This window comes from Paenibacillus sp. J31R109 (assembly GCF_059692055.1).
Genome location: NZ_JCAUAR010000004.1, coordinates 171,953 through 229,623, shown reverse-complemented (window position 1 = coordinate 229,623; position 57,671 = coordinate 171,953). Strand labels below are relative to the sequence as shown.

At 45.5% G+C, this 57,671-nt stretch carries 43 protein-coding genes and 2 pseudogenes (2 of these 45 running past the window's edge); 38 read left to right on the top strand and 7 right to left on the bottom strand.

Annotated features, from left to right (window positions below; translation table 11 throughout):
* From AC58QT_RS13980 to AC58QT_RS13970, 3 genes are all read left to right on the top strand, one after another.
* Positions 1 to 1,203, top strand: partial view of an early set domain-containing protein gene (locus AC58QT_RS13980; protein WP_497409503.1) — the final stretch only. It extends 2,625 nt beyond the left edge of the window; 1,203 of the gene's 3,828 nt are visible here — the last part of the coding sequence; its start codon lies off the left edge, out of view; it ends in the stop codon at positions 1,201 to 1,203.
* 338 nt (positions 1,204 to 1,541) lie between these two features.
* Positions 1,542 to 3,113, top strand: a complete 1,572-nt coding sequence (locus AC58QT_RS13975; protein ID WP_497409502.1) for an extracellular solute-binding protein — start codon at positions 1,542 to 1,544, stop codon at positions 3,111 to 3,113.
* Positions 3,114 to 3,129: 16 nt separating this feature from the next.
* Positions 3,130 to 5,469, top strand: coding sequence for a helix-turn-helix domain-containing protein (locus AC58QT_RS13970; protein WP_497409501.1), 2,340 nt, complete (start codon positions 3,130 to 3,132; stop codon positions 5,467 to 5,469).
* Between the two features lie 95 nt (positions 5,470 to 5,564).
* On the opposite strand, the gene AC58QT_RS13965 is transcribed toward AC58QT_RS13970, so the two are convergent.
* A complete protein-coding gene (locus AC58QT_RS13965; RefSeq protein WP_497409500.1) occupies positions 5,565 to 6,125 on the bottom strand; it encodes a helix-turn-helix domain-containing protein in 561 nt (186 codons plus the stop codon).
* A gap of 135 nt (positions 6,126 to 6,260) precedes the next feature.
* Here AC58QT_RS13965 and tdh point away from each other — a divergent pair, with 135 nt between their 5' ends.
* From tdh to AC58QT_RS13940, 5 genes are all read left to right on the top strand, one after another.
* Positions 6,261 to 7,301, top strand: a complete 1,041-nt coding sequence (gene tdh, locus AC58QT_RS13960) for an L-threonine 3-dehydrogenase (protein ID WP_497409499.1) — start codon at positions 6,261 to 6,263, stop codon at positions 7,299 to 7,301.
* A 10-nt stretch (positions 7,302 to 7,311) separates the two neighbouring features.
* Complete coding sequence (locus AC58QT_RS13955; protein ID WP_497409498.1) at positions 7,312 to 8,487, top strand: glycine C-acetyltransferase; 1,176 nt, start codon at positions 7,312 to 7,314, stop codon at positions 8,485 to 8,487.
* The gene (locus AC58QT_RS13950) at positions 8,484 to 8,870 is read left to right on the top strand and encodes a hypothetical protein (RefSeq protein ID WP_497409497.1); all 387 of its coding nucleotides are present in this window, start codon (positions 8,484 to 8,486) and stop codon (positions 8,868 to 8,870) included. The genes AC58QT_RS13955 and AC58QT_RS13950 overlap by 4 nt, the downstream gene beginning before the upstream one ends.
* A gap of 68 nt (positions 8,871 to 8,938) precedes the next feature.
* Entirely contained in the window at positions 8,939 to 9,250 is a 312-nt protein-coding gene (locus AC58QT_RS13945) for a hypothetical protein (protein WP_497409496.1), read from the top strand.
* Positions 9,251 to 9,939: 689 nt separating this feature from the next.
* Positions 9,940 to 10,155, top strand: coding sequence for a hypothetical protein (locus tag AC58QT_RS13940; RefSeq protein ID WP_497280723.1), 216 nt, complete (start codon positions 9,940 to 9,942; stop codon positions 10,153 to 10,155).
* A 216-nt stretch (positions 10,156 to 10,371) separates the two neighbouring features.
* Here the strand turns inward: AC58QT_RS13940 and AC58QT_RS13935 are convergent, their stop codons facing one another.
* Positions 10,372 to 10,707 carry a hypothetical protein gene (locus tag AC58QT_RS13935; RefSeq protein WP_497409495.1) on the bottom strand — a complete coding sequence of 112 codons (336 nt, stop codon included), beginning with the start codon at positions 10,705 to 10,707 and terminating at the stop codon, positions 10,372 to 10,374.
* A 381-nt stretch (positions 10,708 to 11,088) separates the two neighbouring features.
* Here AC58QT_RS13935 and AC58QT_RS13930 point away from each other — a divergent pair, with 381 nt between their 5' ends.
* The 6 genes from AC58QT_RS13930 (at position 11,089) to arfA (ending at position 21,539) form a co-directional block, all read left to right on the top strand.
* Positions 11,089 to 13,065 carry a glycoside hydrolase family 127 protein gene (locus AC58QT_RS13930; RefSeq protein ID WP_497409494.1) on the top strand — a complete coding sequence of 659 codons (1,977 nt, stop codon included), beginning with the start codon at positions 11,089 to 11,091 and terminating at the stop codon, positions 13,063 to 13,065.
* Between the two features lie 161 nt (positions 13,066 to 13,226).
* On the top strand, positions 13,227 to 14,636 hold the full coding sequence (locus AC58QT_RS13925) for an ABC transporter substrate-binding protein (RefSeq protein ID WP_497409723.1): 1,410 nt from the start codon (positions 13,227 to 13,229) through the stop codon (positions 14,634 to 14,636).
* 71 nt (positions 14,637 to 14,707) lie between these two features.
* Positions 14,708 to 15,631 (top strand): carbohydrate ABC transporter permease, encoded by a 924-nt coding sequence (locus AC58QT_RS13920; protein WP_497409493.1) that lies wholly within the window; start codon positions 14,708 to 14,710, stop codon positions 15,629 to 15,631.
* Entirely contained in the window at positions 15,628 to 16,497 is an 870-nt protein-coding gene (locus AC58QT_RS13915; protein WP_497409492.1) for a carbohydrate ABC transporter permease, read from the top strand. The genes AC58QT_RS13920 and AC58QT_RS13915 overlap by 4 nt, the downstream gene beginning before the upstream one ends.
* 332 nt (positions 16,498 to 16,829) lie before the next feature.
* Complete coding sequence (locus tag AC58QT_RS13910) at positions 16,830 to 19,958, top strand: DUF5695 domain-containing protein (protein ID WP_497409722.1); 3,129 nt, start codon at positions 16,830 to 16,832, stop codon at positions 19,956 to 19,958.
* 69 nt (positions 19,959 to 20,027) lie between these two features.
* The gene (gene arfA / locus AC58QT_RS13905) at positions 20,028 to 21,539 is read left to right on the top strand and encodes an arabinosylfuranosidase ArfA (protein ID WP_497409491.1); all 1,512 of its coding nucleotides are present in this window, start codon (positions 20,028 to 20,030) and stop codon (positions 21,537 to 21,539) included.
* Between the two features lie 102 nt (positions 21,540 to 21,641).
* Here the strand turns inward: arfA and AC58QT_RS13900 are convergent, their stop codons facing one another.
* Positions 21,642 to 22,532, bottom strand: coding sequence for a helix-turn-helix transcriptional regulator (locus AC58QT_RS13900; RefSeq protein WP_497409490.1), 891 nt, complete (start codon positions 22,530 to 22,532; stop codon positions 21,642 to 21,644).
* Positions 22,533 to 22,737: 205 nt separating this feature from the next.
* Here AC58QT_RS13900 and AC58QT_RS13895 point away from each other — a divergent pair, with 205 nt between their 5' ends.
* The 14 genes and pseudogenes from AC58QT_RS13895 (at position 22,738) to AC58QT_RS13830 (ending at position 44,305) form a co-directional block, all read left to right on the top strand.
* Positions 22,738 to 23,508, top strand: a complete 771-nt coding sequence (locus AC58QT_RS13895; RefSeq protein ID WP_497409489.1) for an NUDIX domain-containing protein — start codon at positions 22,738 to 22,740, stop codon at positions 23,506 to 23,508.
* Positions 23,509 to 23,585: 77 nt separating this feature from the next.
* Positions 23,586 to 24,254 (top strand): nicotinamide riboside transporter PnuC, encoded by a 669-nt coding sequence (gene pnuC, locus AC58QT_RS13890; RefSeq protein WP_497409488.1) that lies wholly within the window; start codon positions 23,586 to 23,588, stop codon positions 24,252 to 24,254.
* The gene (locus AC58QT_RS13885) at positions 24,227 to 25,273 is read left to right on the top strand and encodes an AAA family ATPase (RefSeq protein ID WP_497409487.1); all 1,047 of its coding nucleotides are present in this window, start codon (positions 24,227 to 24,229) and stop codon (positions 25,271 to 25,273) included. The genes pnuC and AC58QT_RS13885 overlap by 28 nt, the downstream gene beginning before the upstream one ends.
* Before the next feature lie 6 nt (positions 25,274 to 25,279).
* The gene (locus AC58QT_RS13880; protein WP_497409486.1) at positions 25,280 to 26,167 is read left to right on the top strand and encodes an ADP-ribosylglycohydrolase family protein; all 888 of its coding nucleotides are present in this window, start codon (positions 25,280 to 25,282) and stop codon (positions 26,165 to 26,167) included.
* Positions 26,168 to 26,991: 824 nt separating this feature from the next.
* Positions 26,992 to 27,939, top strand: a complete 948-nt coding sequence (locus tag AC58QT_RS13875) for an ABC transporter permease (protein WP_497409485.1) — start codon at positions 26,992 to 26,994, stop codon at positions 27,937 to 27,939.
* Positions 27,940 to 27,952: 13 nt separating this feature from the next.
* Positions 27,953 to 28,822, top strand: coding sequence for a carbohydrate ABC transporter permease (locus tag AC58QT_RS13870; RefSeq protein ID WP_497409484.1), 870 nt, complete (start codon positions 27,953 to 27,955; stop codon positions 28,820 to 28,822).
* 71 nt (positions 28,823 to 28,893) lie between these two features.
* Positions 28,894 to 30,480, top strand: coding sequence for an extracellular solute-binding protein (locus AC58QT_RS13865; protein ID WP_497409483.1), 1,587 nt, complete (start codon positions 28,894 to 28,896; stop codon positions 30,478 to 30,480).
* Positions 30,481 to 30,570: 90 nt separating this feature from the next.
* On the top strand, positions 30,571 to 32,310 hold the full coding sequence (locus AC58QT_RS13860) for a sensor histidine kinase (protein ID WP_497409482.1): 1,740 nt from the start codon (positions 30,571 to 30,573) through the stop codon (positions 32,308 to 32,310).
* A gap of 3 nt (positions 32,311 to 32,313) precedes the next feature.
* Positions 32,314 to 33,933 carry a response regulator transcription factor gene (locus tag AC58QT_RS13855; protein WP_497409481.1) on the top strand — a complete coding sequence of 540 codons (1,620 nt, stop codon included), beginning with the start codon at positions 32,314 to 32,316 and terminating at the stop codon, positions 33,931 to 33,933.
* An 87-nt stretch (positions 33,934 to 34,020) separates the two neighbouring features.
* Positions 34,021 to 36,234 (top strand): FAD-dependent oxidoreductase, encoded by a 2,214-nt coding sequence (locus AC58QT_RS13850; RefSeq protein WP_497409480.1) that lies wholly within the window; start codon positions 34,021 to 34,023, stop codon positions 36,232 to 36,234.
* 20 nt (positions 36,235 to 36,254) lie between these two features.
* Positions 36,255 to 37,463, top strand: a complete 1,209-nt coding sequence (locus AC58QT_RS13845; RefSeq protein WP_497409479.1) for an SGNH/GDSL hydrolase family protein — start codon at positions 36,255 to 36,257, stop codon at positions 37,461 to 37,463.
* Positions 37,464 to 37,778: 315 nt separating this feature from the next.
* Positions 37,779 to 42,698 (top strand): annotated as a pseudogene (locus AC58QT_RS13840) (golvesin C-terminal-like domain-containing protein); the annotation flags it as partial.
* A 117-nt stretch (positions 42,699 to 42,815) separates the two neighbouring features.
* Positions 42,816 to 43,385: pseudogene (locus AC58QT_RS13835) on the top strand (chitinase N-terminal domain-containing protein); the annotation flags it as partial.
* 131 nt (positions 43,386 to 43,516) lie between these two features.
* The gene (locus tag AC58QT_RS13830; protein WP_497409478.1) at positions 43,517 to 44,305 is read left to right on the top strand and encodes a class I SAM-dependent methyltransferase; all 789 of its coding nucleotides are present in this window, start codon (positions 43,517 to 43,519) and stop codon (positions 44,303 to 44,305) included.
* Between the two features lie 69 nt (positions 44,306 to 44,374).
* Here the strand turns inward: AC58QT_RS13830 and AC58QT_RS13825 are convergent, their stop codons facing one another.
* Positions 44,375 to 45,205, bottom strand: a complete 831-nt coding sequence (locus tag AC58QT_RS13825) for a WYL domain-containing protein (protein WP_497409477.1) — start codon at positions 45,203 to 45,205, stop codon at positions 44,375 to 44,377.
* Positions 45,192 to 46,502: a helix-turn-helix transcriptional regulator gene (locus AC58QT_RS13820; RefSeq protein ID WP_497409476.1), complete on the bottom strand. Its 1,311-nt coding sequence runs from the start codon at positions 46,500 to 46,502 to the stop codon at positions 45,192 to 45,194. Before AC58QT_RS13820 ends, AC58QT_RS13825 begins: the two co-directional genes overlap by 14 nt.
* 457 nt (positions 46,503 to 46,959) lie before the next feature.
* Between AC58QT_RS13820 and AC58QT_RS13815 the strand changes: the two genes are divergently transcribed.
* Both AC58QT_RS13815 and AC58QT_RS13810 read left to right on the top strand, forming a co-directional pair.
* Entirely contained in the window at positions 46,960 to 48,459 is a 1,500-nt protein-coding gene (locus AC58QT_RS13815; protein WP_497409475.1) for a TROVE domain-containing protein, read from the top strand.
* Positions 48,460 to 48,713: 254 nt separating this feature from the next.
* On the top strand, positions 48,714 to 49,940 hold the full coding sequence (locus AC58QT_RS13810; protein WP_497409474.1) for an RtcB family protein: 1,227 nt from the start codon (positions 48,714 to 48,716) through the stop codon (positions 49,938 to 49,940).
* A gap of 69 nt (positions 49,941 to 50,009) precedes the next feature.
* Here the strand turns inward: AC58QT_RS13810 and AC58QT_RS13805 are convergent, their stop codons facing one another.
* Both AC58QT_RS13805 and AC58QT_RS13800 read right to left on the bottom strand, forming a co-directional pair.
* Positions 50,010 to 50,432, bottom strand: a complete 423-nt coding sequence (locus AC58QT_RS13805) for a hypothetical protein (protein WP_497409473.1) — start codon at positions 50,430 to 50,432, stop codon at positions 50,010 to 50,012.
* 12 nt (positions 50,433 to 50,444) lie between these two features.
* The gene (locus tag AC58QT_RS13800; protein WP_497409472.1) at positions 50,445 to 51,488 is read right to left on the bottom strand and encodes an eCIS core domain-containing protein; all 1,044 of its coding nucleotides are present in this window, start codon (positions 51,486 to 51,488) and stop codon (positions 50,445 to 50,447) included.
* Between the two features lie 395 nt (positions 51,489 to 51,883).
* On the opposite strand from AC58QT_RS13800, the gene AC58QT_RS13795 reads away from it, so the two are divergent.
* The 8 genes from AC58QT_RS13795 to ade all read left to right on the top strand — a co-directional run.
* On the top strand, positions 51,884 to 53,158 hold the full coding sequence (locus AC58QT_RS13795) for a glycosyltransferase family 39 protein (protein WP_497409471.1): 1,275 nt from the start codon (positions 51,884 to 51,886) through the stop codon (positions 53,156 to 53,158).
* Positions 53,131 to 53,847 carry a glycosyltransferase family 2 protein gene (locus AC58QT_RS13790; RefSeq protein WP_497409470.1) on the top strand — a complete coding sequence of 239 codons (717 nt, stop codon included), beginning with the start codon at positions 53,131 to 53,133 and terminating at the stop codon, positions 53,845 to 53,847. Before AC58QT_RS13795 ends, AC58QT_RS13790 begins: the two co-directional genes overlap by 28 nt.
* Positions 53,848 to 53,849: 2 nt before the next feature.
* Positions 53,850 to 54,254, top strand: a complete 405-nt coding sequence (locus AC58QT_RS13785; RefSeq protein ID WP_310499836.1) for a DUF2304 domain-containing protein — start codon at positions 53,850 to 53,852, stop codon at positions 54,252 to 54,254.
* Between the two features lie 80 nt (positions 54,255 to 54,334).
* The gene (locus AC58QT_RS13780) at positions 54,335 to 54,586 is read left to right on the top strand and encodes an EamA family transporter (RefSeq protein ID WP_497280775.1); all 252 of its coding nucleotides are present in this window, start codon (positions 54,335 to 54,337) and stop codon (positions 54,584 to 54,586) included.
* A gap of 5 nt (positions 54,587 to 54,591) precedes the next feature.
* The gene (locus AC58QT_RS13775; RefSeq protein ID WP_497409469.1) at positions 54,592 to 55,638 is read left to right on the top strand and encodes a GNAT family N-acetyltransferase; all 1,047 of its coding nucleotides are present in this window, start codon (positions 54,592 to 54,594) and stop codon (positions 55,636 to 55,638) included.
* A 26-nt stretch (positions 55,639 to 55,664) separates the two neighbouring features.
* A complete protein-coding gene (locus tag AC58QT_RS13770) occupies positions 55,665 to 56,330 on the top strand; it encodes a class I SAM-dependent methyltransferase (RefSeq protein WP_497409468.1) in 666 nt (221 codons plus the stop codon).
* Positions 56,323 to 57,189 carry a DUF3473 domain-containing protein gene (locus tag AC58QT_RS13765; RefSeq protein ID WP_497409467.1) on the top strand — a complete coding sequence of 289 codons (867 nt, stop codon included), beginning with the start codon at positions 56,323 to 56,325 and terminating at the stop codon, positions 57,187 to 57,189. Before AC58QT_RS13770 ends, AC58QT_RS13765 begins: the two co-directional genes overlap by 8 nt.
* Positions 57,190 to 57,309: 120 nt before the next feature.
* A protein-coding gene (gene ade / locus AC58QT_RS13760; protein WP_497409466.1) for an adenine deaminase crosses the window boundary here: on the top strand, positions 57,310 to 57,671 show its 5' portion. Its footprint extends 1,438 nt past the window's final position; 362 of the gene's 1,800 nt are visible here — the first part of the coding sequence; its start codon is at positions 57,310 to 57,312; the stop codon falls past the right edge of the window.

The window sequence follows — 57,671 nt, the reverse complement described above, 5'->3', positions numbered from 1 at the left end:
CCTCAAAATGTGACATTCGCTAGATCAGAAGGGGTTACCTTTGATGTGTACTTCCCAGCTCCGATCGAAGGCGTGGTTGTTCGAAGCTTTATCTATGAAAGCAATGGTTCAGGCTATTTCACCGGAACGGGAGTTACACCTGTAGGCGGCTGGCAGCAAGTCAAATTACCTTGGTCGGATTTTGCGGCGTTTGGAACGCCGGATGATAATTTCCATCTCGATTCCGATCAGATCACTAGGTTCAGTATCGGGATAAATTCGAGGACAGCAACAGAAGTTTCGTTTAAGCTGCGGAATGTCGGCATCTATACCCAGCCTGACACAGGTCTGTACAGTAAAATCGTCAATTTGGTTCCGGCAAATAATCAGGAACTTGTCGCAGGGAACGTGACGATTTCCGCCGATTTGGTGCAAGGCGAGATTCCTATTGCAGCGGGTAGTGCTGAGCTTCTGGTGGATGGAGAAGTAGTTCCTTACTTGATGAACGGCCAAACCCTTACGGCCTCTACGGTGCTAGCCCCTGGCATTCACAGTGTGAAACTAAAAGCCTTCGATGCGATCGGTCGACTGATGTCCGTTAAATCCAGTGTGAGCGTGGTTGCAAATGCCGTAAAACCATTATCCAACGGAGTTCCTAGTACACCTGTTTTATCCTCCGACAACGGTTATTCTGGTTTAAAAGATGGCAACTACACAATTACGATGAACATGTGGTATGGCAATAATGGTACATTGTTCAAACTGTACGAAAATGGTGTTCTCATTAATATGAAAACACTATCGGATGCTTCCCAATCGGCACAACTCGTCAAAGTGGGAGTATCTAATAAACCAAACGGCACTTACACCTACACCAGTCAACTTATCAATAAATTTGGTACAACAACCAGTCATCCTCTTGTTGTCACAGTCACAGATGCGTCACCAGGTAAACCTGTTTTATCGCAGGATAACTGGGATGGAGATGGCAACTATACAATTACAATGAACATGTGGTGGGGTACCAACGCGACAGGGTATCGCCTCTATGAGAATGGTGTGATGATTGATAACCATAGCTTGCAAGCCAATTCTCCTAATGCTCAAAAGGCAGTTACAGCCATTTCCGGCCGCACAAATGGTGTGTATCAGTATCGCGTCGAACTGTTCAACGCCGCAGGCGTGATCTCCAGTGATATGTTAACTGTGACAGTCACGAAGTAAGAGGGTTCATGGTTTTTAAAAAGATTGCTACTCACCCAGCCTGGAAGACAGGGGGAGTGGCAATCTTTTTCGTTGCATCACTCATGCATAGGCCATTCGTTCCATGCAAGAGAAGGCAATGAAAAGAATCGCTTTTTTTTATCCAAACTGACGAATCGGCAGTACGGGCACAAAAAAGCACATTGTCATCTATAAATGTAATCGCTTTCGTGAAAAAATGGGGGTACAAAGTTTTAGATTGAATCGTGGTGCAGCTTTTGTGAATGGGAAAGTCTGTGATCCTAGACAGATTTGGCTTATAATAAACCAAACAGGACAAAAGGGGGAGATGACGATTAATGAAAACCAATTCAACTAAGCGTGTTATCGCTTTGCTAGGTATGGTTTCGTTGGCCGCAGCTCTGGCCACAGCCTGCAGCAGCACAGAAACCAGGAATCCGCCGGCTAGCGGTCAGGCATCGGCTTCTCCAGTGACGCTTTCGCTCATACAGCCAGATGGAGGCAGGGTTTGGAGAGATGATAATCCAGTTACCAAAGAAATAGAAAAGAAGACGCAAGTAAAGCTCAACGTTAACATGCTGCCCAATAACGATTTCAACAGCAAATACAACGCACTTGCCGCTTCGGGAGAAATTCCAGATATGAGCAGGCTGGGCTCGTTCGACTACCAAAAATTTGTGGATCAAGGCTTGTTCCTAGACTTGACTCCCTATTTAAACCAATACGCGCCTAACCTGCTGAAGAATCTGAAGCCTGAGCTGTGGGAGTTGACGAAGCACAAAGGTAAGCAGTACGTTATTCCTTATGAGAATGCGCCAGGCAAAGAGGTTCCGGTAGTCCGCAAGGATTGGCTGGATGTCCTGAATATGAAGATGCCCACCAATTTGGATGAATTTGAGCAAATGCTGAAAGCGTTTACGAATAGTGACCCTGATAAAAATGGCAAGGATGATACGTATGGCATAGGTAACGCTAACACATATGCGGAAAGCTTTATGCCAATTTTTGGGGCATTCGGTATTTCGCCTGGGATGTTTGCCAACAGTGTGCCCATGAACAGTTATCTGAAGGAAAACAAGATATCCCCCGTTGCTATTTCACCCGAATATAAGGCTGCTTTGGGTTATATCAAGAATCTATGGGATGCCAAAGTCATCGATCCTGAGATGTTTACGATCAAGTCTGATCAGGCGATGCAAAAGGTGGCACAAGGGAAAATTGGTTATTTCAATGCTTGGTGGTCCATCGCTCCACAGACGCTGGGGCAGCAGCTTAAAATGAATGAAATTGTGCCAAATGCACGCTGGGAGCCGATCTTTCCGGGCATAAAAGGGCCAGATGGCAAAAGTGGTATGTTGTCCTTCGGAAATCTAGGCGGAGTGATAGCCATTTCGTCCAAGACAAAAAGTCCGGAAGCTGTCCTGCGGTTCCTCAATTATATGTCGACTGACGAGGGTTGGGAGCTTAGTCATTACGGGATCAAGGGTGAGCATTTTCGCGACATTACAGAGGCACGGACGCAAGCAGGACAAAAGGCATTCGACGAGAGATGGTTAGACCCGCTGAGCCAGATTGTTTCGAGACAGGAACTCGCAGAGAAAGTGAGCGCAACATCCAAGGATCCAGTACAACTTGATAATAACCGATTTTTAGAGAAGGCAGCTCAGTATACCTTGTATCAGGATGTCTTTTATGGGATTCCACTGACCGATGAACAAAAATCATACGGCCCCGATGTCGCCAAGTACGAAGAGGAGATGTTTATCAAGTTTGTTACGGGTAAGGAGCCGTTGTCCAAATGGGAGGAATATGTGGCTACATGGAAAAAGAAAGGCGGCAAGGCCTTGCTTGAATCCAAAATAAAAACATATAACGAGCTGAGATCGGGCAATGTGAGCCCAGGTATCTAGTGTGGGGGCAGTAATAATGAAAGAAAAACGTTTCATGAAGAGCAGCTTATTTGAGTATTTCAACTATTTTCTAGTGCTTTCCTTGCTAGTGGCGGCAATTTCTGGGGGGGCATTGTATTATTCATCCTCGTCCTTACTATGGAGGGATGCGATCCAGAACAGCAGTAATACGCTTCAGCTACTTAAGAATGGGCAAGAAATTGTCCTTGCTGAAGTCGACAAGGCCATGGAATCCGTATTCTTAGATTCATCCTTTCTTCATTATATGGATTATTATGAGCAAGCCGATATCTACATGCAGCTGCAGCTGAGGCAGCGTCTCGAGAATGTTGTCTTATCCAGTGACTACATTCACTCCGTTTCCATTTACTATACCAGCTCGCAGTTAATTCTGTCCTCGCTTCAGGGGGCTGTACCGCTCAGCGGTTTTCAGGATAAGGATTTCATCCGCTCGATGGCAGGGCAGACACCGAGCAAATCACTCGTCCGTACGAGAGCTTTACCAGAAATTTCTTCAGCCAAAGAAGAAACCGTCATCTCCATGGTCAAGACGCTACCCATTATTAATGCAGGTACGCCATCTGCTTATGTGGTGATTAACATCAAAGGAGACTACTTAGCCCAGATTATGCAGTCATTGAATACGAATCCCGATGTTCAATTGATTGTAATGGACAAGGAAGGACATATTCTTTCGCAGAAAGCAGCAGAGGAGGGGATGTTCGATAACAGTCAACTTCTCAGTGACTTGGATATTTCCCAATTTAATGGGTCATCAGGCAGCTTGATGACCAAAGTTCGCGGGATAGACACGTTGGTTTGCTATGTTACATCTGTAACGAGCGGCTGGGTGTACACGTACATGATTCCGAAGTCCGTGGTTACTCACAGTCTTCACTTATGGAGCCGGATGACGGTTATCATCAGTGTGATGGCGGTGGTACTCAGTCTCATCGGTTCGCTGCTGCTGTCCAAAAGAATCGTAAACCCGATGAACCGGCTGTTAATTATGATGCGTGGCACGGATCAGAAACCCGATGATAGGAAGGCTGAACATGCCAAGGAGATTGTTCAGATCGAGCGCAACGTCAGCCGTCTGATGGATCAGAACCGGGATTTGACGACGCTGTTGAAGGATTATGAGGTCCAGAGCAGGAACAAATTTCTACAGCGACTGGTTTGTGGTGACGAGCAGATATCGACGCAGACGATGGAACGTCTGGCTTACTATGGTCTAAACCTGCCTGAGAGAGGGGATTTCGTAGTTGTACTCGTCTCTATGGATCAGTACACGAAGTTCTCGCAAGAGGTTCACGAATCTGAGCGGAATACGCGGCTTTTGCAGTTGTCCGAAGGACTGCAAGAAGAGGCTTTTGGACAGCAAGGGTATCAAGGCTATCTAGTAGAAGCGGAGCCGAATGAAATGGTGCTTGTCCTCCATTTAGGCAAAGAAGAGAACGAATCGGAACTGCTTCCTGACAGCCTGCGCACTTGGCTGCGCCAGCTTTTGGTGTTACTGCGCAAGGAATCAATGATGACTTTCACGATTGGTGTAAGTACCTTGCACACGTCCATTGAGGAGCTTAGTGATTGCTATCAGGAAGCGGGCTCGGCCTTACGACAGAAACTCGTGTATGGCGGCAATACGGTCATTTATTATGAAGCTGTCCGGCCGGAAGCGGGAATTGTCATGTATCCGCTGGGTCTTGAGAAGCTATTACTAACGCACTTCAAAACGGGAAACCGGGAAGGGGTCACCTCTGCCTTACATGAGTTTGAATCTCATATGGTTGAGCACCATGCGAGGCAAATCGAGGTTGTTCGGCATTACTTCCTACAGTTGTTCTCCTCGTCGCTGCGCTGTGTTTACGAAATTGACGCCAATCTCGGCTTTCAGCCGGTTATTCAGCAGTTGAGGCATACTGATTTATTAGAGAAGGAAACGATGCAAAGCATGGTCGGATACATGCAGTCGCTGTATGAGCTCGTACTTGATCAGCTGGAGCAGAAACGATCACTAAAAAATCAGGAATTAGCGGATGGCATTACAGCCTATATTGACGCGCATCTTGCGGATGACTTAACGATCGAACGCTTGAGCGAAATTTTTGCCATTAGTACTTCGCATATGCGTAAAATCTACAAGGATGAAACCGGTATGACGATTAAGGACCGCGTATCGGAACGCCGGCTTGCAGCAGCCAAAACGCTTCTTGGCGACCAGCGCCTGAAGATCCAGGAAATTGCAGATCAAGTAGGTTACTTGACGGTTCAGTCATTTACAAAAGCGTTTAAAATGGAGACCGGTAAGACGCCTGGGGAGTATCGCTCAGAGCTTTTGCGAATCCATGCGTGACAACGCTGGTCACCCCTAACATGTGTAAGTCTGCATACCAAACAAAAGAACGCGAGCGGCCGATACAGGCTGCTTGCGTTCTTTCTTTTATCCGACTAGGACGACGGATAATAAATTAATGTCTTGTACACGGCTGTCGAATCCGACATGTTCGTATACGTATGCGTCCTATCGGCAGTGAAGTGAAGGGCATCCCCAGCGCCAAGGAGATAGCTTTCATCAGCCAGCGTGAGTTGCAGTTTACCAGACACCATCAGGATGTACTCCTCAACGCCATCATTATGCGGTTCCGAGACGTGAATGCAGCCGGACGCCATCTCCACTGTGTACACTTCAAAGCTTTTCTGCGGATGAAAAGGGAACAATGGAAAGGCTTTGTACTGCCCGTCCTCTTCTTCAAAAGCGGTGAGCTCGGCTGCGCGGATAACGGTGACCGTTGGCTCGTCATCTTCAATCAAGCTGGTAAATGAAATCTGCAGGCCATTCACAATTTTCCAAAGCACCGAAATCGTTGGATTCGAATCGCCGCGCTCAATTTGCCCCAGCATAGCCTTGCTGACACCTGTTAGTTCAGCCACTTGGTCTAAGCTTAAGCCCCTCGTTTTACGAATAGTCAAAAGCTTCCTGCCTACTAATTTATGTATGGGTTCGTTCATTTCAGTCACTCCTTCTGTATCTAAACCACGATCGAAAAATGCCTATTTACAATATAACATACATTCGTGTACTATCATATACATATAATAACGCACGAACGTATAATATATTGGACAAAGATGAGGATGATGAACATGCAGGCTACGATGATGGGATTGGTGAAAGAGCATCGTGGACCAGGGGCCAGCTTGAAAGAAGTACCTGTTCCGACATGTGGTGCTGATGAAGTGCTCATTCAGGTTAAAGCCACTTCAATCTGTGGAACAGACGTACACATTTACAAATGGGATGCCTGGGCGGACAAAACGGTACTAACCCCGAATGTATTCGGCCATGAGTTCGCTGGTATCGTTGCTGAAGTAGGGGAACGGGTAACTGGTGTTGGGATCGGTGACCATGTTTCCGCAGAAGGGCATATGGTTTGTGGAACGTGCAAAGCGTGCCGAACTGGAAATGCTCATGTATGCAAAAATACGAAAAGCTTTGGCATAACGGCACCGGGTTGTTTTGCTGAGTATGCCGTAGTGAAGGCTAGCAATATTATTCAAAATGATCCATCGCTGCCATTTGAAATCGCGTGTCTGCAGGACCCGTTGGGGAATGCCGTGCAAACCGTTTTGTCGGGTGATATTGTAGGCAAAACAGTCGCCATTATCGGCGTAGGACCGATTGGACTGCTGGCAATCAAGGTGGCCAAAGCTTGTGGTGCTGGAGCTGTGTATGCGGTGGATATTAATCCGAATCGCTTGCAAATGGCGCTGGACATGGGCGCGGACGACGTTGTTAACGCGTTGGAAACTTCGACTTCGCAGGCTTTGCGTGCTTTTACCGATGGGGAAGGCATCGAAGTCGTACTGGAAATGTCCGGGAGCCCCAAGGCGATTGTGGACGGATTTGAAGCTGCGGCGAATGCGGGAAGAGTATCCCTACTCGGCATTCCAACGAATGAGGTCAGTATTGACGTTACGAATCATATTATTTTCAAAGGGCTGAAGGTAGAAGGGATTACGGGGCGGAGAATGTACCAAACCTGGTATCAAATCAAAGGGCTATTAAATCAAAAGCGAATCGATCTTGCATCCGTTATTACGCATCGATTTACACTTGATCAATACGAGGAAGCGTTTCAATTAATGGCGTCTGGACAATGCGGCAAAATTGTATTCATTCACTAAGGAGGATCCTATGAGCTATTTAACTGATTTGGCAACGGATATCGAGAAATTAAAACAGGACGGAAGATACCGTCAGATAAAAGTGTGGGAGAGCGGCTCCGATACGTGGATGCATTTAAATGGCAGACGGATTCTCCAGCTCTCTTCGAATAACTACTTAGGACTCACCCATCATCCGAAGCTAAAAGAAGCAGCAATTGCTGCTATTGAGAAGTATGGCGTTGGCAGCGGCTCTGTACGGACGATTACGGGCACGCTTGATATTCATGATGAGCTTGAGATTGAATTGGCCACCTTCAAAGGCACGGAAGCAGCGCTTGTCTTCCAATCTGGTTTTACAACGAATCAGGGCGCGCTGTCCGCGATTCTAGGTGGGGATGACGTCGTCATCAGCGATGAATTGAATCACGCCAGCATCATTGATGGTATCCGGCTAACCAAAGCGAGCCGTAAAATTTTTGCGCATAAGGATATGAATCAGCTTGAAGCAGTTTTGAAAGAAACGCAGCATCACAAAAAACGCGTCATCGTTACCGACGGCGTATTCAGCATGGATGGCGATATTGCTCCGCTGCCGGACATCGTTCAGTTAGCCGAAGCCTACGATGCCATCGTGTATGTGGATGATGCTCATGCGAGTGGTGTTTTGGGCAAAAACGGGAAGGGCTCGACCGATCATTTTGGTCTGCATGGGCGTGTGCACATTCAGATCGGCACCTTGTCCAAAGCCATCGGTGCTGTAGGCGGCTATGTGGCAGGGGCTCAGCTGCTGAAGGATCATATGATCCAAACGGCGAGGCCGTTTCTGTTCAGCACTTCGCAAACGCCAGCGGTTGCTGCGACTTGCCTGGCTGCTATCCGAGTGCTGAAGGAGAGTTCCGACCTCGTCGCGAAGCTGTGGGACAATGCCAATGGCTTCCGGGCGAGCTTGCAGCGCTTAGGTTTCGATACAGGAGCAAGTGAAACGCCGATTATCCCAATCATTGTCGGCGATCCGGCTCAGACGATGCGCTTTTCAGACCGACTGCTAGAGGAGGGAATCTTTGCGCAGGGGATCGTCTATCCGACGGTTGCCATGGACAAAGGCCGCGTTCGCCTGATCGTGACGGCGCAGCATACGGAGGCGGATCTTGCTTTTGCCTTAGCTACGTTAGAGAAGGTTGGCAGGGAGTTCGGGTTGATTTGATGCCGTCCCACAAAGTCGTAATGTCCACTGGCGTGTTGACTAGAGCGCCGTTTGCAGTAACGGCCGTCATTCATCTTATGAATATGGAGAGACATGATGCCCAGAAGGTCGTCGTTGAGGTGTGGGATTGGTCATCTTGTGCGACCCCTTCACGTGTTACGTTGCGGATGGGGGCAGATGAGCCCGCTATGTTGCCCTTCCATATTGAAGCGCAATGCCTCGCTGTCCTGTATGCCGAAATTGATGATTCCATTGAGCTGTACGAAATTCGTCTAGTTGATTGGGAAGAGCAGCAAGTGATGACTAGCGTTTGGAAGAAACGTTCTAAGGGGCATGAATCCTATTTATTTCAAGAAGGACACAAATCGTTACAGCCTTGTTAGCAAAAAATAGTAAAATCTCATATAATCGGGAGTATACAATCCGCAATGCGTTAACAAAGGAGCACCCGATGGATTCCAAAGTGAAACAAACTTTAGATACTATGCTGCATAATTGGCAGACCATGACCGCTTATCAAAGCGATGAGAAAGAAGCTGTGGCTGATCAATTTCAGTCTTCGTTCTATGTATTCATTGATGTCGTCCGCGATTGGGCAATTCGTCTAGATCCCATGCCTCTTACGCTAGATGAAATGCTTGAAATGGCGATGATCCAAGAAATATTCAACATATTGCCTGCTCCGCTGCATTTGAATTTGGAGACGGAATTAGAATTGATATTAGACGGTGTAGAACGTGAAGATGAAGAAAAATACGATTGAGGAGTGACTCGACCCTAGCTGTGTAGGGGTTGAGTCTTTTTTTATGCGAAGGCCGGGGAGTGCCCCCGTAAGTCGAAAAAATCGACTTAGGGAGCACGAAAGGCCGAGCAGTGCTCCCGTAAGTCGAAGAAATCGACTTACGGAGCTCGAAAGGCCGGGGAGTGCTCCCGTAAGTCGAAAAAATCGACTTAGGGAGCTCGAAAGGCCGAGGAGCGCCCCCGTAAGACGAAAAAATCGACTTAGGGAGCACGAAAGGCCGAGTAGCGCTCCCGTAAGACGAAAAAATCGACTTAGGGAGCACGAAAGGCCGAGGAGCGCCCCCGTAAGTCGGAAAAATCGACTTAGGGAGCTGGAAAGGCCGAGCTGGGCGTCCGTAAGTCGAAGAAATCGACTTAGGGAGCACGAAAGGCCGAGGAGCGCTCCCGTAAGTCGAAAAAATCGACTTAGACGCCTCCGGCGGCACTATTTTCGCTTGCGCGACGCATCAATGCATCTTGAAATCGCACTAAACCCGACTAAAACACTCAGTCCAAGGGGTTATATAGGTATTTAACAAATATTAAAATATAACACAATCATTTAGTGAAAAGCAATATTTTTTTTCAAAAAAGACTTGATAAAATCATTCAAATGGGTTAATCTTCTAATTGTTGGAAGACATATTAAGTAGAGAGAAAGGAGTGGAACACATGGAAATGATGAGCATGAAAATGATGATGTCGATGTGTATGGAAGAAATGATGTGTAAAATGAACAACATGAAGATGATGATGGATTGCATGCAAGGTATGGAAATGGCAGAGATGATGGATATGGATATGATGATGTCCAAGATGCAGTCTTGCGATGAGATGATGACGATGATGATGGGTATGATGCGTGAAATGAAACAAACCGCTGTGTAAGATTCGTCCTTATTCAAGGAGTTATCGCACACACACGGTTATCATTGGATTCATATGATGAAATTTTTGTGGCAAGTACATATCAATCTGCAAATTGATGCGTACCGTTTAAAGGAATTCTGCAGAGCAGATGACTGCATGCATGGAAATGACGATAATAGGCATGAACCGATGTCCGGTAGAGCGGTAATCCGCATACGGGATTTTTTGCATTTTTTAGCTATGGTAAGTTGCGTTCAGCTGTTTACCAATTTCAACCCGCTGTAGTTTTAATCCCCAAACTTCCTCTGTCAACCGTGAAGAGACATACACGTTATCTGTTTCCCTCAATTGTCTGTACAGCTCCAGCATTTTCTTATTGATGGCATCGAATCGTTGCCAAAGTTGGTTTATTTGATGTTCAAGTGTTGTTTGTTGCATATATAAGGCTGATTTACTCAGCGTCTGTATAATTTCGTTCTGCCATTCTATGTCCCCGATATGCTTCGCATAGTTCAACAAATCCAGATAATCATCTTTCCAACGTTGCTCTAAATTCACGGTTTCTAGCATGGCGTTTACCTCTTTTCGGTGTTATACCTAGTATTATACTCGGAATTAACGGAATTGCAAGTGTGAAAATAAAATTCAGCCAAAAGTTAGTCAAATCGTAGTACCTATTTAAATAATAAATGTACTATTCTGATGGTATTCCGACTTATATGTTATTCTCCTTCCCCAAACAACACGGGTCAAACTGGATGAAATAAAGGATAGGCGGCGAGATGGAAGGTAAGATTGGTGTTCTCATTTGAGTAATTTTTATATTTTCCATTGGTTGTAATTTTTAAAAAAGTGGTTGTAAATCTTCAATTAATCCTAGACCATCACATGTATTATAAGGATAACGCTTTCATTTGTAGAAAGTGAAAATTAGATAAAGGGGCACACCTGATGAGTATGATATCTACCTCAACACCTGTTCAATTAAAGAACGTGATCATCCAGGATAACTTCTGGTCCCCTTATATTTCATTGATTCGCGATGTTGTCGTACCTTACCAGTGGGAGGCATTGAATGACCAAATCGAAGGCAACGAGCCGAGTCATGCCATCCAGAACTTTAGAATCGCTGCTGGATTGGAGCAGGGCGACTTCTACGGCATGGTATTTCAAGATAGTGACGTGGCCAAGTGGCTCGAAGCCGTTGGTTATCTTTTGGAGCAAATGCCGGATCCAGATTTAGAAAAAGTAGCGGACGAAGTCGTCGATCTGATCGCTAAGGCGCAGCACGCAGACGGATACGTAAATACGTATTTTACACTGAAAGAAAAGGCAGGCAGATGGACCAATCTCGCGGAGTGTCACGAGCTCTACTGTGCGGGTCATCTGATCGAAGCAGCAGTCGCCTATGAGAAGGCAACGGGGAAGGGCAAGATTTTAGAAGTGGCTTGCAAACTGGCTGACTGCATCGACGCGACGTTCGGGCCAGAGGATGGCAAGATCAGAGGTTATGATGGGCACCAAGAGGTCGAGCTGGCGCTTATGAAGCTCTACAGAGCTACCTCTAACGAGCGCTATATGAAGCTGGCGAAGTTCTTCTTGGACGAGAGAGGGCAGAGTCCCCACTTCTACGATGTAGAGTTCGAACGCCGGAATGGCGAGACTCATTTCCAAGCGCTGAAGATAGCCAAGGACAAATCTTACAGCCAAGCGCACATCCCGATTCGCATGCAGGAGACGGCTGAAGGTCACGCGGTGCGGGTCGTATATATGTGCACAGGTATGGCCGACGTCGCGGCAGCGACCGGAGATGAGGATTTGTTGAAGGCGTGCCGGGCGCTCTGGCAGAACATCGTGAATAAGCGAATGTACATTACAGGCTCGATTGGCTCGATGTCATACGGCGAATCATTTACGCTCGATTATGATTTGCCGAACGATACGGCTTACGCTGAGACATGCGCATCGATCGGTCTCATCTTTTTCGCCCAGCGCATGCTGCAGATCGAGCTGAGAAGTGAATACGCAGATGTCTTAGAGAGAGCGCTCTATAACACCGTTATCGGTGGAATGTCTCGCGACGGACAACACTTCTTCTACGTGAACCCGTTGGAAGCTTGGCCAGAAGCTAGTGGTAAGAATCGTAATTTCGATCACGTGAAGATGGAAAGACAACGATGGTTCGGCTGCGCTTGCTGCCCGCCGAATATCGCTAGGCTGCTTGCCTCTCTCGGCAACTATATCTACTCGTTCCATGGGCGTGCCTTATATGCTCACTTATATATTGGGAGTGAAGCTACGGTGGATGTGGATGGCAGCGCTGTTGGGATCACCCAGCATTCCGAGCTGCCTTGGAACGGTAACATCACATTTAAGCTAACGATGGATGCGCCCAAAACTTTCGCCTTAGCTCTGCGGATACCAAGCTGGTGTGGGTCTTGGGAAGTCAAAGTGAACGGGCAACCGGTAGCGGAATCCCATATGCGCCTAATTAACGGATATCTGCATCTAGAACGGACATGGAACGCAGACGATATCGTCGAGTTAGTTCTACCGATGAAGGTCAGCCCGATGAAAGGCAATCCGGAAATTCGCGAGACTGTCGGCATGGTCGCCATTCAGCGGGGGCCGATGGTGTACTGCTTGGAAGAAGCCGATAATGGCAAAGGGCTGCATAAGCTGATCCTCCATCCGGGCTTTAACAGTCAAGTTAGCTTCGACGAAAACTTGTTAGGTGGACTACTGACCATTGACTTAACGGCTTATCGGATTGGAGACGAGGGCTGGAAGGATCGACTGTACCGAGTGAAAGGCGAGGATCATCTAGAGCAGACGACAGCCCGATTTATCCCTTACTTTGCTTGGGCGAATCGTGGAAGTGGTGAAATGCGAGTGTGGATCAGAGAAAATACGGTTTTACCCTCATGAGGTGCAAGGATAGATGACAATGGTGGACTCTGGTCAAGGAGGGAGGGGAGCAGACAACTCGATAGCAGTCCTTATAGACAGACGAAATATTCCCTGCCAAGGCGGGAGGAATTAAGGATTGACGTTGAATTATATATGATGGAGGGGTTAATGTGAAAACAATGAAAAAAGAATTCATGTTTAGCGTGTCTATGGTATTAATTTTAAGTTTGGTCGCTGGATGCTCCACAAATACGAATACGGATAAACCAAGCGCATCGCCTGCGGGTGAAACAGCTACAAAAGCACCAGAGAAAACGGCAGCCCCTTCCACGGAGAAGGTTAAGATAACTTATTCGATGTGGGGAAGCGAGGCTGAAGGAAGCGAAACCCAAAAAGCAGCGGATAAGTTCAACGCTTCTCAAAACAGAATCGAAGTCAAAGTGCAAGCGATTCCTTGGGAAAGCTACATGACGAAACTAAACACGCAGGCAACGGCAGGTCAATTACCGGATACAGGGATATTAAAAGAGGATGCCGTCATCCAGTGGTCCTCCGATGGTATGCTCAAAGATGTTAGTGAGATGTACGCGGGAAGTGACAGCAAGCCTCTAGATAGCTTGGCTTATAAATATCAAGGCAAAACGGTAGCCTATGCCGCTGCCAATGAAATTCTACTCCTTTATTACAACAAAGACATGTTCGATAAAGCGAAAGTACCTTATCCGCCAAACGTTCTAGATAAAGCATGGACATGGGACCAATTCGTTGCAGCAGCCAAAAAGCTGACAGTCGACAAGAGTGGCAAACATGCTGACGAGGCTGGATTTAATCCGCAGAGTATCGTTCAGTACGGCGCATCCGTCGAAAATCTGGCATGGCAATTAGAAACCTGGGCGCTCAGCAATGGCGGCGGCTTCTATAATAATGATGGTACAGCGGTGAGAATCGGGGAAGACGCTAGTATCGAAGCGATTCAGAAAGTCGCCGATCTGTACTTGAAAGACAAGGTTGCTCCATTATCGGTTGGACAGACGGATGATGGCATTCAGCGTACGATCATCGCGGGAACGGTCGCCATGGCCACGAACGGCCAATGGAACATCGGAACTAGCTTGAATGCAGCCAAGGAAGCAGGATTGAAATATGGCGTTGCCGTATTGCCTTATATGAAGGAAAAAGTTACCCTCAACACGGGCGGTGCCAATGTTGTATTCTCCCAAACCAAGCATCCGAAAGAAGCGATGGAATGGTTGAAATGGTATACAGCTGAAGAGAACAACTGGGGGCTGATCTCATCCGGTATTTGGATGCCAACACTGAAGAAATGGTATACAGATGAAACACTTACACATAAGTGGGTCGATAACAAGAACTTCCCTCCGTATGCCGAATACAAGTCCGCTGTCGTCGATTATGCGCAATCCTCAGCAGCAAGACCAGCTTCTTGGTTCTTTACGAATCATACGACGGATTTTAACACCTTGCTAGGATCGGCTTTAGGGGACGTATGGACGGGTAAAGCTACCGCGAAGGATGCCATTACCAAGAATCTCGAAGCTTTGAAAGCAGCCAATAAAGGCAAAAAATAACGTATCTGGAGGATGGCCGCCAAGGATAGGGAGCGGTGGCCATCCTTCACATATGAGGTGGGGGGCAAGATATGGAAACCTTTAACAAACCTCAGCAGCGCCGTTCCCGCTTTTTTACTAGCGAGGCACGTGTTGCTTACATATGCTTGATTCCAGCAATACTCGGATTAATCTTCCTGACCTATCTACCTCTTCTCGGCGTGTTGGGCATTAGTATGACGAATTGGACGGGGCTGAAGAACCCTGAATTCATCGGCTTCAGCAATTACATCACGCTATTTACCACCGATCCTTACATTAAAGATTCCATTATCGCGACGCTGTATTTTGCCTTTTTATCCGTAGCTGGGAGTATGATTTACTCGCTTTTCATTGCAATGCTGTTGAACCGTAAAATCCCCGCAAGAGGTTTTTTCCGAGCGGTATTCTATGTGCCTTTTGTTCTGCCTGCTGCCGCTATATACGTAGGCTGGTCCTGGCTGTACGAGGCGAACTTCGGTTTCTTCAACTATCTCCTCTCCGAAATGGGATTGAATAAAGTTCTCTTTATTGCAGATTCCAATTTCGTAGTCCCATCGCTTTCACTGATTTCTGTATGGTTGTCCGGGAATTTAATCGTTATCTTCTTGGCGGGGCTTCAAAGCGTTCCAAGCGTCTATCATGAAGCAGCTGAAATGGATGGTGCAAACGGATGGAATCGCTTCCGGCACGTCACATTGCCTTGTATGACGCCAATCATCTTTTACAATCTGCTGCTGAGTCTGATCGCCAATCTCCAAGTCGTTACGCCGGCTCTTGCTCTGACCAATGGAGGTCCGGGGAACTCTTCCCGATTCATGACGTATCTGATGTATGATCAGGCTTTCGTTAATTACAAGCTGGGTTATGCTTGCGCGACGACCTTTATTATTTTCGCCATTCTTGCTGCTTTTACTGCCGTGTTGTTCAAGACGTCCAAACGGTGGATCTTTTCCGAAGGAGACGACGATAAATGAGCGAAGTCGCATACGCCAGTTATAAGAGCAAGAAACGAAATGAACGAACAATGAACGTGCTTACACTGATAGTCGTCATTGGGTTTGCCCTCATCGTGCTTTTCCCGATTTGGTGGATTTTCCGTACGTCACTGATGACGAATCCCGAGATTTATAAGTATCCGCCGTCTCTCTTACCGCAGAACTGGTTGTTCTCCAATTATGAAAAAACATTGCATGTATTTAAGTTCTGGAAATATTTGTGGAATACGATGATCATTATCGTTCCTGCCTGCTTGGGAGGGACGTTCACGGCTACCTTGTGCGGATATGCCTTTGCGAGGTTGCGGTTTAGAGGCAAACAATTGATCTGGATTCTGTGCGTCGGTTCGATGCTCTTGCCTGCCATGGTTACGCTCATTCCCCTCTATATCGGATGGACACGGGGGTTGGGGCTCCATGACAGCTATCTGCCATTGATTTTGCCCTATTTTTGCGGCGGAGGCGCTTTCAATATCTTTCTGATTAGGCAGTTCATTCTCTCCATACCGAGAGAACTCGACCAAGCGGCGACAATTGACGGCGCAGGGTACTTCCGAATTTTGTTCAGCATCATTATGCCAGCAATCAAGCCTGCGATGATCGTCGTCGCCTTGTTTATTTTCATCGGACTATGGAATGATTTGCTCCAACAGATGATTTACATTAATTCAAGCGAGAAATTTACGATAGCGTTGGGGCTTACCAATTTTAAAGGTCAATTAAAGCAAGATTGGTCGATGACGATGGCAGCCACGTGCCTATCCTTTGCGCCAGGCGTTATTTTCTACCTAATCGGCCAAAAGTATTTTGTAGAAGGAATCACGTTGACAGGTATGAAAAGCTAGTATTCAGCCATATGAAGCGAATTTGAAAACCCCTTTAAAGGTCAATCCTTTAGGGGGTTTTTAGGTTGATATTTTTAAAAAAAATTCGAGGTAACTTTAGTTCATATACTGTAAAAATAGGTTGTAAAAATGAAATTAAATCGCACAAATTTTAGATATGATAATAAATGTAAGCGCTACAAATTTTATGAATGAAAGGATGTGTGCCGCAAAGAATGACAGCACGATACAGCCAGGATTGAAGCTCAATGGTAAGAAGAATCCCTGCTAAATTTAAAATAAGAAAGAGAGGCTATCTAATGAAGCAAATGCTTAGTCAGTATTGGAATAAGATGTCGAAGTCACAACGCCTGCAACTGTTTGCAGCTTCAACGATTACTGCAGCAGCCATCCTGTTGGTGCCGCAACTCGCTTCGGCTAATACCATTACGAATAGTAATTTTACGGTACAGACGGGCACGAATGGCGAAATTACTTCTCTACAAATTGGCGGAGATACGTATCCAACTAACTATGTCATGAATGCAACGAATGCCCCTAATCAGAATACGGCCGATCATCAATGGGTCGGGGAGTTGATGTTTACGTACAAGCTTGGAACGGGTGCTTGGACGCAAGCGCTATCGAGTAAATCAGCGGATGGTAGAACGGTCTCCCAGACTGGCAATACCGTTAACATTACATATCAGAATTCAACCAATAGTGCAGGAATTAAAAACTTCAAAGTGGATGAATCATATTCCCTCGTGAGTGATTATTTAAAATGGGGAATCACCGTTACGAATACGAGCACGCAAACGTTGGAAATCGGAGATTTCGGCCTCCCGCTCCCCTTCAATGAATTTTTCACTGCCGGCAATAATGATCCCATTTATGAGACACGCGTCATTACACATGCTTTTATCGGTAACAATAGCTCTTATATCGTAGCGCAGCGCCCTAGCGGCATCGGTCCTTCCTTGCTCATGGTGCCTGACACGACGACGGGAGCGGGGTTCGAGTATCAAGACAATTGGCGCGTTCAAGAGCACCCGGGCAGCATGTGGGCAGCGGATCAAGGCGGTTATGCGAAGGGGCTGAATGTCTACTACATTCACTCCAATGTGATTAAAAGCAACGGTCGTGGCTATTTGCCGAACACCAGTTTGACACTTGCGCCAGGCGCTAGCAAAACGTATGCCTTTAAATTTTTTAAAGCTGCAGATGAGTATGCCGTTCAAGACAGGTTGTATAGCGAAGGAATGGTGGATTTCAATGTGGTCCCTGGCATGATTGTGCCAACGAATCAGACGGTTAAATTTGATTTGCACACGTCGAAAACAATCACGGCTGTTACGCCACAATATCCATCTGAGACAACGATTACCTCTTTAGGTACGACGGGTACAAATCACAAACTGTATCAGATGACGATGACTCATTTGGGACAGAACAATGTTACAGTTACGTATGGCAGTGGAGAAAAAACAGTTCTCCAATTCTATGCTATTGAACCTATCGATGCGGCTTTACAGCGGCATTCGACGTTCATGGTGAATAATCAACAATGGAATGTGCCTGGAGATATTCGTGATAAAGTGTTTGACGACTGGATGATGCAGACCAAAGCGAAGCGAAACAATTTTGCAGGATACTGGGGCTGGGGAGATGATTGGGGGCTTACACATGGTCAATTCCTTGCTGAGAAGAATGCCTTAAACCCAGTCGCTTCAGAAGTGACAGCGGTGGATAATTATTTGGAAACGGCGGTATGGACGAATCTGATGAATGGTCATCATACCGATTATCTTGTACCCGACTTCCTAATGGCACAGCCGAACACAACACCTACCTATCGGGGCTATGCGTATCCGCATATTTATAACACGTACTTCAGTATGTATAAAATCGCAAAGCTTTACCCGAATCTGGTCACTTACAAGAATCCTAAGAATACGTATTTGCTGCGTGCCTATAATGTGTTCAAAGCCCTATATGATGGACCTGTTGCTTACAACTGGGAGACGGGGTTAATGGGTGAGTTAACAACGCCAGACATCATTAAAGCACTGCAAGACGAAGGTTATACAACACAAGCGAATGATATTATTAGCAAAATGGCAACGAAATACAACAATTTCTCGGCAAATGCTTATCCGTACGGCTCTGAATACAGCTACGATAATACAGGGGAAGAATCTGTCTATATGCTGGCTAAGATGAATAATAACAATACCATTAAGGGTAAAATCAATGCCAAAACGAGAGCAGCACGTGGTCATATGCCAGTGTGGTATTACTACACAGATCCTGTAACCATTACGGGGGACAACTGGTGGAATTTCCAATATAGTACGTCGCTTGCAGGCTATGCAATGGATGACTGGATTCGTTCAAATTCTACGACACCTGAGAGAGAACAGCGGTTATCCTATGCGGCCAAAATAGCGAATATCAGTGCGATCAATTCCGGTCAAATCAGTAGTGATCCAGCGAATATCGGTGCTGTGTCTTGGACGTATCAAGCAAGTAAAGGAAATAACGGCGCACTAGGTCTAGATGGCGGTCCGCTATTCAATGGTTGGCGCGGGATGAGCGGGGAGGCTGATCTGGGGTTGTTCGGTGCTCTGAAAATTCTAAGTGCAGATGTGGCCGTTGACCCGATCTTTGGCTTATATGGCTATGGGGCGGATGTTACCTCAAGTAATGGGAAATACACGATCACACCGAAGGATGGTTTGTTCAAACGATTGCATCTCATTACGGAGAGGTTCTCCATGGAGCTTGAGCGTGACCAATATACATCAGCTATTGTAGCCATAGCGAAGAATGATGTTAATTTTACGTTGAAAAATTCCATGACAACAGCTGCGCATACGACAAAAGTTACCTTTACGGGGCTTGCAGCAGGTACGTACAATGTGCTTGTGAACAACGTGCAAGCCGGCACCGTAACGGCTACGTCAGGTGCTAAAACGATTGTGAATCTCAGCATTGGAACGAATGCTACGTACGATGTGAAACTGCAAGTAGGTACACCGTCAGGTCCTCAGGATGTTGCACCGCAAGGGACAGCGACGACTTCGTTCGTATCTTCGTGGGAAAGCCTGGCAGGACTGAACGATGGGTATGCACCAACAAGTTCAAATGACAGAGGGCATTCCGTGTATGGAAACTGGGATAATCCAGGTACAACGCAATGGGTTCAATACGATTTTGCATCTGCGAAAACATTGTCCAGTACAGCGATTTATTGGTTTGATGATGACCAAGGTATCGATCTACCAGCCTCTTACACGATCCAGTATTGGAATGGAACAGCATGGGTCAATGTAGCAAGTCCATCGGGTCTAGGCGTTGCAGCTAATCAATACAACACGACGACATTTACACCTGTTTCTACGACCAAAATCCGTGTCAACATCACGGCCAAATCGACCTCATCTACAGGCATTGAGTCCTGGCGCGTATTCGGAACCTAATCTAGTTATGAGCAGCTGCCCCTCAGATCTTCGTTGATCTGAGGGCAGCTTTATAGGAGGAAGAGAGAGATGACGACCCTATTAAAGGCGACGATGAAGTTGGATAAAGACTATCGAATTGCTGAAGTCGATAAGCGTATGTACGGATCTTTCATTGAACACTTGGGACGCGCAGTTTATGGCGGCATTTATGAACCTGGACATCCGGCAGCAGATGAGCAAGGTTTTCGGCAGGATGTCAGGGAGATAATTGAAGAAATCGGTGTCCCTATTGTTCGTTATCCTGGCGGGAACTTCGTCTCTGGGTACAACTGGGAGGATGGTGTCGGACCGATTAGTGGAAGACCGGCCAAACTGGAGCTGGCATGGCGTGTTCTAGAGCCTAATTTATTTGGAACCAATGAATTCCTAGCGTGGACCAAACAAATCAAAGCGCAAGCCATGATGGCTGTTAACTTAGGTACGAGAGGGATAGATGATGCCAGAAACTTGGTGGAGTATTGCAATCATGCCGGTGGTTCGTATTGGAGTAATTTAAGAAAGGCTCACGGTTATCAGGAGGCTTATGGCATTAAGACGTGGTGTTTAGGGAATGAGATGGATGGTCCCTGGCAAATTGGTGCCAAAACGGCAGACGACTATGGTCGATTGGCGAATGAAACAGCGAAAGCGATGAAATTCGTTGATCCGACGATCGAGTTGGTGGTATGTGGGAGTTCTTTCCGAAGAATGCCAACCTACGTGGATTGGGAAGCCACCGTGCTGGATCATACGTATGAGAATGTCGACTATTTATCCTTGCATACCTACTATGGCAACGCAGACAATGACACTGCTAATTACTTGGCCAAATCGCTGGATATGACAGCCTTTATACAAGAGGTTATTGCGGTGTGTGATTATATAAAAGCCAAAAAAAGAAGCAAGAAGACCATGATGCTTTCCTTCGATGAGTGGAATGTATGGTTTCATACTTTGGAATCTGATAAAAAGATGGAACCATGGCAGTTTGCACCTCCGCAACTTGAAGATGTGTATACGTTAGAAGACGCACTGATGGTAGGTACGATGCTAATCACGCTATTAAAACATGCGGATCGCGTGAAAATTGCCTGCTTAGCGCAATTAGTGAATGTTATCGCCCCTATAATGACACAAACGGGTGGACCTGCTTGGCGTCAAACGATCTTTTATCCATACATGCACACATCCGTTTATGGAAGAGGAACCGTGCTGCATTCGTTTGTAGAGGCTCCTAAATATGATACGAAGGACTATACGGACGTCCCTTTCCTGGATACGGTTGCCGTTCATCAGGAAGAGAAGGAAGAACTTACGATATTTGCAGTTAATAAAAGTTTGGATTCTTCCTTAGTATTGACGTGTGACTTGCGCAGTTTTGATGGATACCGTGTGGTGGAGCACATTGTATTGGAAAATACGGATGTGAAAGCTGTGAATGCGATGAATCAACCTAATCGCGTTACACCGCATAGTGGTGGCGATGCTGCCATTTGTGACGATAAGCTGATGGGGACATTGCCAAGCTTGTCTTGGAATGTCATACGACTGCGGAAATAATAGGAAAGCAAACAGCCAATAACCTTGAGATCTCTAGGTTGCTGGCTGTTTTTGTATCCACCGTTAGGGTATCAAGTTGTCCACGCATACCGGGCATGTCGGTCATGAATGGCCTGTATAGTTTTTGCGGAAATTTAAAGGTGAGATCCCTTCTTTGGTCGAGAAGCAGTGTGAGAAGTAGGAGGCGTGCTGAAAACCACTCTCTTCCGCAACTCTGGCCATAGTCCAATTCGTTTGAATTAACAGCTTCTTGGATTGTTCGATACGAAATTGCAGCAAATAATCATTAGGGGTCATCCCGAACACTTTCAACATACATTTGGCAATGTAGTTAGGATGATAATTAAGATGCTCTTGCAAGAGGGAGTTGGATATTTTTTTCGTATAATTCTGGCGAATAAATAGCTCGACTTTCTCAGCTAAATGAAACGCAGTCATGTCGGTTGTTGATATTAATTCACGGTTAATATGCTGCATAAACAATTGAAACGTATTCTGTTTCCGCCAATTGCGTTGGGAGCGCGATTCCTGTTCCAAATCGAAGAAGTATTCTAAGATTTCTAAGGCTTTGTGATTGAGTTTCATATATTTGGGGATGAATATGGAGTTCACTTCAGCATGATTGAGAAATGCCTTTTGTTTGTGATCCTCAATCAGAGTGTTCTGAGTCTCTAAACACGTATCCATATCCATGTACTCATCCCAAGCACCATACGTATGGAAATGGATCCAAAGGATTTCGGATTGCTGCTCACAAGGAGCGGTTCCAAAATGCGAAAGATCGGGTCTTAGAATGATGGCATCATTCTGTTGGAGCGTCCATTCATTCGTACCTTCGCCGATGAAAATAGTGCCCTTCTTAACGACGATGAGGTCGAAGGCGCCGATGTTAGTTCTACTTATATGACTTTCCCCAATATCGTAGTAAGCGCTTCCGCAATCTAAAAAATAAGGAATTGGTGGAGCGATGAAGTGAAGAACGGTTGGTTTCATAGCTTACCTCTATAAGATCGAATTTGTATCCAACGTGTATGTGATGGATATGCTTAGTTATATTTTACGTGATGTGCCCTGTGAAAGGAAGAAGTTTTGGCGTTATTTACTAAGAAGATGTGCTGATGCCCACTTGACATTCGCGTTTAATATGTCATAATGATAATATCAAATCGACATTAAAGTTATGAAAGCAGGTGCCACAATGGACACGAACGAAAAAGAGTCGAACTACTCCTCTCATAAGTATCGGACACCGGACGGTGCACCGAGTGATATTGTTATTTTCACCATTACCTCAACAGAAAAGAACACAACCAAAAAGGCGCTGCCGATTAGAGAACTAAAGGTTCTGCTCATACAAAGAAAACAATGGCCATTCGAGGGCCAATGGGCTTTACCTGGCGGGTTTTGCCAAGAGTCAGAGAGTATGTACACCTGTGCTCGGAGGGAGCTCCAAGAGGAAACGGGCGTCGCGGATGTTCATATGGAATATTTAAACGTCTATAGCGAACCTGGACGTGATCCAAGAGGATGGATTATCTCTCACGCTTTCTATGCTTTAGTTCACGAGAAATTGTTGGCTGAAAGGCGTGCCGATACAGATGCGTCTGATGTGCGCCTGTTTACGGTGGAGGAAGCGCTTGGGTTGACGTTGGCATTTGATCATCGGGAGATAGTGACGGATGCGTTGCATCAGATTCAGAAACAGATGCTAACCACTACCATTGCCAAGGAGTTCCTTCCTGAGGAGTTCACCATTGGTGAACTGTATCAAGTGATTCAAACGGTTGTGCCGCATTTTGAGGAAAGCAACTTCATTCGCAAAATCACATCTACGCAAAGCCGCAAAGGCATTATTGAAGAAGCGGTGGATCGAGGCGGAGAGCCGAAACTCTCCAATCGGTACTCGCAGAGAGCTGCACAGCTTTATCGTTTCACGGATCTGACGCCTCAGCTGTCCATTTACAGCTAGGCGGTCTCTTTTACCTTTTGATAATGTCATATTGATAGTATTATTTGCTGGGAGTTAAACTTAAGGAGGCGTTATGTATGAGAAAAGCTTGGACATTTGTGGCCTTATTCCTTGGTATGGTTGCCATAGCGATCTACACGTCATCAACGGCAATCGAAATCATCGCGACGACGACAGGCTTGTTGTGCGTATGGTTAACAGCGAAGGAAAACATATGGTCATGGCCAATTGGACTGGTCAATGTGGGTTGTTTCTTCGTAATGTTTGGGGAAGCGAAATTATATGCGGATACGATGCTGCAGGTGTTCTTTTTCATATTAAGCGTGTATGGTTGGATCATTTGGTTGACGAAAAGAGAAGGTACTAAGGTGCGTCCGACTAGAAAAATAACAAGGAAACTCACGTTTACATTAAGTGTATGTATGGTAGTTATGACCCTGTTATGGGGATATGTTCTACAAACATACACGGACGCCTCAATACCCTATGCGGATGCTTTCATTGCTACGTTAAGCCTCATTGCCCAGTATCTGCTTTCGTCCAAAGTGTTGGAAAATTGGCTCATCTGGATGACTGTCGACGTGTTGTCGGTAGCCATGTACGCGTATAAAGATTTGTATGCGGTGGCCTTCTTATACCTTATTTTCTTGTTCATCGCTGCTGCAGGATATGTTGGATGGAAACGGGCGTTACACATGGAGGATCGGAGGAATCTCATATGTCAGAACACAACAGAACAGGTTTAACTTTAGGTAAGTTTGCCCCCCTGCATGCGGGTCATCAATTTATGATTGAGACTGCAATCCAAGAGATGGATGAAGTCATTCTTGTCATCTACGATTGCCCAGAAACAACGGATATTCCTTTACCTGTGCGCGCTAATTGGATTCGTACCCTTTACCCGCAGGTGCATGTTATCGAAGCGTGGGACGGTCCCGTTGAAATAGGCGATACGCCAACGATTAAAAGAATGCATGAGACCTATATCCTGCAGAAGCTGGAGGGGCGGAAAATCACACATTTCTATTCCAGTGAGTTTTATGGTGATCACATGAGCGCTGCTTTGGGGGCAGTGAATCGCCAGGTGGATCCAGATCGGAACACGTTTCCGGTCTCGGGCACGCAAGTGCGGGGGAATCCTTTTGACAATAGAAAATTTCTGAGTCCAGTTGTATATAAAGATCTGATAGCGAAGGTCGTATTTCTTGGCGCACCCTCGACAGGGAAATCCACCCTTACCGCTCATATGGCGAAACAGATGCATACAAGTTGGATGGCGGAGTACGGACGGGAATATTGGGAGAAGCACCAGGTAGATCGCAGATTGTCGTTAGAGCAGCTGGAGGAGATCGCGGAGGGGCATTTGGCAAGAGAAGAGCTTCTGATGAAGGAGGCGCGAGATATTCTCTTCGTGGATACCAATGCGATTACAACGTATATGTTTTCCCATTATTATCACGGTTCGGCTACGCCACGTTTGACTCAACTGGCTGTGGATGCGGCGTCGCGGTATGATCTGGTGTTTGTATGTGATACGGATATTCCCTATGACGATACTTGGGATCGTTCGGGGGAGGTGCAGCGGGTTGTGTTTCAGAAGCAGATTATTGCTGATCTCAAAATGAGGCAGATCCCGTATTTCCTATTACAAGGAACGCTCGAGGAGAGAGCGGCACAAGTAAGTAAGATTATGAGGACTTATCATAAATATCATAGTTTGGGTGAATGTTTGATGGCACAAACAGGTAGTGAGGGAGGGGAGTAAAACTGGATGAACGAACACGACTTGTTAGATAAAATCAAAGGCGGGATCTACGGCGTCGCGATCGGTGATGCGTTAGGCGGTACGACCGAATTCATGAGTGTCCGGGAAATCCAAGCGAGATATGGCTATTTGACAGAGATCATTGGTGGGGGTGTTTGGCGATTGGAGCCTGGTGAAGTGACGGACGATACGATGATGACGTTGTGTGTAGCGGAGGGGATTTTGGAGAAGCCACAAGACCCTTTGGCTGCGATCGGTGATCATTTCATGAAATGGTACCAAACGAGGCCGAAAGATATCGGCAACATCATCAGACATACCTTTGAAAATGTGAAGGAGAGTTGGTTCGAGGCGGCATATGTCACGCACATTGAAATGGGCCAAAGTGCTGGGAATGGTTCACTGATGCGCTGTTTACCAGTCGCGCTAGCGTATACAGACTGGAAGGATATTGAGCGCATTTCCCAAATGCAATCGAAAATGACGCATTATGACGAGAGATGCAATGAAGCTTGCATCCTCTATAACCGCATTGCTTATCGCTTGCTGCAGGGAGAAGAGATGAAATCAGTGATTCAGCAGGAGCTAATCGGAACGGAGTATGAACGTATACTTACGTCCGAGCCTGGTTGCGAAGCGACCGGATTCGTTGTGCATACGTTCAACTGGGTGCTCCACCTTTTGCTGGAAGCTTCCGACTTTAGCGAAGTTGTTCAAAGGGCGGCCAATCTGGGCGGAGACTCAGACACGATAGGTGCCATTGCCGGTGGGTTGGCAGGCATTTATTATGGCTATGAAGGGATACCGGCTGCGTATGCGGAGGCGATTCTGATTAGGGAGCGGTTGGAAGAGATTGCGGTGAGGTTGGTTGGGCTGAGGGATGGGTTGGATTAGTTGTATTTAATTAATAAAACTAAGGAAACTAAGGAAATGAGAGGGTTAATCAAATGGAACAAAATGTGATTAAATTCTATGAAACGGATAAGCCTTATGGTTGTTTTTCAAACTTTTCTAGGCACGCTATTGAAATTCAAGGTAAAATTTGGTCAACATCTGAACACTATTTTCAAGCGAAATGCAAATTAGAAGCGAATTAGAAACCAATTAGATGATTATCCATTTTGCAAATAACTTGCGGACAAAGTGAAAGCACCTGAGAAAGGTTGCTCTCACTTTGTCCTTTTTTTTCATTTTTGGTGTTTGGGCAAGCGACGGCCATGATTCGGAGGATGTCTCTCTTTTAAAGGTACGGTCACATGCGATTTCAAATAAAGGTGTGGCATAACGTTATTTGCTACATATGCAAGTTCTGTGAAAATATAGCATTACGAAATAACGCTATTTCGACCAAATAGAGTGAAATTTATCCATTTAGAGTGAAATAACGCTATTTTATAACGTTATTCTCACGTATTCTCTACTAAACTAATAAATAAGATGTTTTCATAACCCTATTTTGCAAACGAGGTTCATCTCTATGTCATGGAAGCGATAAGTTATCTCGAGTTGCAGAAGTTCCCGGTTGTTTCTCAAAATTTCAAATGGTGTATAGGAGATTCAGGATAAACAGTTAATCGACAGTCTCATTTCTCCAGCTAATTCAGAAATGACCCAATCCCCCACCTACTTAATATCTTGTAAGAAATTCTAGAAATCACAGAAATTTATCCGATTAGCGGATGCTAAGATACACATATAAACAAAGACGAGGTGATGACATGCAAGCAAAACTGGCAACGGACGCCCATCCCACCCCGAAGAAACGGGATTCATGGATAAGAACAATACAACGATATAAAGTCATGTATGCGCTCTTATTTCCGGCATTAGTGTACTTTGCCGTATTCAAATATATTCCGATGGCGGGAATCATTATTGCTTTTAAAAACTATAACCTAGCTTTGGGACTATGGGATAGCCCATGGGTGGGACTTAAGAATTTCAAAGATTTTATCAATGGCGTTTATTTCTGGGACATTATGCGAAATACAATCATCATATCCCTGTATAAGCTATTGTTCGGTTTCTCTGCTCCTATCGTACTGGCTTTACTTCTTAATGAAGTGTATACCCAATGGTTTAAGAAAATTGTGCAAACGATTACGTATCTACCCCATTTTCTATCATGGGTCATTGTGTATGGACTGATGGTGGCGTTATTAGCCCCAGGAGATGGCCTTTTTAACATGATTTTTAAGGAAAATGGGATTCAGCCGATCTCCTTCCTAACGGAACCTGCCTGGGGCAGACTGCTGATTATCCTATCTGAAATATGGAAGGATATTGGCTGGGGAGCGATCTTGTACCTTGCCGCATTAGCGGGCATTGATCCAAGTTTATATGAAGCAGCTCGCATGGATGGGGCTTCCAAGTTGAGACAGTTATGGCATGTCACATTACCCGGCATTCGAGGCGTCATTATTCTAATGTTGATCCTGAAATTAAGTCACATTCTGGACGCTGGATTTGACCAAATATTCATGTTTGCCAACAGTTTTAACCAAGAGAAAATCGACATTATCGACACATGGGTATACCGTGAAGGGTTGGAGCGTTTGAAGATTGGCTTGGCTACGGCTGTGGGATTGTTTAAAGCGATCATCGGATTTGCTTTAGTTTTGGCTGCGAACAAGATTGCCAAAAAATTCGATGGGCAAATTTGGTGAGGTGGTTGTATACATGATTAATTTAACCTTCGGGGAAAAAATATGGCAAGTCGTCGTTTATTTTATTCTTATCCTACTAGCCCTACTTTGCTTACTTCCCTTTTTATATGTGGTTGCTGTATCCGTGACGCCAGAATCGGAAGTCGTAAGAAGAGGGATTGTGATTATTCCAGAATCCTTTACTTTCTTAGCCTATAAAGAAGTATTCATTTCGCATGGTATCGGGCAAGCGTATCAAATTACGTTGTTTCGAACAATCGTAGGGACTGCGCTTAATGTGATATTTACGGTCGCAGCTGCTTATCCGTTATCCAAAAAGTATTTGCCAGGACGCAGCACATTCTTAATCTTCATCGTGTTTACGATGATGTTCAGCGGAGGCTTAATTCCGAGTTATTTGTTAATTCGCTCTCTAGGATTGCTGAACAGTCCGTGGGTATTGATTATCCCTCATCTCATTAGTGCATTTAATTTGGTCATTATTAAAGGGTTTTTCGAGCAATTGCCCCCTGAAATCGAGGAATCGGCGAGGGTTGACGGTGCAAGTGAACTTCAATCGCTTTGGAGGATCATTTTACCCCTCTCAATGCCCGTCCTTGCCACGATATCCTTATTTTACGCCGTGGGACATTGGAACAGTTATTTTGATGCGATTGTTTACTTGAATGATGCGAACTTAATGCCGCTGCAAGTTGTCTTGCGCAATATTTTGCTTAACATTGCATCAGAAAGCGCTGAATCGATGGCTAATTCCGGTACGGTGAGCAAGTTTGCTGTGCAAATGGCTGCTGTCGTCGTGACGACGGTTCCGATCTTAATTGTGTATCCATTTATGCAAAAGCATTTTACTAAAGGTGTACTTATGGGATCCATTAAAGGGTAAAAGGCAATTCCTACCTAGGTTGTTACGGGGACACCGTGATAATATAGATACAAGCAAAAGGAGAGGTCAATATGCAACGTAAGAAGATTACATTTACTGTTCTGGCTGCTGTAGTAGGGTTCGGAACGCTATTGTCAGCATGCGGGAGCCAAGAAGAAGTTAAGCCTGCAGCTTCGAGCAGCACACAAACCGAGGCTAACAAGTTTGCGAACAAAATAAAAATTTCGATGTTTAACCAAGGTACGTTCAATGCTGCCGCTCCGCTACCTCCACGTGAGGAGGATATTCAACGTCAAATGTTGGAAAAAGCGATGAACATTGACTTGGATATGACGATTCCTCAAGCTGGGCAAGCAACAACCAAACTCAATACACTTATTGCAGGTGGAGATATTCCAGATTTGCTATTCTTGAAGAGTCGGTCCGATCTTGCGCAGTATTATGACCAAGGCGTGCTTGCGGATTTGACTCCGTACTTGGATCAATTTCCTGAATTGAAGAAACGTTTTGCTAAAGACTCTTGGGAAGCGACAGCTTATCAAGGAAAAACCATCGGAGTTCCCGGTTATGATAATGTAAACGGTATCAGTCGCAGCTTCTTCATCCGTAATGATTGGTTAAAAAAGCTAGGATTGAAAGTGCCAACAACCCCAGACGAATTGTTCGAAGTGATGAAAGCCTTTACAGAGAAAGACCCAGACGGAAATGGCAAGAACGATACGTACGGATTCATCGGCGGTATGAATAAAGAAGGCAATCTGCAAACCTATGGTTTTGATAGCTTGATGTGGATGTTTGGCGTTAATCCTCCCTCCGCCATTGATGTGAAAGATAACAAACCGGTGTACTTATTTATTGATCCTAAAATGAAGGAAGCACTCGGTTACATCAATAAAATGATGACAGCGAAAGTTGTGGACCCCGACTGGGTGACGATGAATACCCCTGATCTATTGGATCAGAAGTTATTTAAAGGTAAAGTTGGCTTTATGATTAGAGATGCCCGCAGACTGGAACCGGATGCTCAGCAGAAAATGAAAGAAATCGGCGGAGAAGTACCAGAATGGATCGTCATTCCTCCAATGAAAGGGCCTTACGGCGATCAAATCGTGGAGAAAAAATCGTTCCAAGGCAATTCATGGGCTATTTCCAAGAAAGCGGATAAGGACAAAATTGTTCGAATCCTGTCCATGCTGGAATATATGTTTACAGACAAAGAAGCCTATCCTAACTTTGCATACGGAATTAAGGGGATTCATTGGGATGTCGTAGACGGCAAGATCAAAAATAAGACTTCTGAATTATCCAAGGATATGAAAGAAAAGTACTTATGGGTGGATCATTATAGAATGCCGCGCCGTGGTGATGATGCCGAGTACTTCTCCTTCCAGAATCCGAAGACGGCAGAAGCGTTCAAGAACAATCAGCAATATGTCGGTCTTACTTTACCTGGTAACTTGTTGACAGCAGATCCGAGCGATACGTTGGCAGCTGACCGTACACGCTTCATCAATGAAAGTTTAGTCAAATTTATGTCTGGCAAAGATCCTCTTACGAACTGGGACAATTTCCTCAAAACATTAGATACGAAGTTCGACATGCAGAAATACAAAGATTCAACCGTTAAACAATTTAAAGAAGCAGGTTTAATTAAGTAAGATGAACGAAGAGAGTGGCGATAAATCGCCCCTCTCTTTGTTGTCCTATGCTATGCTTGGTTTAATAAAGATGTAAAAGGAAGATGACCGATGCGAAGAAGAATCAGCTTGCCTATCAAACTATTTATGATCGTGTTCGCGTTCGTATTAAGCTGCATCATCTTAATAAGCCAATTGTCCTATCGCTATGTCCAAAAGGAAATCAGAACCAACGATATTTTTTACACAAATCAAATATTGGATAAAGTTGACCAGTATTTAACGGTTAATTTTTCCTCCTTCCAGACAATCTTGTTCTCGGTCGAAACATCGGTGAAAGCCAACATAAATACGACAGAAGTAATTAAAAAGCAATTAAGAGAGCTCTATGAGCTCAACAGTAATTACGTTAGTGATATTTACTTGATCAATAGTGATTTATCCATTCTAGGCGGAAGTATGCCTACAAGAATTTTCGATGAACCTTTATCAGATAGAAAACCTTTATTTGATGCGGCCGACAAGAACAGAAGGACTACCTTTGTCAGTGATCCTTATAAATCGAAGTATTCCGGCTGGACAGTTACAATGGTACGATATCTGAACGGCACTCCGACTCCTATGGCGATTGCCGTGGATTTGGATCTCAATGCGATTGAGGAAACTTTGTTTAAGATTAATAAAAAAGAACAAATGAATCTGGCTTTAATTACCACATCAGGTAAAATCATTGCTGGATTTTCGGAAAATAGAGGCCCTCTCAGTATTCAAGATCATACTTTCGCAATCGGAGACATGTCAGCCCAACAAATTCTGGATACGACGGGAACTAGCCTTCAACTCCATACCAAAGATGGCTTACCCGTCTCCATTCTGAAGAAGCCGACGGAGAAATTCAATTGGTTCCTCATCTCGATGAACGATGAATCTCGACTGGAAGCCGCGTTGTCCAGATTGGAAAACTATTATCTAGGACTTCTCATTGCAGGCTTGATTTTAAGTTTGTTTATTTCTTTTTTCATTGCCAAATATATAAGGAATCCGCTCTATGCACTCAAAACAACAATGAAGCGGGTAGAGCAGGGCGATCTGACTACGACCGTTATCATTAAAAGAAATGATGAATTCGGGGACCTTTCCCGCGCATTCGATCGCATGCTGCAGCAGATTGTAGAGTTGATTCGTCGAGCAGAGCTTCATAATGAACTGGAGAGGAAACTGGAAATTCAAGTGTTGCAATCGCAAATAAACCCTCATTTTCTATATAACACGCTTGGATCCATTAGCAATGTCATACGTCTCGGACAAATAGAGAAAGTAGATGTGGTGATCGGGTCTCTCATTTCCTTATTGGAATACGGGATCGCCGACGCTGCAGAGAAGGTTTCGCTACGTCAGGAGTTGCGCAATGTATCCGACTATATCAAGATTCAGAACATCCGTTATAATAGGCACTTTGACTTAGTTGAGCAAATTGAAGACGGCTTAATGGACTTTCCAGTGTTTCGAATGCTGCTCCAGCCCATTGTGGAGAATAGTATCTTCCATGGCTATAACGGAGGGGGAATCGAAGGCTCAATTACGATTCATGCCTACAGGGAGGGCAGCTTCGTTATCATCGAAGTCATTGATCAAGGCGAGGGTATTCCTGCGGATCGCATTCCACATATTTTAAAGGAAGACCCAAATAACCCGGAAGTAAAAAGGAAAAGAATTGGGTTAAATAACATTCATGGACGAATAAGACTTCACTACGGGGAGCAGTTCGGGCTCCAAATCAAAAGCAAACCTCAGGAGATAACCAGTGTCCGCGCCGTATTCCCGGTAGGTTCGTTTAAAGGAGATGCATGAAACGTGAGAGATTACACCTGCTTCATTGTCGACGATGAAGATCTCATCATTCAACGATTGGAATTATTTTTTAGCGAGCTCGCTCATAAGGAAAGGAAATTTCATTTAGTGGGCAAAGCGAATAACGGGCAGAAGGGGATCGAGGAGATCCTCAAGCTAAAGCCAGATATCGTCATCTCTGATATCGTTATGCCAAGAATGGATGGCATAGCCATGATTGAGCAGTTAAAGCCCGAGCTGCCTCATACGCAATTCATCCTTTTGACTGCCTATTCCACATTTGAATATGCACAGCGAGCTATTCATGCCAACGTATTGGAGTACATTGTGAAGGTCCCGTTGAATGAGGCAGATTTGGATAAAGCGTTGGGTAAAGCAGCCGGAAATCTGGATGAGTTTAAGAAAAAAGAAGAGGAATTTCAATCGTTAAACGTCTCCATTCTTGAAAATAAATACAGGGTCCGCAAGCAATTTTTTAACGAACTGATTAGAGGCGAAATACCTTCTCATCGCGTATCGAATTTTGCGGGTAGCATGGAGTCCCAGGTCTTTCAAGCTAACTACAGCTGCTTTATTGTTGAAATGAATTTGTATGAAAATTTTCGCAATGAATATTCGGCGGTTGACCAAAACATCTTAAAATATGCGATTACGAATGTCATCGAAGAAACGGTGATGAACTGTGGCAGGGGTGTAGCTACGGATCTATCCGATAATCGGTTTATTGGTTTTCTTGCTTGGGAAAATAATCGAAGTAGCATGGATACGGAGTATGCCTGCCAGACTTTGGGAATTCAGATCGTCTCCCATTTGCAGCAGTTTTTGAATCAAAGGGTATCTGTCGCTTTTGGGGGTCCGCATCGAGGTTGGGAATCCATCAAACAAGCGTATACCGAAGCTCGTAATGTGAGTGAGGACTTCTATTATCATGGGGAGAAAGTAGTCAAAACTCCTTCGCATCGCTTTCAATATCAAAATGACAGAAGAGTAGATTTTCAGCAGAAACTGACTGATTTTCTAGTATGGGTGCAAAGACAGGTTTCCAAAGAAGAGCTGGAGAAACAATTTGCTGATTTAAACCAATTTGCTTCCGATCATAAAATCCATAGGTCCATCATGGCTCCTATGCTTCGAGACTTGTACAGGGACATTGTTATGAAGTTTAAATCTGGGAACATACCAACCACGGAAATAGCCGAATTTCCTATTGAATTTATGGCATTTCGCGAGCAGTTAGCTTATATTAGCGACTTTACATTCGAATATGTGCACGCTGGCCAACTTGTACATCGGGCAGAAATCATGAGAGCTATGCGGTTTATAGAGAAAAACTTGAAACAACGTTTAACCCTGGAGGCTATCGCTGAGGATGTGAACTTAGCGCCATCGTATTTTAGCAGCCTTTTTAAGAAAACAATGAACGAAGGCGTAATTAGCTACATCAATCGTAAGAAAATCCAATTGTCGCTCGAGTTGTTGAAAGTACAGGATTATTCGATACTGGAACTGTGCGAGGAAGTGGGCATTGTCAATGAAGGGTATTTCTGCAAACTGTTCAAAGAATACACGGGTGATACACCTAAGCAATATCGGATCAAAATGACACGGTATGAATCTAAATAAACTATGAGTTTTTCTAGAAATCCTGTAAAAAAAACGGGCCTAAAAAGACTACCATGATAGATGTATCTTATCATGGAGGTAATCAAAATGGAGCTTATTAAAGCGGATGTAACTGTCGTCGGCGGGGGGATTGCGGGGATTTGTGCTGCGATTGCTGCTGCTCGTCAAGGGCTGCAAGTATCACTTATTAATGATCGACCAGTGCTTGGAGGAAATGCCAGCAGCGAGGTTAGGGTTCATATTAACGGGTCGGCTTATCTCGGTAAAAGTCCATCCTATTATGCGCGTGAGGGCGGGTTAGTGGAAGAACTCAAGTTGAAGATCTTTCACTATAATCCGTTATATAACAAAAAGCTTATGCTCTCCCTTTCGGATACGGTCTTGTTGGATATGGTTTATGCGGAGCCTAACATTGCGCTATTTCTGAATACATGTGTGCATGAAACAGGCATGGAGAACAGCAGAATCGCATGGGTGGAGGGTATTCAATTAGCTTCTGAAAGGAAGTTCCGTTTTGAAAGCCGAACCTACATCGATTGCTCTGGCGACGGGATTGTCGGCTATCAGGCAGGTGCTCACTTCCGATGGGGAAGAGAAGCGAAGCATGAATACGGGGAAGATTTGGCTCCAGAAGTAGCAGATCATTACACCATGGGGGATACGATTCTTTTCCAAGCCCGTGATGTAGAATATTCCGTTCCTTACAAGAGGCCCGGCTTTGCCTATGATATAACGAAGCTGCCTTTTTTTGAAAGTATCCGAAGGGGTTTGAACCATCGAGCTTTCCCTAGGAAAATCAATGGTCTTGGCGGATTGTGGTGGCTGGAGTACGGCGGGCATATGGATGTTATCGCCAACAATGAAGACATCGCACTGGAGCTGCGGAAATTGGTATACGGGATTTGGGATTATATCAAAAATAGCGGCGAATTTGATGATGTCGATAATCTTATCTTGGATTATGTGTGTCCCATTCCAGGCAAGCGCGAGTCGAGGCGGTTTATTGGCAATCACATGTTGTCTCAGAATGATTTGACCACAAAGCCGCATTTCGATGATGCTGTATCCGTGGGTGGCTGGTATATGGATTTACATGCAGCTAAGGGCATCTACGATGAAGGACCCGCTACAGCATGGAATTTCGTGCCTGGCCTGTACAATATTCCGTTCCGCAGTTTATTTTCGCAAAATATACCTAATCTCATGTTCGCTGGTCGCAACATAAGTGCTACCCATGTTGCTTTTGGTTCTACAAGGGTAATGGCAACCTGCGGTTGTATGGGGCAGGCCGTTGGAACGGCTGCTTCGTTATGCCTGAAATATGAGGTAGACCCCGCAGATATCGTCGAAAGGCATATGGGAGAGCTGCAAGCGTTGTTGCTTCGAGATGGGCAAACGATTGTAGGGCTTAAAGAGGAATTAGATCCGTATTTTGCTGATGGATTACGTGTAAGTGCCTCATCTCAGCGCAGCTATGACAATCTTCATCCGACCGAAGCGATTTCCTTGGCGCAAGGGGTATGTTTGGTTCTGCCGATTCAGACCGCTGTAGCGGAGAGTGTACAGATTAGAGTTAAAAATAGTTCCGAGCATGCAGAAACGCTGCATGTGAAATTGTTCGGCGGGGATCGGAAAGAAAACTATATGCCCACCAGCCAGTTGAAAGCGTACAGTGTGGATATCACTGCCGGTTATGACGATTGGATCACGCTGGACTTGGGGTGCGTGAAGCCAGCGGACGATAAAATATACATCGTACTGGAAGGTACGGCGAACCTTGCCGTATACGGTAATGAGGAGAAAATTACAGGAGCGGTCTCCTTCCATTATAGGCCGGAAGAGCCGTCCAGGCTGAAGAAGTTTAATAAGAGCATCTGCTTCAAGGATCTGCTGCCAGCGCAGGATATGTATAATCCTGACAATGTCGTCAATGGTTACTCCAGACCGTATGGTCTGCCGAACGGCTGGATTTCCGAACGTACAGAAGGACAGGAATGGTTGGAACTCTGTTTTGCAAGCCCTAAGAATCTCGATGAAATGCATCTCGTTTTCAATTCACAGTTGGATTTAGAGCATTTTGACGATCCGATCGAACCGCTCATGCAAGATTATGAAGTGACCTTGACCTTCGAAGATGGAACTGAGAGGGAAATGAGTATCCGTGGTAATTATCACACGTTGAATAAACATAAGGTTGATGCGAAAGGTGTAACTCGAATCCGAATTAATTGCTGCGCAACTTACGGTTCGCCTTATCATGAAGTGTTTGCTGTCAAATTGTTTGCACCTAAAAATGCTTAGTGAGGTCAGGTGAAGTCGTGATGCAGGAATTTTTCCCTCGAAGAGGGTTACCTAATGTCATTCAGAAGTTAGAAAACGGGGAAACGGTGACCATTGTCTATTTTGGCGGCAGTAATACCCGTTCTCAGGGATATAGGGTGATGACGGCGGACTGGCTGCGGGGGCAATATCCCGAGGCGGATATCCGCTGTGTAAATGCAGGAATTGACGGTACGGGATCGGATTTGGGATGTGCCCGTTTGGGGACGGATGTCCTGCGCCATCAGCCTGATCTCGTGTTTGTTGAATTTGTCGGTAACGATGGCGGAGTACCCGAGTCCAAGGCGCGGATCGAAGGCATTGTCCGTCAAATTCACAAACAGAGTCGGTTTACCGACATTCTATTCCTTTATACGCTGAAGGAGCGGGATGTGGCCGGATTTCAGTCTGGGGAATACCAGAAGGGAGCTCTTATGCAGGAGGAAGTGGCAGATTATTACGGTATCCCTTCGATTCATTTGGGCGTGGCGGTTAGTCAATTGGTGACGGAAGGCAAGCTCGTTTTCACTGCAAAGGCAGGAGAGTCCTTTCCCGGGGCTATTGTTTTTACGCATGATGCGATCCATCCACTAATCCCTGAAGGACATCAGATTTACACGGATACGATCACTCGGTCCTTTGAGCGGATTCGTGAACTTGGGGATAGTTCGGGAACTGTTGAACATAACCTGCCAGAGGAACCGCTGGTTCCGGCCAATCCGTGGGAGTACGCTGCTATGCGGCCGCTGGAAGGGCATGCTCAATTATCTTCAGGATGGTCTTACGTGACGCCTGATGAATTTGAGCTAGCCCGCAAGTACGATTGGTTGTTTCCCGGCCTGTGGCGAGCAGTCGATCCTGGAGAGGCGATCACGGTGCAGTTCACAGGCACGCACATCGGGCTGTTCGATATCGGAGGACCTGATTCCGGTAGATTAAAGGTGACGGTGGATGGTGGGGAGCCCTTCCTTGTCGACCGATTCACAACCTACAATGATCATAATCGAAATCAGTTTGTTTACTTGCCAGAGCTTCCGAATGGGAGCCATACGGTTCGTTTTGAAATCGACTCCGAGAAGACAGACAAAGCGGCTGTGTTTGCGGCAGTCGGCAATGAGCGGAGCAGGCAGCATGTTCAGGAGCATCTGGATTGGTACGATCAAACGGTGATCCAGCTAGGGAAGTTGTTGTTGGTGCAGCCGCCACTATAAGGGAATCGATTCACTTCGTCACGTAGAGGATCCACAGCTGCACGTATAAGAGGCCGTCCTAAAGTAGACTCTTTTGCTTTTGGATGGCTTTATTGTTGTGTCTGGATGGGAGAACGTAAGGGACATTTCACTTAAAATCTTATAAGAAATTCTAGAAATTAAAGAAATTTCACGCTTAGGTTACATGCTATGCTAAAACGGACGGAGAAGATTTAGCCTGACAGATAGGGCTTATTGCTTCTTTCTCATCATTTCAATAAAGGAGGAAAATATTGTTTTGAAAGCGCTGTCAATAAATGGAAGGAAGTGAGTTATATGATAAAAAAGAAGCTGTTCTTAATCGTTTTGATGATGACGATGATAATGCCACTCAGCTTTTTTGGAAAAGGAATTGCTAGTGCAGATACCTTACCGTACAAGACAATCATCATCGATGACGGGAGCATCACGATTGATGGTGTTGTGACCCCTGATGCGGATAACATGAATAACGGATACTCGGCTCCGAATTGGACCACAAGTACCGGTGTGAAAGGGTATGCGAATTCCAGCTCCAAATATACAAGTACAGTAGGCAGGACGATATCGTGGAATCCACGATTAGACGCAGGCACGGCGAGAATATCATTTTACAAGCTAGATTGGGCGGATAAAGCAGATAGCAATGTGAAAATTGAAATTGTTCATAACGGCACGACGGATGTTCAATTTATAGATTTGAGACCTTCATTCGGGGCGCCTGTGGGATGGGTTGACCTAGGAGAGTTCTATTTTTCCGGGATTGGTGAAGAATACGTCAAATTAACTCGGTCGACCAGCAGCACCAGCACGATACTTACGCGAGCGGATGCAGTCAAGTTCGAAGGGAATATTCAGCAAAAAGAGCCTCATAAGACAATCATTATTGATAATGGCAGCATCACAACGGATGGTGTGGTCACTGTCGATGTGGATAACAAGATTAATGGATACTCCGCTCCATATTGGAGCACAAGTACAGGTGTGAAGGGGTACAACAATTCCAGTTCCAACTTTACAGATGCTGTAGGAAGAACGATCACATGGAATCCGCGGTTGGAAGCGGGAACAACGAAAATATCATTTTACAAGTTGGATTGGGCGGATAAAGCAGATAGTAATGTGAAAATTGAAATTGTGCATAATGGGATGACGGATGTCATGTTTATGGATCTAAGACCTTCATCAGGTCCCGCCGCGGGTTGGGTCGATTTGGGGAGCTATTATTTCAGCGGTGATGATACAGAGTTTGTTCGCCTGACGCGAACGCAACCTACGACGGGAACGATTATTACGCGTGCTGATGCGGTCAAGTTCGAAGGGAATATTCGGCAGCAAGCGCCACCGTTGCCTCCGCTGCGCAGCCGTACACTGGCGAATCTTAGTTATACGGAGAAAGGCAGTATTGAAAACACTAACTATAAGGCGACGTTCTATGAAGCCGCTTGGGATGGCGGCAAATCCATCGTTCGTGATCTGTTCTACAAGGACGCGGGTACGGGGAACTGGGTACCTATCAATAATGTGGCAGAAAGACTGGAAGAACAATGGGTCTTATTGGATGGGAATGCGGGGAGTCGAACGAATTACTACGATACGATGAATACACGTTGGCTTACATTTGACGGGATTACTTTTCCGGATAGCCAGACTGCCGTATTGACCGATTCGTTGCATGGCAGCGATTACGATTTTCAGGTGAATTGGTCTATGTCAGGGGATAAACCGGATGTTTCTTACAACTTTACACCTCGTCGGAATGGCAACTATGTAATTGGCTATCAGTCTTTCACAACAGAGTCAGTCTCTGGTGTCAATGAAGTGTTAAATGGCTTCAGGTCGCATGCCAAAATGGTAGGTTCGGTCGAATCAACTAGCTTGCGTGAGCTAAGTGCTCCGATGAGTCTGGTTGAGAAAAATGACGGAGCGGGAAATGCACTGACGTATGGCGTATTTGTACCATCAGAGCAGCTTCCGGTTGAGTTTGAACCGACAGGAGGTGTCTCCCAGCAGCGGCTTGGGATGAGTCTTGTGAATAATGAAGGCAGTGTACAGCCGATTCTTTATGCGCCACAACTAGGGACGTATTCGCAAATGACTGCGGAAAGCACGTATCAGTTCCATATAGGCTTAATCGCTCAGAAAAGCAAACTGTATGATGCTTACGAGGATATTCTCCGCACGGAATACGAATATATGGCATATCGGGAAAATGTGGCCGATCATTCGCTTACTGACGCGATGTTCAATATGATCGATCTGCTCAAGATAGAGCCGCAGGGGGACGATTCTGTTAATTATGTCCCTTCGCCAAGCGGGTGGTGGAGTAGGGCCAAGGGCTTCATTGATATCGAGAATGAGGATAGTGTACGAACTACATCGAATGCGGCTTTGCTTGGAGCTTATTATTTGACCGGAGACGACCAGCTTTACGATAGTAGGGCGTTGCCGTTGATCCAGTACGGGGTATCACGTAATGGTATCGGCTGGTCGCCGACACAGAAGCCTGTATACAGCGTGCCCTCATTATGGAAAATGGCAACCTTGCCGTTCGATTTTTCAAGTGTAGCTGCTGTTAATCAAATGCTGGGCACTTCGGCAGGCATTGGGGCGCTGGGTCAGGAAGAGTACCTTGTGCGAGATCCTGAGCAGAAGGATAGAGGGCCGGTCATTCAACCCCTTATGATGTATCGCATGACAGGTGATGCCCAGTATCTACAAGATGCTAAGGATGCAGCCGACAGCTATATCGCTCAAAATATCGATATACCTGCAACCACGAATGTGAGTAAAAATGAGTTTATCTATTATTATAGCAAGCTGTGGATGGAGATCTTGGAGCTGTATGAGGAAACGCAAGATCCTAAATACTTGAATGCTGCATACAAGGAAGCCAAGCAGTACGCCACGATGTTCGTGGCTCGTCCGGTTCCCGAAAGCACTGTGACGATTCCACAGCCGGAGACGTATAATTACGCGGAGTCGTTCCACTGGCCGGAAAGTGGGAAATACGACTATCCTAGAAACAAACTTCCTGAAGATGTAGCTGGAGGCGTACAAGCGGAAAGTTGGCTTGTTTCACCCAATGGGTTGACGTTTGAAGCGGGGAGTACAACCGGCTATTACCGGATGAATGCGCAGGAGGCTCCGTTTATGCTGAGGTTGTCGCTCTATACCGGCGATAAACTACTGCAAGATATCGCTCATAATGCGGTTATCGGGCGCTATTCTAACTATCCAGGGTATTACTATAAGGGCTTCGCCGTAAGTCAACTGGAGCCGGATTTTCCACTGGAAGGTCCAAGCGGAGCTACATCCATCTATTATCACCATATGCCGGCGCAGCTCGGACAAACGATGGACTATTTGATTACCGAACAATCGCTGAAATCGAATGGGAGTATTACGTTCCCTTCCGTATTTGAAACGAATTTCTTATGGTTCAAATATCACCTCTATGGGAATAAACCAGGCCAATTTTACGGCAATTCCAACGTGTGGCTCTGGATGCCGAAGGGGATTATTGAGACTAACCACCCACAACTGAACTGGATAACGGGAGAAAGCGGAAATAAATTCTACATCAGTTTAAGTAACGAATCGACATCTGAGGTACAGACTCCGATCCAATTGAATGCGCAAATGATCGGGTTCAACCCAGCGCAAGATTATAACGTCACCATCATCCGCGATAACGGGACACCACAGCAAGCGGTTATGAGTGGTGGAGTCATTCAGGCAACAGTTTCGGCCAAGGGAATAACAGCCATCATCGTGGAAGGACTCGACATTGATGTGCCGCTGCACCAGGTTCGAACAGCCGATACATCGGATGCAAGCTATTTCTTCGATGTGCACAGTCCAATCGATGCTGTGAAAGGCATGCTCATCGTCAAGCCAGATGAAACGTCCTACGATGCTTACGTGGAGGCCAAAACGACAAAGCCAGCGACAATCCATTACTCCTTGGATGGCGGCGCCACCTACACGACTGTTCCAGATACAATTTATCCGATGGAATGGTCGATACGGGTAAATGATTTATCAAAGACTTTCACCTACTATGTGGAATCGGACGGCAAACAGACTCGCAAGCGGACGCTATATCTAGCTGATCACGTTGCAGCAACGCCGGTTCAACCGGAATGGCAGGGTGGCTCATCCATCATTGTTGATAATACGGAGGCGGATACAGAAGGCGTCTGGATACGAGATACCACCGCCAATGACTACTACTACGATAACTACGTGTATGCCAAATCGACCACGGGCACAGCAACAAGTACAATGAAATGGCAGCCAGAGCTGCCAGAGAGTGTTACTTATAGCGTGTATTACAAGTTACCGCAAATAACAGCCACAAGCGAAAATTGGGCAACCAATGCTTCCTTTACCGTGTATTATAGCGGTGGCTCGGAGACGGTTACCGTTGATCAGACAACGGCCAGTGGGGCGTGGGTGTTCCTAGGCGCTTATCCTTTTGCAGCAGGGGATAGTGGGTATGTCGAATTAACGAATAAGGCTAACAAGTCAAGGGTAGTTGCCGATGCCATGATGTGGGTAGACCCGAATAGGACACTGCAATTGGAGTCCGTGGTCATCCAATCAGATCGGGACGAACTGCAAATGACGCAAGCGGCTCAACTGAGTGTAACCGGCTATTTGGACAACGGATTGATCGGTGATTTGACACAGGCAAACGTGCAGTATTTTGTTGATAGAACCGATCTGGCTACAGTGGACAGCAACGGTTTGGTGACCCTTCAAAGCTTGGATGGTGTAACCGATCACATCGAGGTGTGGGCCACGGTAACGTTGGATGGAGTTACCTTATCAACACCACATTTGACCATAGCGATCAGGGATCTGACGGTTATCGTCGACAGCACGAATACGGCAGGGTTATACACGACAGAAGGATCTTGGAGCCAGAGCAATTTAGCTGGTTACAAAATTGGCGTGAAATCCCGTTACTCAACCGTTCAAGGATCGTCGGCGACATGGAAAGCTCAGTTTCCAGAGGGGAGATATACGGTTTCTATCTACAAGCTCGTCCATACAACGGCCAACGATAATCATGTCAAAGTCGAAGTGAAGCATCAGTCGGTGACTGAGGTCACGTATCTCGATGCGACAGTCGGCTCGTCGGGCTGGGTTAATCTTGGTACGTTCGATTTTACAGGAGACGGCAGCGAGTATGTTCGTTTGACTAGGGAGACTGCGACTACCGTAGATCCGCCAACCCTTCCTGCGGATATGATTTATACGAGGGCTGATGCCGTTAAGTTCGAGCGGCAGTCGTTTAGCTCAGCACTTGCCAACAACGTACTCGCACCAGCTAAACCGATACTATCGGATAACAATGTTGTTACGACAGGCTTGCAGGATGGAAATTACGAGATTACGATGAATATGTGGTGGGGGAATAATGGATCACTGTATAAGTTGTACGAGAATGGCCAGCTGATCCAAACGAGTCCACTGGCCGATGCATCGCCAGCAGCCCAGACTTCCATGATTCCGATTCAAGGTAAGCCCAACGGAACCTATGTGTATACATGTGAGTTATCGAATTCGTTTGGGAAGACTGCGTGTGATCCACACACCGTCACAGTAGTTGAAGCGAATCCCGGAAAACCTGTGTTGTCCAGTGACAACTGGGATCAAGATGGGAACTATACCATTACCGCGAATATGTGGTGGGGGACGAACGCGGTAGCGTATCGCTTATACGAAAATGGTGAACTTATTGAGACGCAAGCTTTATCTTCACACACACCCAGTGCGCAATCAGCAACGACACACATTTCTGGGAAAGCTCCTGGCGGTTATCAGTATCGTGGCGAGTTTATGAATGAAAGTGGAACAACGGTAAGTGATGTTATACAAATTATTGTAAAATAATGCTTAGAGCTGAGTGGATGAGCACGATCCATTCGGCTCTTTTATTTTTTGAAAAGAAAATATTGACAATAAAAAAGTAAATGGTATTATATACCATCTGGAGTAATTAAATAAGTCTGGGAGGTATGTCATTGCAAAAACAACTCTCTACTGCGAACAAAATGGCATGGGAAACGAAAGCGTATCAAGCATGGGTTCAACATTTTGGAACACCAGAAGAACTTGCAGCGGAATTGAAACTAGAACACAAACATCATTTGCGTTACTGGCTAAAGTATATGGGTGATCCAGCAGGAAAGCGTGTTCTTAACCTTCTAGGCTCACACGGTAGAAAGGCAATTTCTCTGGCATTGTTAGGTGCGGAAGTGACCGTGGTGGACATATCGGAAGAAAATCGGTTGTACGCGATGCAGGTTGCTGCAGCTACTGGAGTTCAAATTGATTATATCTGCTCGGATGCTTTGGATATCCCCAACGAAGAAACGCTAGGCCAATTTGACATCGTGTTGATGGAGTTTGGTGTTTTGCATTATTTTACAGATCTCCATGCTATTTTCAGCGTGGTTCAACGTAGACTATGGAACAAGGGCCGGTTTATTTTGACCGACTTTCATCCTTTTGCACGGGCATGGCTGAATACATATAACCTGCCAGAGCCAACTGGCAACTATTTTGATGATCGCATTAAGGAAGGACAAGTGGCGTTTGCTAAGCTGCTTCCCGAGGAAGAACGTTCTGAGCTGCGTAATGTGTTAGTACGAAGCTGGACTGTCGGTGAGATAATAACTGCGATTAGTGCAGCGGGACTATACATTCGAACATTTGAAGAGATCGCAAGTAAAGCAGATCCAAGATTTCCCGAGTTCTATACGCTAATAGCTGATCGAATCGATGTGGAGTTATCTCCGCTATATCCTTGAGAGGCTATTCCATAAGGTCTAAATTGACTTTTGAGATGGCCTCGCCGTTATCCCTATCATCCGCAGGTTTTATATAGCTCCCTCCTTGTCCTCGTCGACCGAGCTTACTCCGTAACGCGCCAAAGCCTTTGTCGCCGACTCCAGCATACGTCTTTTTAAAAAATCTCCCTCAACGACCCGGACACGCTTTCCGAGAAACCGGATCTTCGAAAGCAGATACTCCGTTTCGTCCCCAAGAATAGTTACCCTGACTCTATAGATATCATTCTCGGTATCATAGGCAACGTCTTTTTCAAAACTGGAAAGGGCATATAGAATACGCGACAGCTCTCTATTGTAATCACGAACGACCTCAAGGACGGTTTCGCCTTTCCGAGCGTCTAGAGCCCTTTTGCTCTTCATCAGAATGCTATCTGCATCCTCTGTTTTCAATGCCTCAGCGGTGACACTTATAATCTTATCTAATTTAGTGCGCATGATTGTGTGATGCCGAAAATCATACCAAAGCAGGTACCATTCTCTTTTGACCATGGAATATTCTAATTTATAGGGAAGCCCAGATTGGTCTGATTGCATGCGTCCGCTTTTAATCTCATAGGTTAAGCGTATTCCAGTTCTCTCCGAAATAAGCCTGCGTAAAACCCGCAAAAGGGGGTGGTAAACTTGTTTCTCCCTACTGCGGGCTTTTTCAAGGAGGTGATCCGAGGTGTCCATAACCTGATCTTGACTTAGGATCACGCGTAGTTTATCCAACGTATCAGAAGTGAAAGCCTCATTAGCCGCAGGATGCCCAAGCATCGTCTTAAGCCATGCCCTCTCGTGCGAAGTGACCATGAACGTACCTGAATCCTCTAGCCGGGAAATAATTTGGTAATTAAAAATCTTCTCAAACAGATTCATAATAAGCTAGAATCTCCTTCCATTCGGCAATCATTTCTCTGCGGAATTGAGCAGGCTCGAGTATTTCACAGCTAGACCCGAAACTGCGCAGCCAAGGCTTAATTTCTGTCGTCCCGTTCACCACAATCTCATAGATAAAAGAGTGCTCATCCTCTTGCACGATTTGTCCCCATTGACCTTGTAGCATGACTCGCTCCCTAACAAAGTTAGGCGCCGAACCTTCTGGATTGTAAAATCGAGCACGAACCGTCACAGGCCGCCCCGTATCAATTAGCCAGCTATACTGAATTTTCTCCTGCAGCTCGTTCATCCTAGTCCCAAAAGCAACCTCGTCCACGGATTCATCCTCTTCGATCTGCGTTAACCCTTCTAAGCGATACTTGCGTACGCCTTCTCTGCCACTTCCGAGTAGATACCATCGCCCGTATTGATGATCATAGACCACTTTCAGCGGGATCGTTTTCTCCACTTTTCCGTTCGTATCCCGCTCGAATAGCGGATTGGTGTTCTTGGAGGCGTAGCTTTTTTCGGATTTCGGTGAAAAATAGAGGAATCGAACCTTGCGCCGGTTACGGATTGCACCAAGGAGCATGAACAAATGCGCTTCATCTAGGATTCTAGAATAATAGTGATATTTATATAAAAAAGGCTCAATCGCGTGCTTCTCCGCTTGTTGGCGAATAAAATGCTTCTTCAAGCCATCGCGCAGCAAATAACCCTGAACAGAAGGGACCTGCGTGTTCGCCATGACATCTACGAAATCATAGAGATCATAAAGCTCATCGTCCGTCAGTCCGTGGATCAAATCATTTTGGATACGGTAGCGATAGGGACGAGCACCTGCTTGTCTTGCAATGACACCAACTTCTTCCAAATACTTGAGGTCAGAACGAATGGTTTTCTCATCAGGCAAGGATAGATCGGACGATTGACTGGTACAACAGATGTCCAATAGTTCCATGGCTGTCAAAGCTCGTTCGTTCATGGCGGCTAAAAGCAACGAGATTCTCTGAGATTCAGATTCTTTCAGCGATTTGGCGCGAAACAAAAATAGCAACATCGGATCGGTGGACTCGTAATAGCTGAAGCGAATCGTTTCGGCGAACTCTTTGCGCTCCTCCTGCGGTAAGTGCTGATACGTCGAGCTAACGATCTCTTTTAACCGTCGAATCGTCTTGTCAAAGGTATGGATAGAAATGCCCAGTCGCTCTGAGAATTGCTGTCTATTGTAGGCGCCACTCGTCAACACGAGCATGCGAAGAAACTGGATTTCTTTATCAAAGCTTTCCTTAGCCACCCTACTCCTCCGTCCCATTTACATCGTATTACCATTGTAACAGGGGATGGAATTGGGCGAAATGGGAAACTTTCTCTGTTGTCGTAATACTTTCGCCATGTTCGATGGGATGAAAATGAGCGAAGATAGGTACATAAGGCCGACGCGAAACAGTGTAGGCCCCCAACATCATCGAGGCGCCTGGAAGGGTTACTTCGACTTTTAATCGGCGTGTCGTTGGTTCGAATCCAACTTCCTCCTCGTGGAGGAATAGCTCAGGGGTAGAGCAGCATGTACCTTTCCGACCCATTTCCTCGATGATGATCAACGAAAAGACTAACTGGTGAGGCGCTGAGATGGGTTACTTCGAGCTAAATCGACCAATGGTAAACCCGGGCAATACGGCAGGTTCGAATCCTGCAGACGACCTATCTTGCTTTTTCCTCACCAGTGTTTTAATTAAAGGAGGCTCAAGAACATGAGCATGGCCAAGAAATTGTTTGGTACACTTAGACCGAATACGGTTAACAGAGACAACTATCCAGCATTCACGCGATCTGTGGAGGAACAATATCTACAGACTCTTCTAACCAATACAATGAGCAATACCTTTTATGCAGATCAAAATGAGTTAGTAACCGAGGCTGCGCAGCTACATCACGAAATGGCTGATGCCAATCCGACGTTTATGGCGAAAGCGATTGTGTTCGCGCGAAATGAAGGCTTTATGCGCTTGCAGCCGTTGTTTGGACTTGCGATTTTATCTCAGTATCGTCCAGACTTATTCGGCAAGATCTTTCTGCTGATCATCCGCATTCCTTCCGATTTGTCGGATTTTCTAACGATATTGAATGGGCTTGGACGAGGAGAAGGCGGCCGAGCTGTGAAACGGCAGGTGAATCGCTTCTTAGCTCATGTATCTGAATACTGGGCAATGAAGTATAACGGGCATGGTAGAGGGTATAGTCTAGGAGATGCGATTGCTACAGCACATCCGAAGCCACAGGATGTAAAGCAACAAGCGCTGTTTCGTTATTTGCGGGGACAGGAGGCGAATTTTACCTTGCTGCCGCAGGTGGAGGCGTTGGAGAATTTAAAACATGCCACAACAGAAGCCGATCAGATCAAATGGATTGAGCGTGGGAAACTGCCCTATGAAACCGTAACAGGTGCGATCAAGCCATCGAAGGCAGTGTGGGAAGCGCTGCTGTTTCAAATGCCGACATTTGCGTTGCTTCGCCATATGAATGCTTTGCTGCGTGCCGGTGTTTTGGACAAAAAACAAAATCTGGATTATGTCATTCAACGTATTACGGATAAGGGAGCGCTCCGCAAAGCGAGAATCATGCCAATTCGGTTAGCAACTGCGTTCCGCCAGGTGGAACATCCAGATTTGCGAGATGCGTTGCGAGAAGCGACAGATCTCACTTTTGATAATTTGCCTGAGCTAGGTGAGCGTACCGCTATTTTCTTGGATATCTCAGGTTCCATGAGCGGTCAATATCTGGAAATCGGTTCGGTTTTTGCCTTGGCACTATACAAAAAGACGCAAGGAAACTCCCTATTCTGGCTATTCGATACCGATGTTGTGGATGCGAACCCTTCCCGTAAGGATAGTATCTTAACGCAAGCGGCACAGATTCAAGCACGTGGTGGAACGGATACAGGCGCGCCCGTAAGGAAGCTAATTCAGGAACAAAAGAATGTAGATCAAATCATCATCATCACAGACGAACAGCAGAACAGCGGCAGTGCCTTCTATGAAGAGCTGAAGCGGTACCGTGCGAAGGTTAACCGTGATGTGAAGGCATTCATCGTCGATATTGCGCCTTATCGGCAAGCGATGGTTCCGGTGCAGGATGCGCAAACCTTTTACATTTACGGATGGAGTGACACAGTTCTTGCCTACATTGCGCAGTCTGTGCAAGGCTATTCAACTCTGGTTGAGCGGGTAGCGGCGATAGAGTTAGTGGATTGAATACAACATGTACGAAGGAGGAAAGTCTATGTCCGATGTTTATCAACAAATCCTTGAAGAATTGAAAAATGGGACTTGAGGTAAGCTTTTAAATGAGTTTTTGGAGGCGAGAATCGCCTATTATGATCAAACCGCATCCACCATGCAGGTTGGTGAGGGGGGTCAGGATAGGGAGCTTGACGCGTTATTTCGAGCAGCATTGAAGGAAGTATGGGGATAGGAGTTTTAATTTTCACTTACAGGAGATGAAAAACATGGCGTATCAAAATATAAACGGCGTACGCGTCTGGGGACAACCCGATGAGGGCGCTTTGTCACAAGCAAAAACATGTTCAGAAACAGGAAGAGTCGTTCAGACACTCCTCATGGCAGATCATCATAAAGGATACAGCCAGCCGATAGGCGGAGTTGTTGTATACGACGGTCAATTATCACCATCAGGTGTAGGCTATGATATTGCTTGTGGAAATAAAGCAGTAAGAACCAATCTCATGGTTGGGGATATAAAGTCTCGTATGCCAGGACTCATGGATCACATTGCACGGAAAATTTCCTTTGGTATCGGTCGTGTAAACAATGAGAAGGTTGATCATGATTTGTTCGATGACCCGGATTGGGATGTGTATAAAGCAATTGGTAAACAAGAGCACGACAAGTTAAAGGCTTTAGCACGTGATCAGCTTGGAACCGTGGGCAGCGGCAATCATTTTGTGGATGTGTTTGAAGAAGTGAGCACGGGCCGTGTGTGGGTGGCGAATCATTTTGGCAGCCGAGGGTTCGGTCATAAGACAGCGAGCGGTTTCATTAATCTGACGGCCGGCCGCGATTTTCTGGGCAACGCACCAGGTGAAAAGATGGACCAACCGCCGATTCTTCTGGATTTGTCGAGTGAAATGGGAGACATGTATTACAGGGCCATGACGCTGGCAGGGCGGTATGCCTATGCGGGGCGAGATTATGTGATCGAGCAGGTGCTTGCTATTTTAGGAGCAGAAGCGGATTTCGCGGTGCATAATCATCATAATTTTGCGTGGAAAGAGGTCCACAATGGTAAGGATACAATAGTAGTTCGAAAAGGGGCTACGCCTTCTGCCCCAGGGCAATTAGGCTTTATTGGTGGGAGTATGTGCGATATCTCCGTGATCGTCAGAGGGAAAGATACCGATGAGAATCGGGAGGCTTACTACAGCACGGTGCATGGCGCCGGCAGGGTGATGAGCCGGACACAAGCGGCGGGCAAAATGAACTGGAAAAACCGCACCCGAAGCGGTGGACAAATTTCACCAGAACGCATGATGAATGCGGTCAAGGATTACGGTGTGGAGCTTCGTGGAGCGGGAACGGACGAGAGTCCTTTTGTGTATCGTAAGCTGGAAGATGTGCTAGGTGCGCACGAAGAGACGATTGAGGTTCTGCATGTTTTGAAGCCGATCGGTGTTTGTATGGCTGGTGCCGATGAGTTTGATCCGTATAAGGATTAAGAGAGCAACCATAGACAATAAAAAAAGCAGTCCCCCAAGTAGTAACCTACTTACTTCGGGGACTGTTTTTTAGTCATTCAACGCATCCTCTAATTCCCACGTATCGCCGATGCCGCTCACCTTGTAGCAAGAACCCTCTAACGAAATGCAAGCTTCCAGACCAAGCTGCGGGAAAGTTAATAACCAGCTCTCCTCGTTGTTCTCGTACGCAATCGGCAGCACCGTGTGCAGGTGCCGGATGAAATCGAAGATATTCGTGTCATCGCCTGTCCCACGCTTGAAGTCAACCCAAGCTCCCGTGACCTTTCGATCGCTCACTGCGGTGAGGAGATCGATTAACCAAGAAGGAGCAGCTCCCGCTTCTTCAAGCTCATTTTCTGCAATGTGCTCCGCTAAAGCTTGCTTATCAACTGTTTGCGATCCGTCGACAGTTAATGCTATAGCCAGCTCATTCAGCACCTGACTCAATTTGTTCACTGCAGATGTACCCATGCCCTCATCCTCCTAGCTTACTGGAAACATCGTATTGATTTTCAACTTGCCATTGTCTGGCTGAATATCTAATTGGACCTGATCGCAAGTGACCTCTGTGCCATCACGGAGATAACCGACCCCTGCACCTGGCACGCTGATGATTGTACCCATGCCGACGAGCTTCTGTTTTGGCGCGTTTTTGGAAACCAAAGTACTGTAAGCGCTGGTGAAAGCCGCTTTATGCTTATCATCCGAAACGAATTTGGATGCGGCTTTGCCCGTTGGCACTTTACTCACTCGACCGGAAGGTGCGGTACCGCTTTTCAATCGTTCGCGTTGTTGTTCTTCGGTCGTATGCGCTCCGTGATCGGCATAGGAATGCCCGCCCCCGACATCATAGGTGCTGGGATCGTCCTTATCCAATCCGTCGTACAGAGTGGCAGCCACTTTTTGAATCGTATCCGAAGAGCTTGGTGCTTCTCCACTTACTAAACTATCGTTGTCCGATCGCTTCATTTGCATACGTTCGCCGCCTAAATCAGATGCTTTCGCTCCCATATGATCGGCTTCGGATTCTAATCCATGATCATCATTAATGGCGACACCACCAGCTTGTTGTGTTGGGGCTACTCTGCCTTGACGTTGTTGGACGACATGCCAAGCCTCGTGAGGCAAGTGCTGCTCTTGACCAGGTCCTACATGGATGTCATTTCCCTGCGCATAAGCTAAGGCTTGCAACTGAGCAGGTTTATCGGAATTGTAATGCACTTTTACGGAATCCATGGACAGGCCAGATAAATTTTCGACCCCTGATTTGAGATGGTCGGGCATGCCTGTGTTATTTTCCTTCTTCTGAATCGGTTTATCTGGTTGTGATTGTGTTGATGTTTGAGACCTGAATAATTGAGCGACGGCGCGATTGCCGATTGTTCTCTGAAGTTGTGCAATATGTGAAGTGGAAAAAGGAGACATGCGATCAGCTTTTCCACCGTGTGTAGTCGAGCTGTTTGATTTCGAATGTTTATCGAGTTGTTCTGACGATGCGTTGTTTCTCACATGTGATTGATAACTCATGAATAAATGTCACCGCCCTAGAAAAATTCTTGTCGTTTCCTTTTCATTTTAAGGTAAATGTTACCATAGGACAACAGTACTAAAGATGTGTTTATTCCCGTTGACTGTCAGACAGGAAATTGTAACTGAGCGAAGGGGATAGTGGAGATAGTTAAAATGCTGCGTATATCACGTCAGGAGACGTACTTTTCGGCCAAATTCCATTGCGTAAAAGAGGATTTTTCTCACCTCCAGATAGCTAATATAAATTTATTGTTAATTAGTTCAAAAGAAGCAGGAATTTATCACGCAATGTCGAAAATTCTAAGTTGTTTTCACAATTTAATCATAGTTATATCACACTTTTTTTACAATTCGATCACAATTACAATTACAGATATGGAGTTGTTTGCGGAGTGTATCTGATTTATCGTATCTATGTGAAATATAAGAATTACGAATGGGTCTATCTCCTCCCCCTTGTATTGCTTTCCCTTAAGCGTGTCTTACAGTATTACTTCTTTATCCTGCATTCAGATAAGGGACTCCCTAAGTCGGATGATTCACAGTGGTATCTGGATTACGCCCACGCCTTGTTAGCAGATTTTAAAATTGGCTTACATATGAATGATCTTCTCTACATGGGATATAACCTCATTTTGACCTTATTAATCGGTGTGTTTAAGGAAGCGCAAACCGTTATTTTTATACAAGCTGTAACAACTGCCCTGTGTGTGATCCTCGTGTATTTCATCACACTACGCTTATTTAACCGAGTAACCGCTATTGTCGCCTCGTATTTCTATGCCACGTCCTGGCACATGATGATTTGGTCGATGTACATTCTTTCAGATAGTCTTTTTATGAATCTAGTTCTACTTAATGTTCTACTTCTTTTAATCATGCTGGAGAGTAAAAAGAAAATAGTGACCATACTATTCATCATTTCTTCACTTATCATGCTGATCTTTCGGCCAACGGGTGTCCTGACACTTGCTTTTATAGGACTCTATCTCGTAATCAATCTGAACAAACAGACAACCTTTCTTCTACTGAAGCGGTATAGATACCCAATTGTAGGCGCTTTACTATTCATCCTCGCTGTTGTTAGTTATCTTGCTTTGGGTCAGAAATTCAATCCACTCATTGCCTCTCTACAATATAACGCGAAGTTAGTTTTATATAACATTTACGCCAAGGGATGGATCTATGATAATCCTTCCAGTCATGACTATTTCTATCGACCCGATTATCGCATGGATATATTCGGCAGCTTAATCCTAAGTTTTCTTATTCATAATTGGGACCATGTCCTGCTTTTATATGGAAGAAGAGCAATCGCTTTTATTGGCTGGTGGGTATGGAAGACAGATATTCGAAGTTTGTCGGGTCTGATTAAGTTTGGCAAGGATCTCATTCCCTTAGTGCTATTTATTATTGGAACTTATGCAACGATAAAGAACAACATGTTCAGAAGGACATCCATTGTTTGGTTGGTTATTTTGTCGATATTTATTTTTTGTATGGTGCTGTTCATGGATAGTATGTATCGCTATAAGCTTCCTGCTTTACCCTTTATATGTATCGTCTGTGGGTATGGGGCCGAAAGATTGATCAGCTTAATCCGGGTCATAACCAACACACTTTGGGGGAGGCTGCGTCAATGGAACAACAACAAATACTCATTGTAATCCCGGCTTTTAATGAGCAGAACAATATTCTAAAAGTAATCAGAGATGTGCGCGAGAATTTGCCGAACTGCGATATTCTTGTCATTAATGATTGTTCGAAGGATCACACTTCGGAGATTGCCAAACAGGCCGGTGGAGATGTGAAAGTCGTGGACCTTCCCTTTAATTTGGGGATTGGTGGTGCCGTGCAAACAGGCTTCAAATATGCCAATGCTAACGGGTACTCGTATATGGTACAAATTGATGGCGATGGCCAGCATCTCCCCAGTGAGGTAAACAAGCTTTATGCGTATATGACGCAAACGGGGTGCGATATGGTTATTGGTTCTAGATTTCTAGATATCAAATCGTTCCAAACGACATGGACTAGGCGACTGGGGATTAAAGTGTTCTACTATTTATTTCGACTATTAATCCAGACCAAAATAACAGACGGAACCTCAGGTTTTCGTATGTATAATCGTAAGAGCATTGGGCTCTTAAGCCAATTCTACCCCGACGATTATCCGGAGCCGGATGCTATTATTCTGCTGAGCAAGCACGGGCTTCGGATCGGTGAAATTGGTGTTGAAATGAGAGAGCGTGAGCATGGTGTCTCATCGATTACTCCGATCAAAAGTCCCTACTATATGACGAAGGTCATTATGTCGATCTTATTCTCCTATACAAGGACAAGGACGAGGTGGTAGGTATGTTAACGAGTGAGCATCCTCTCTATAGTGTGCAATTAATGGGTGTGATTTTCAGCTTTATATTAATTTGCACGGTTTTTATGATGGTTAGAGCTAGAAGACTTCGAGAGAAGTATGCGCTTGTCTGGTTTGTGATTGGTATATTTACGTTGATTATGTCCATGTTCACGAATCTGATGGAGTGGTTCTCGAAGCTGCTTGGTATCGACTATGCGCCTTCTGCTTTTTTTGCCATATTAATTGCCTCTGCCTACTTGCTTCTGCTGAATACGAGTATTAGCATCTCAGGCTTGAAGCTGCACAATAAGGCACTTACGCAGGAGCTTGGATTGACGAAGCTAAGGCTTGAAGAGCTGGAGAAGAAAAGCAACGAGGAGGAAAAATCATCAAATACATCATGTTAGTTGCCAGCGTACTTATGACGGTTGTGGCCAGTACCTTGCTTAAAATAGGGGGTCGAGCTGTCAATTTTGAAGGTGGAATTATGGCGATTGCCCTAGGTTACATGACGACACCCTTGATTGTGACGGGTTTTGCCTTTTATGCGCTGGCTGCATTCATCTGGATTTATTGCCTGTCCCAATTTGATCTGAGCTATGTGACTTTCGTATCGAGTATTCAATATATCTTTATGATTCTAGTATCTATCATGATCTTCCATGAACAAATTAGCGCCATGAAATGGGCTGGTTGTGTGTTTATTATGATTGGTGTCATTTTGTGGTTGAAAGGATAGTAGGCATGTACCGTTGTGTTCCTTATACCGAAGAGATGAAGGAAGCCTGGGACAGGTTAGCAGGGTCTCAGGGGACGATTTACCATACGTTAGCTTTTAGGCAAATTCTATGCGATACGTTTGGGTACCGCTGCTTATACCATGCGATTGTAGATCGCAATCATGATATATGTGCCTTACTTCCCTTGATTAGCGGTCGCAACTTAGGACTCGAGAAGGTGGGAGTCTCGCTTCCTTTTATCAATTATTTGGACATATGTGCCATCAATGAGGAGTCTGGTCACTTTGCGATGGCTGCCATAGCGGATCTTAAGGAGAACTACCAACTGAGCTATGTGGAGTTGAGGTTTAAGAATGAGCACCGCATTAAGAATGACAAGCTTGGGCCCATCAACCTTAGCAATCATACGTTTGTATTGCCACTGACGACGGAAGAAGAAGTGCTTGCCCTCTCGTCTAGCAGCAATCGAAACCATGTCCGGAAAGTGTACAAGAACAACTGGTTTACGGCTTCGTACGATAAGGGGAATTTGGAGTCATTCCATCGGGTGTATGTTCGGCGGATGAAGCAATTAGGGTCGCCCGCGCAGGATATTTCCTTTTTCCAACGCTTCTTGGACAATTTCCCTGGGCACGCTGAGCTGCTGACGGTCATAGACGTAGAGAGCGGTGAGGTCGTTGGAGGCATGTTACTGCTCAAAAGTCCGGGGAACTCGACGCTGTATTATCCGTATGGTGCGAATCTGACGGCTTATAATCACAAATATTTGAATAATTTTATGTACTGGGAAGCGGTAAAATTGGGGATTAGAAGCGGTATGAAGAAGCTTGATCTAGGTCGTTCACAAACGGGTTCAGGCACGTATAAATACAAAGAACAATGGGGGGCTAAGGCCGAGCAGCTCACGTATTATGTCATGGGCAGCACCAATAAAAAGGCGGGTCCTCCGGACAAAGAAAAGCTACGGTTCTTCGTAGAACTCTGGAAGGTCATGCCTAACTTTGTGACAGAACCGATCGGTAAACAGCTCATCAAGTATCTCATGCCATAACACATCAAAATCGGGGGAAATCGATCATGGCTAATCTCAGCTGGAAGCAATATTTTGACAAGAGGGCAGAAGTTCACGGTGCGTCCGTGCAATCCTCCGACTACTATAATGAGGAAAGCTTCTTTATGCAGCGCAATCAAACGTTAAAGTGGCTCGGAGAGCTGCAAGGAAAAGACATACTGGACGCAGGTTGTGGCGTGGGGGCATTTAGTGAGCCGCTTGTTAGGGCAAACACCGTCTATGGCGTGGATTTTTCGGAGAAAAGCTTGGCCTTTGCCGCGGAAAGAGGACTTCGCACATCATCGGATGATCTGACGGCTCTTCACTTCGAGGAAGGCAAATTTGATCTCGTCTTATGTATTGGTGTGATTCAACTTATCGATCAATATCGATCCGTTATTGCAGAGCTGGCTAGGGTGACAAAGCCTGGTGGAACCCTGCTCATTGAAACCTTGCACCAGAAGTCCTGGCAGCGGAAAGTGTTGCAATTGTTTGAAAAAACGAAAAAATTTGACCGTATGTACGTGATGGCTGAATTGAAAAAAGTGTTCATCGAACACGGATTTGAGCATATAGAGTTCTTAAAGATCTATCATCCCTTCCCGTACGTGACGAAAGGAAGCGCAGAGTGGAAGGTTTATGATCGTTTGTGCACCTCTTTCGCGATTAAGGGGAGCAAGAAGCATGTCTAACTCTTTGAATCCTGTGAATCTTACTAAACCCATGAACAACATTCTCACATTCGATATTGAGGAATGGTTTCATGCGAACTACGACGATGTAAAGCCAGACCGCAGTAAGGGCTCGAGTTTCCGAGCACATATGGATACACTGCTGCAGATGTGCAGCGATGCGGGATGTAAAGCGACCTTTTTTACACTTGGCTGTATTGGGGAGGATTACCCCGATATCGTGCAGGCTATCGCGCGTGAGGGTCATGATGTCGCCTCTCATGGGTATGCCCATGAATTAGCTTACAAGCAGACGAGAGAAGAGTTTCGTGCAGATGTCCAAAAATCAATTGATATTCTCGAAAATCTAACCGGAACGAAGGTACAAGGGTATCGGGCACCGTCATGGTCGATCGTTGAAAGTAATCATCACTACCTCGAAGTGTTGGAAGAGATGGGCCTCATCTATGATGCAAGTATTTTTCCTGTAAAAACGTTCTTATACGGCATTCCAACAGCGCCTACTGAGATTCATAAACCAATCGTTAACGGCAGAGAACTTCATTTATACGAAATTCCGATGTCTGTGATGCGAGCTGCGGGGAGAAATATCGGCTATTCCGGTGGATTTTACTTTAGATTTTTTCCCGAGATGATCATTCGAAAAGCCATTCAATCGGCTAACCGCCAAGGTAAGAGCTCCATTGTCTATTTGCATCCTCGCGAGATTGATCCGACGGAGCACCAGCTGGAGCTTCCCTTCAAAGAGCGTTTCATTCATTACTATAATGTAAAAGGAACGAAAGCTAAGCTGGAACACATGTTGAAGGATTTCGCTTTTACGTCGATTTCGGAGCATTTGAGCAAGGCGTATGGTTGATTGTTCATCACAATAGCTAGACATTGATAAGGCGTTCTCGCAAGTTGCTCTCCTATCCATTAAAGTGTACATTTAATAATCATTACGTATTTTAATGTAGGAACAAAGGAGCACGAATCTATGACATATACCCCTAATCGAAATAAACTTACTGACGTTAGCCGTACATTGGCTAAGGTTGCAATGGGAGAAGCTGCGGCTGATCTTGTTATTCAAAATGGTACCTTAGTGAACGTGCATTCAGGTGAACTTCTTACACATATGGATGTTGCGATTGCTGCTGGGCGCATTGCGTATATAGGGAAGGCAGATCATACCATCGGAGCTCAAACTGTCCTGATCGATGCAGCCGGGAAATATCTGGTGCCAGGCTTACTGGATGGCCATATGCATGTAGAGAGCACGATGCTATCTGTGACGGAATTTGCCAAAGCGGCGATTGTGAAAGGGACGACAGGTATCTTCATGGACCCGCATGAGAT

Coding starts and splice junctions, on each gene's coding strand:
- AC58QT_RS13975 (WP_497409502.1), top strand. CDS start 1,542: ATGAAAACCAATTCAACTAAGCGTGTTATCGCTTTGCTAGGTATGGTT.
- AC58QT_RS13970 (WP_497409501.1), top strand. CDS start 3,130: ATGAAAGAAAAACGTTTCATGAAGAGCAGCTTATTTGAGTATTTCAAC.
- AC58QT_RS13965 (WP_497409500.1), bottom strand. CDS start 6,125: ATGAACGAACCCATACATAAATTAGTAGGCAGGAAGCTTTTGACTATT.
- tdh (WP_497409499.1), top strand. CDS start 6,261: ATGCAGGCTACGATGATGGGATTGGTGAAAGAGCATCGTGGACCAGGG.
- AC58QT_RS13955 (WP_497409498.1), top strand. CDS start 7,312: ATGAGCTATTTAACTGATTTGGCAACGGATATCGAGAAATTAAAACAG.
- AC58QT_RS13945 (WP_497409496.1), top strand. CDS start 8,939: ATGGATTCCAAAGTGAAACAAACTTTAGATACTATGCTGCATAATTGG.
- AC58QT_RS13940 (WP_497280723.1), top strand. CDS start 9,940: ATGGAAATGATGAGCATGAAAATGATGATGTCGATGTGTATGGAAGAA.
- AC58QT_RS13935 (WP_497409495.1), bottom strand. CDS start 10,707: ATGCTAGAAACCGTGAATTTAGAGCAACGTTGGAAAGATGATTATCTG.
- AC58QT_RS13930 (WP_497409494.1), top strand. CDS start 11,089: ATGAGTATGATATCTACCTCAACACCTGTTCAATTAAAGAACGTGATC.
- AC58QT_RS13925 (WP_497409723.1), top strand. CDS start 13,227: ATGAAAAAAGAATTCATGTTTAGCGTGTCTATGGTATTAATTTTAAGT.
- AC58QT_RS13920 (WP_497409493.1), top strand. CDS start 14,708: ATGGAAACCTTTAACAAACCTCAGCAGCGCCGTTCCCGCTTTTTTACT.
- AC58QT_RS13915 (WP_497409492.1), top strand. CDS start 15,628: ATGAGCGAAGTCGCATACGCCAGTTATAAGAGCAAGAAACGAAATGAA.
- AC58QT_RS13910 (WP_497409722.1), top strand. CDS start 16,830: ATGTCGAAGTCACAACGCCTGCAACTGTTTGCAGCTTCAACGATTACT.
- arfA (WP_497409491.1), top strand. CDS start 20,028: ATGACGACCCTATTAAAGGCGACGATGAAGTTGGATAAAGACTATCGA.
- AC58QT_RS13900 (WP_497409490.1), bottom strand. CDS start 22,532: ATGAAACCAACCGTTCTTCACTTCATCGCTCCACCAATTCCTTATTTT.
- AC58QT_RS13895 (WP_497409489.1), top strand. CDS start 22,738: ATGGACACGAACGAAAAAGAGTCGAACTACTCCTCTCATAAGTATCGG.
- pnuC (WP_497409488.1), top strand. CDS start 23,586: ATGAGAAAAGCTTGGACATTTGTGGCCTTATTCCTTGGTATGGTTGCC.
- AC58QT_RS13885 (WP_497409487.1), top strand. CDS start 24,227: ATGTCAGAACACAACAGAACAGGTTTAACTTTAGGTAAGTTTGCCCCC.
- AC58QT_RS13880 (WP_497409486.1), top strand. CDS start 25,280: ATGAACGAACACGACTTGTTAGATAAAATCAAAGGCGGGATCTACGGC.
- AC58QT_RS13875 (WP_497409485.1), top strand. CDS start 26,992: ATGCAAGCAAAACTGGCAACGGACGCCCATCCCACCCCGAAGAAACGG.
- AC58QT_RS13870 (WP_497409484.1), top strand. CDS start 27,953: ATGATTAATTTAACCTTCGGGGAAAAAATATGGCAAGTCGTCGTTTAT.
- AC58QT_RS13865 (WP_497409483.1), top strand. CDS start 28,894: ATGCAACGTAAGAAGATTACATTTACTGTTCTGGCTGCTGTAGTAGGG.
- AC58QT_RS13860 (WP_497409482.1), top strand. CDS start 30,571: ATGCGAAGAAGAATCAGCTTGCCTATCAAACTATTTATGATCGTGTTC.
- AC58QT_RS13850 (WP_497409480.1), top strand. CDS start 34,021: ATGGAGCTTATTAAAGCGGATGTAACTGTCGTCGGCGGGGGGATTGCG.
- AC58QT_RS13845 (WP_497409479.1), top strand. CDS start 36,255: ATGCAGGAATTTTTCCCTCGAAGAGGGTTACCTAATGTCATTCAGAAG.
- AC58QT_RS13825 (WP_497409477.1), bottom strand. CDS start 45,205: ATGAATCTGTTTGAGAAGATTTTTAATTACCAAATTATTTCCCGGCTA.
- AC58QT_RS13815 (WP_497409475.1), top strand. CDS start 46,960: ATGAGCATGGCCAAGAAATTGTTTGGTACACTTAGACCGAATACGGTT.
- AC58QT_RS13810 (WP_497409474.1), top strand. CDS start 48,714: ATGGCGTATCAAAATATAAACGGCGTACGCGTCTGGGGACAACCCGAT.
- AC58QT_RS13805 (WP_497409473.1), bottom strand. CDS start 50,432: ATGGGTACATCTGCAGTGAACAAATTGAGTCAGGTGCTGAATGAGCTG.
- AC58QT_RS13800 (WP_497409472.1), bottom strand. CDS start 51,488: ATGAGTTATCAATCACATGTGAGAAACAACGCATCGTCAGAACAACTC.
- AC58QT_RS13790 (WP_497409470.1), top strand. CDS start 53,131: ATGGAACAACAACAAATACTCATTGTAATCCCGGCTTTTAATGAGCAG.
- AC58QT_RS13785 (WP_310499836.1), top strand. CDS start 53,850: ATGTTAACGAGTGAGCATCCTCTCTATAGTGTGCAATTAATGGGTGTG.
- AC58QT_RS13780 (WP_497280775.1), top strand. CDS start 54,335: ATGGCGATTGCCCTAGGTTACATGACGACACCCTTGATTGTGACGGGT.
- AC58QT_RS13775 (WP_497409469.1), top strand. CDS start 54,592: ATGTACCGTTGTGTTCCTTATACCGAAGAGATGAAGGAAGCCTGGGAC.
- AC58QT_RS13770 (WP_497409468.1), top strand. CDS start 55,665: ATGGCTAATCTCAGCTGGAAGCAATATTTTGACAAGAGGGCAGAAGTT.
- AC58QT_RS13765 (WP_497409467.1), top strand. CDS start 56,323: ATGTCTAACTCTTTGAATCCTGTGAATCTTACTAAACCCATGAACAAC.